Source organism: Streptomyces sp. NPDC037083, from assembly GCF_055606485.1.
Genome location: NZ_JBVJSQ010000004.1, coordinates 1 through 57,272 on the forward strand (window position 1 = coordinate 1; position 57,272 = coordinate 57,272).

Annotated in this window: 50 protein-coding genes (1 of these 50 running past the window's edge); 24 read left to right on the forward strand and 26 right to left on the reverse strand. The window is 72.5% G+C overall.

The features are described 5' to 3' along the window. Positions 1-91: 91 nt before the first annotated feature. The 6 genes from ACZ7DE_RS12185 to zapE all read right to left on the reverse strand — a co-directional run bounded on the left by ACZ7DE_RS12185 (position 92) and on the right by zapE (position 6,671). On the reverse strand, positions 92-1,465 hold the full coding sequence (locus tag ACZ7DE_RS12185; protein ID WP_470760130.1) for an alkaline phosphatase PhoX: 1,374 nt from the start codon (positions 1,463-1,465) through the stop codon (positions 92-94). Positions 1,466-1,555: 90 nt separating this feature from the next. Further along, positions 1,556-2,659 carry a slipin family protein gene (locus tag ACZ7DE_RS12190; protein ID WP_470760141.1) on the reverse strand — a complete coding sequence of 368 codons (1,104 nt, stop codon included), beginning with the start codon at positions 2,657-2,659 and terminating at the stop codon, positions 1,556-1,558. Between the two features lie 127 nt (positions 2,660-2,786). Then, complete coding sequence (locus ACZ7DE_RS12195) at positions 2,787-4,295, reverse strand: SulP family inorganic anion transporter (RefSeq protein ID WP_470760143.1); 1,509 nt, start codon at positions 4,293-4,295, stop codon at positions 2,787-2,789. Between the two features lie 8 nt (positions 4,296-4,303). Beyond that, positions 4,304-4,885 carry a carbonic anhydrase gene (locus ACZ7DE_RS12200; protein ID WP_470760145.1) on the reverse strand — a complete coding sequence of 194 codons (582 nt, stop codon included), beginning with the start codon at positions 4,883-4,885 and terminating at the stop codon, positions 4,304-4,306. A gap of 88 nt (positions 4,886-4,973) precedes the next feature. Continuing rightward, entirely contained in the window at positions 4,974-5,381 is a 408-nt protein-coding gene (locus ACZ7DE_RS12205) for a hypothetical protein (protein WP_470760147.1), read from the reverse strand. Between the two features lie 183 nt (positions 5,382-5,564). Next, complete coding sequence (gene zapE, locus ACZ7DE_RS12210) at positions 5,565-6,671, reverse strand: cell division protein ZapE (RefSeq protein ID WP_470760149.1); 1,107 nt, start codon at positions 6,669-6,671, stop codon at positions 5,565-5,567. 37 nt (positions 6,672-6,708) lie between these two features. On the opposite strand from zapE, the gene ACZ7DE_RS12215 reads away from it, so the two are divergent. The 4 genes from ACZ7DE_RS12215 (at position 6,709) to msrB (ending at position 10,175) form a co-directional block, all read left to right on the forward strand. Beyond that, entirely contained in the window at positions 6,709-7,572 is an 864-nt protein-coding gene (locus tag ACZ7DE_RS12215; protein WP_470760151.1) for a pyrimidine reductase family protein, read from the forward strand. 191 nt (positions 7,573-7,763) lie between these two features. Next, the gene (locus tag ACZ7DE_RS12220) at positions 7,764-8,237 is read left to right on the forward strand and encodes an indole-3-glycerol phosphate synthase (protein ID WP_470760153.1); all 474 of its coding nucleotides are present in this window, start codon (positions 7,764-7,766) and stop codon (positions 8,235-8,237) included. A gap of 125 nt (positions 8,238-8,362) precedes the next feature. After that, complete coding sequence (murC, locus tag ACZ7DE_RS12225; RefSeq protein WP_470760154.1) at positions 8,363-9,748, forward strand: UDP-N-acetylmuramate--L-alanine ligase; 1,386 nt, start codon at positions 8,363-8,365, stop codon at positions 9,746-9,748. A gap of 13 nt (positions 9,749-9,761) precedes the next feature. Then, positions 9,762-10,175, forward strand: coding sequence for a peptide-methionine (R)-S-oxide reductase MsrB (gene msrB / locus ACZ7DE_RS12230; RefSeq protein WP_470760155.1), 414 nt, complete (start codon positions 9,762-9,764; stop codon positions 10,173-10,175). Between the two features lie 32 nt (positions 10,176-10,207). On the opposite strand, the gene ACZ7DE_RS12235 is transcribed toward msrB, so the two are convergent. The 3 genes from ACZ7DE_RS12235 to ACZ7DE_RS12245 form a co-directional block, all read right to left on the reverse strand. Beyond that, the gene (locus tag ACZ7DE_RS12235) at positions 10,208-11,233 is read right to left on the reverse strand and encodes a lysylphosphatidylglycerol synthase transmembrane domain-containing protein (protein ID WP_470760157.1); all 1,026 of its coding nucleotides are present in this window, start codon (positions 11,231-11,233) and stop codon (positions 10,208-10,210) included. Between the two features lie 572 nt (positions 11,234-11,805). Beyond that, positions 11,806-13,275, reverse strand: coding sequence for a sensor histidine kinase (locus tag ACZ7DE_RS12240; RefSeq protein WP_470760159.1), 1,470 nt, complete (start codon positions 13,273-13,275; stop codon positions 11,806-11,808). After that, positions 13,272-14,024: a response regulator transcription factor gene (locus ACZ7DE_RS12245; protein WP_470760161.1), complete on the reverse strand. Its 753-nt coding sequence runs from the start codon at positions 14,022-14,024 to the stop codon at positions 13,272-13,274. The genes ACZ7DE_RS12240 and ACZ7DE_RS12245 overlap by 4 nt, the downstream gene beginning before the upstream one ends. 113 nt (positions 14,025-14,137) lie before the next feature. Between ACZ7DE_RS12245 and ACZ7DE_RS12250 the strand changes: the two genes are divergently transcribed. Genes ACZ7DE_RS12250 through ACZ7DE_RS12260 form a run of 3 tightly spaced genes read left to right on the forward strand, consistent with a single transcriptional unit; the run spans position 14,138 to position 16,926 of the window. Then, positions 14,138-15,484 (forward strand): ferredoxin reductase family protein, encoded by a 1,347-nt coding sequence (locus tag ACZ7DE_RS12250; protein ID WP_470760163.1) that lies wholly within the window; start codon positions 14,138-14,140, stop codon positions 15,482-15,484. Between the two features lie 10 nt (positions 15,485-15,494). Beyond that, positions 15,495-16,190: an FMN-binding protein gene (locus ACZ7DE_RS12255; protein ID WP_470760165.1), complete on the forward strand. Its 696-nt coding sequence runs from the start codon at positions 15,495-15,497 to the stop codon at positions 16,188-16,190. Between the two features lie 22 nt (positions 16,191-16,212). Continuing rightward, positions 16,213-16,926 (forward strand): FAD:protein FMN transferase, encoded by a 714-nt coding sequence (locus tag ACZ7DE_RS12260; RefSeq protein ID WP_470761064.1) that lies wholly within the window; start codon positions 16,213-16,215, stop codon positions 16,924-16,926. A gap of 118 nt (positions 16,927-17,044) precedes the next feature. On the opposite strand, the gene ACZ7DE_RS12265 is transcribed toward ACZ7DE_RS12260, so the two are convergent. Continuing rightward, on the reverse strand, positions 17,045-19,153 hold the full coding sequence (locus tag ACZ7DE_RS12265; protein ID WP_470760167.1) for an ArnT family glycosyltransferase: 2,109 nt from the start codon (positions 19,151-19,153) through the stop codon (positions 17,045-17,047). After that, positions 19,150-19,290 carry a hypothetical protein gene (locus ACZ7DE_RS12270; RefSeq protein ID WP_470760169.1) on the reverse strand — a complete coding sequence of 47 codons (141 nt, stop codon included), beginning with the start codon at positions 19,288-19,290 and terminating at the stop codon, positions 19,150-19,152. Before ACZ7DE_RS12270 ends, ACZ7DE_RS12265 begins: the two co-directional genes overlap by 4 nt. 220 nt (positions 19,291-19,510) lie before the next feature. Here ACZ7DE_RS12270 and ACZ7DE_RS12275 point away from each other — a divergent pair, with 220 nt between their 5' ends. Genes ACZ7DE_RS12275 through ACZ7DE_RS12285 form a run of 3 tightly spaced genes read left to right on the forward strand, consistent with a single transcriptional unit; the run spans position 19,511 to position 22,043 of the window. Next, positions 19,511-20,665: an ABC transporter ATP-binding protein gene (locus tag ACZ7DE_RS12275; protein ID WP_470760171.1), complete on the forward strand. Its 1,155-nt coding sequence runs from the start codon at positions 19,511-19,513 to the stop codon at positions 20,663-20,665. After that, positions 20,662-21,378 carry an ABC transporter permease gene (locus tag ACZ7DE_RS12280; protein WP_470760174.1) on the forward strand — a complete coding sequence of 239 codons (717 nt, stop codon included), beginning with the start codon at positions 20,662-20,664 and terminating at the stop codon, positions 21,376-21,378. The genes ACZ7DE_RS12275 and ACZ7DE_RS12280 overlap by 4 nt, the downstream gene beginning before the upstream one ends. After that, positions 21,375-22,043 (forward strand): ABC transporter permease, encoded by a 669-nt coding sequence (locus ACZ7DE_RS12285; RefSeq protein WP_470760176.1) that lies wholly within the window; start codon positions 21,375-21,377, stop codon positions 22,041-22,043. Before ACZ7DE_RS12280 ends, ACZ7DE_RS12285 begins: the two co-directional genes overlap by 4 nt. Before the next feature lie 125 nt (positions 22,044-22,168). Here the strand turns inward: ACZ7DE_RS12285 and ACZ7DE_RS12290 are convergent, their stop codons facing one another. Genes ACZ7DE_RS12290 through ACZ7DE_RS12305 form a run of 4 tightly spaced genes read right to left on the reverse strand, consistent with a single transcriptional unit; the run spans position 22,169 to position 26,993 of the window. After that, positions 22,169-22,768, reverse strand: a complete 600-nt coding sequence (locus ACZ7DE_RS12290; RefSeq protein ID WP_470760178.1) for a GTP-binding protein — start codon at positions 22,766-22,768, stop codon at positions 22,169-22,171. After that, positions 22,755-23,198 carry a DUF742 domain-containing protein gene (locus ACZ7DE_RS12295; protein WP_470760180.1) on the reverse strand — a complete coding sequence of 148 codons (444 nt, stop codon included), beginning with the start codon at positions 23,196-23,198 and terminating at the stop codon, positions 22,755-22,757. Before ACZ7DE_RS12295 ends, ACZ7DE_RS12290 begins: the two co-directional genes overlap by 14 nt. Positions 23,199-23,238: 40 nt before the next feature. After that, the gene (locus ACZ7DE_RS12300; protein ID WP_470760182.1) at positions 23,239-23,715 is read right to left on the reverse strand and encodes a roadblock/LC7 domain-containing protein; all 477 of its coding nucleotides are present in this window, start codon (positions 23,713-23,715) and stop codon (positions 23,239-23,241) included. After that, positions 23,712-26,993 (reverse strand): sensor histidine kinase, encoded by a 3,282-nt coding sequence (locus ACZ7DE_RS12305; RefSeq protein ID WP_470760184.1) that lies wholly within the window; start codon positions 26,991-26,993, stop codon positions 23,712-23,714. The genes ACZ7DE_RS12300 and ACZ7DE_RS12305 overlap by 4 nt, the downstream gene beginning before the upstream one ends. A gap of 396 nt (positions 26,994-27,389) precedes the next feature. Between ACZ7DE_RS12305 and ACZ7DE_RS12310 the strand changes: the two genes are divergently transcribed. Beyond that, positions 27,390-28,352, forward strand: a complete 963-nt coding sequence (locus ACZ7DE_RS12310; RefSeq protein WP_470760186.1) for an ABC transporter substrate-binding protein — start codon at positions 27,390-27,392, stop codon at positions 28,350-28,352. Between the two features lie 111 nt (positions 28,353-28,463). After that, positions 28,464-30,194 carry an aromatic amino acid ammonia-lyase gene (locus tag ACZ7DE_RS12315; RefSeq protein WP_470760188.1) on the forward strand — a complete coding sequence of 577 codons (1,731 nt, stop codon included), beginning with the start codon at positions 28,464-28,466 and terminating at the stop codon, positions 30,192-30,194. Positions 30,195-30,222: 28 nt separating this feature from the next. On the opposite strand, the gene ACZ7DE_RS12320 is transcribed toward ACZ7DE_RS12315, so the two are convergent. Then, complete coding sequence (locus tag ACZ7DE_RS12320) at positions 30,223-31,593, reverse strand: glycoside hydrolase family 43 protein (RefSeq protein WP_470760190.1); 1,371 nt, start codon at positions 31,591-31,593, stop codon at positions 30,223-30,225. A gap of 212 nt (positions 31,594-31,805) precedes the next feature. Between ACZ7DE_RS12320 and ACZ7DE_RS12325 the strand changes: the two genes are divergently transcribed. Continuing rightward, the gene (locus tag ACZ7DE_RS12325; protein ID WP_470760192.1) at positions 31,806-32,222 is read left to right on the forward strand and encodes an ankyrin repeat domain-containing protein; all 417 of its coding nucleotides are present in this window, start codon (positions 31,806-31,808) and stop codon (positions 32,220-32,222) included. A gap of 182 nt (positions 32,223-32,404) precedes the next feature. Here the strand turns inward: ACZ7DE_RS12325 and ACZ7DE_RS12330 are convergent, their stop codons facing one another. The 7 genes from ACZ7DE_RS12330 to ACZ7DE_RS12360 form a co-directional block, all read right to left on the reverse strand. After that, a complete protein-coding gene (locus ACZ7DE_RS12330; protein ID WP_470760194.1) occupies positions 32,405-33,013 on the reverse strand; it encodes a GTP-binding protein in 609 nt (202 codons plus the stop codon). Further along, complete coding sequence (locus ACZ7DE_RS12335) at positions 33,000-33,362, reverse strand: DUF742 domain-containing protein (protein WP_470760196.1); 363 nt, start codon at positions 33,360-33,362, stop codon at positions 33,000-33,002. Before ACZ7DE_RS12335 ends, ACZ7DE_RS12330 begins: the two co-directional genes overlap by 14 nt. A 1-nt stretch (position 33,363) precedes the next feature. Then, positions 33,364-33,798, reverse strand: coding sequence for a roadblock/LC7 domain-containing protein (locus tag ACZ7DE_RS12340; RefSeq protein WP_079664699.1), 435 nt, complete (start codon positions 33,796-33,798; stop codon positions 33,364-33,366). Between the two features lie 11 nt (positions 33,799-33,809). Beyond that, a complete protein-coding gene (locus ACZ7DE_RS12345) occupies positions 33,810-36,407 on the reverse strand; it encodes a sensor histidine kinase (RefSeq protein ID WP_470760198.1) in 2,598 nt (865 codons plus the stop codon). 48 nt (positions 36,408-36,455) lie between these two features. After that, positions 36,456-37,469, reverse strand: a complete 1,014-nt coding sequence (locus tag ACZ7DE_RS12350; RefSeq protein ID WP_470760200.1) for a substrate-binding domain-containing protein — start codon at positions 37,467-37,469, stop codon at positions 36,456-36,458. A gap of 574 nt (positions 37,470-38,043) precedes the next feature. Next, entirely contained in the window at positions 38,044-38,520 is a 477-nt protein-coding gene (locus ACZ7DE_RS12355; protein ID WP_470760202.1) for a DUF6114 domain-containing protein, read from the reverse strand. Then, on the reverse strand, positions 38,520-39,185 hold the full coding sequence (locus ACZ7DE_RS12360) for a DUF6230 family protein (RefSeq protein ID WP_470761066.1): 666 nt from the start codon (positions 39,183-39,185) through the stop codon (positions 38,520-38,522). Before ACZ7DE_RS12360 ends, ACZ7DE_RS12355 begins: the two co-directional genes overlap by 1 nt. 679 nt (positions 39,186-39,864) lie before the next feature. Between ACZ7DE_RS12360 and ACZ7DE_RS12365 the strand changes: the two genes are divergently transcribed. Continuing rightward, positions 39,865-40,506 carry a Tat pathway signal sequence domain protein gene (locus ACZ7DE_RS12365; RefSeq protein WP_470760204.1) on the forward strand — a complete coding sequence of 214 codons (642 nt, stop codon included), beginning with the start codon at positions 39,865-39,867 and terminating at the stop codon, positions 40,504-40,506. A gap of 106 nt (positions 40,507-40,612) precedes the next feature. Here the strand turns inward: ACZ7DE_RS12365 and ACZ7DE_RS12370 are convergent, their stop codons facing one another. Further along, a complete protein-coding gene (locus ACZ7DE_RS12370) occupies positions 40,613-41,569 on the reverse strand; it encodes a lytic polysaccharide monooxygenase auxiliary activity family 9 protein (RefSeq protein WP_470760206.1) in 957 nt (318 codons plus the stop codon). A 381-nt stretch (positions 41,570-41,950) separates the two neighbouring features. Here ACZ7DE_RS12370 and ACZ7DE_RS12375 point away from each other — a divergent pair, with 381 nt between their 5' ends. The 4 genes from ACZ7DE_RS12375 to cyc2 all read left to right on the forward strand — a co-directional run bounded on the left by ACZ7DE_RS12375 (position 41,951) and on the right by cyc2 (position 48,683). Then, the gene (locus tag ACZ7DE_RS12375) at positions 41,951-43,756 is read left to right on the forward strand and encodes a S8 family peptidase (RefSeq protein WP_470760208.1); all 1,806 of its coding nucleotides are present in this window, start codon (positions 41,951-41,953) and stop codon (positions 43,754-43,756) included. A 484-nt stretch (positions 43,757-44,240) separates the two neighbouring features. Further along, positions 44,241-44,897 carry a ScbR family autoregulator-binding transcription factor gene (locus ACZ7DE_RS12380; RefSeq protein ID WP_470760209.1) on the forward strand — a complete coding sequence of 219 codons (657 nt, stop codon included), beginning with the start codon at positions 44,241-44,243 and terminating at the stop codon, positions 44,895-44,897. 213 nt (positions 44,898-45,110) lie between these two features. After that, positions 45,111-46,316, forward strand: coding sequence for a damage-control phosphatase ARMT1 family protein (locus ACZ7DE_RS12385; RefSeq protein ID WP_470760210.1), 1,206 nt, complete (start codon positions 45,111-45,113; stop codon positions 46,314-46,316). A gap of 195 nt (positions 46,317-46,511) precedes the next feature. After that, on the forward strand, positions 46,512-48,683 hold the full coding sequence (gene cyc2, locus ACZ7DE_RS12390; RefSeq protein ID WP_470760213.1) for a germacradienol/geosmin synthase Cyc2: 2,172 nt from the start codon (positions 46,512-46,514) through the stop codon (positions 48,681-48,683). 36 nt (positions 48,684-48,719) lie between these two features. Here the strand turns inward: cyc2 and ACZ7DE_RS12395 are convergent, their stop codons facing one another. Beyond that, the gene (locus ACZ7DE_RS12395) at positions 48,720-49,451 is read right to left on the reverse strand and encodes a CTP synthase C-terminal region-related (seleno)protein (RefSeq protein ID WP_470760215.1); all 732 of its coding nucleotides are present in this window, start codon (positions 49,449-49,451) and stop codon (positions 48,720-48,722) included. Between the two features lie 108 nt (positions 49,452-49,559). Between ACZ7DE_RS12395 and ACZ7DE_RS12400 the strand changes: the two genes are divergently transcribed. The 4 genes from ACZ7DE_RS12400 to ACZ7DE_RS12415 all read left to right on the forward strand — a co-directional run bounded on the left by ACZ7DE_RS12400 (position 49,560) and on the right by ACZ7DE_RS12415 (position 53,985). Then, positions 49,560-50,426, forward strand: coding sequence for a LysR family transcriptional regulator (locus tag ACZ7DE_RS12400; RefSeq protein ID WP_470760217.1), 867 nt, complete (start codon positions 49,560-49,562; stop codon positions 50,424-50,426). Positions 50,427-50,533: 107 nt separating this feature from the next. Further along, positions 50,534-51,187, forward strand: a complete 654-nt coding sequence (locus tag ACZ7DE_RS12405; RefSeq protein ID WP_470760219.1) for a PDZ domain-containing protein — start codon at positions 50,534-50,536, stop codon at positions 51,185-51,187. 660 nt (positions 51,188-51,847) lie between these two features. After that, complete coding sequence (locus ACZ7DE_RS12410) at positions 51,848-52,975, forward strand: aminopeptidase P family protein (protein ID WP_470760221.1); 1,128 nt, start codon at positions 51,848-51,850, stop codon at positions 52,973-52,975. 47 nt (positions 52,976-53,022) lie between these two features. Then, positions 53,023-53,985, forward strand: a complete 963-nt coding sequence (locus ACZ7DE_RS12415; protein ID WP_470760223.1) for a phosphotransferase family protein — start codon at positions 53,023-53,025, stop codon at positions 53,983-53,985. Between the two features lie 377 nt (positions 53,986-54,362). On the opposite strand, the gene treZ is transcribed toward ACZ7DE_RS12415, so the two are convergent. Then, a complete protein-coding gene (gene treZ / locus ACZ7DE_RS12420) occupies positions 54,363-56,108 on the reverse strand; it encodes a malto-oligosyltrehalose trehalohydrolase (RefSeq protein WP_470760225.1) in 1,746 nt (581 codons plus the stop codon). 166 nt (positions 56,109-56,274) lie between these two features. On the opposite strand from treZ, the gene ACZ7DE_RS12425 reads away from it, so the two are divergent. Both ACZ7DE_RS12425 and ACZ7DE_RS12430 read left to right on the forward strand, forming a co-directional pair. Continuing rightward, complete coding sequence (locus ACZ7DE_RS12425; RefSeq protein WP_470760227.1) at positions 56,275-56,826, forward strand: FHA domain-containing protein; 552 nt, start codon at positions 56,275-56,277, stop codon at positions 56,824-56,826. A gap of 139 nt (positions 56,827-56,965) precedes the next feature. Continuing rightward, a protein-coding gene (locus ACZ7DE_RS12430; RefSeq protein ID WP_470760229.1) for a M14 family zinc carboxypeptidase crosses the window boundary here: on the forward strand, positions 56,966-57,272 show its beginning. The gene runs 1,022 nt beyond the window's last position; the window shows 307 of its 1,329 coding nt (coding positions 1-307); the start codon lies at positions 56,966-56,968; its stop codon lies off the right edge, out of view.

The window sequence follows — 57,272 nt, forward strand, 5'->3', positions numbered from 1 at the left end:
CCGACCCGAAGCCCTACGTCTGGACGAAGACCGCGGACGAGATCCTCGAACGCCTCGCCAATTATCTGAACAGAATTCCTGACTCAGAAGACTAGCGCCGCCAGGGACCCGTCACGGCGAACGTCGTCCCGGGGGTGTAGCAGTTGACGTACATGGTCTCGCCGTCGGGCGAGAAGGTGACGCCGGCGAACTCGCCCCACTCGGGGGCCTCGGGCGTTCCGATGTTCTGGCGGCCCCGCGCCATCGCGTACACCTCGCCGGCTCTGGTCACGCCGAAGACGTGCTGTGCGCCGTTGCCGTCCTCGCACACCATCAGGCCGCGGCTCGGTGCGAGACAGATGTTGTCCGGGGACTCGCCGGGGAGCTGCACGTCGGTGTCCGGGCCGAAGACGACCACGAGGGTGAGACTGCGGCGCTGCGGGTCGTAGCGCCAGATCTGGCCGAAGTGATCGGCCGCCGAGCCGTCCGCGCCGCGTGCGAACGAGGAGACGAAGTACACACACCGCCCACCCCAGTAACAGCCCTCCAGCTTCTGGGCGTGCGTGATGCCCTTCGGGCCGAAGTCCTGCAGGCGGACCGGGGTTTGGGCGGCGAGCGGGTCCGGTACGTCCACCCACTCGATGCCGTCGAAGGCGGTGCCGGCGGTCTGGACGGCGGACAGGTCCGCCACTCCGGGGACGCGCATCGCCTGGAGGCGGCCTCCCGCGCGCAGCGAGCCCACCCCGCCCAGCGGCTTCTCCGGGAGGAAACGGTAGAAGAGGCCGAACGGCTTGAGGAAGGCGTCCTCCGTTTCGTAGACGATGCCGCGGTGCGGGTCGACGGCGATCGCCTCGTGCTGGAAGCGGCCCATCGCGGTCAGCGGGACGGCGCCGGTGCGGTGCGGGTCCGCGGGATCGACTTCGAAGATGAAACCGTGATCCTTCGTGTAACCGTTCGTGCCGGCCTTGTCCTCGGTCTCCTCGCAGGTCAGCCAGGTGTGCCACGGGGTGGGCCCGCCCGCGCAGTTGACGGCCGTGCCGGCGATGGCGACCCGCTCCGAGAGCACCTTGTTCCGGGAGTCCAGCGTCAGGGCCGTACAGCCGCCCTTGCCGGCCGGATCGTAGGTCAGGCCCTCGATCGTGGGGACGGGGTGCACGGCGGTGGGGCGGTTCTCGTGGTTGCGGACCAGGTGCACGCGACCGCTCCGGCCGGGCAGGGCCGTCATGCCGTCGTGGTTCGAGGGCACCGGGCCCTCGCCCGAGCGCAGCGGGTCGCCCTCACGGGACAGGACCCGGTAGCGGAAACCCTTGGGGAGGTCGAGCAGGCCGTTCGGGTCGGGTACGAGGGGGCCGTAGCCTTCGTGGCCGAGGCCCTGCGCGGTCGCGGTGCCCGCGAAGAGGTCGGAGAGGGCGCCGGTGAAAGCGATGCCCACTCCCACTCCCAGGGCGCCGCTGCCGGCGAGGATCTGACGTCGTGTCGCAGACATGGGAAAACCTTCCTGCTGGCGGACAGGAACTGTGATCCCGCTGTGTCTATCACCCGGAGTGCGCCCCGGGAACCACGCGCGTGGCACGTGTCACTCGTCGACGACCTCCGGCTGAGCCGGCGGAGTGCGCGGCGGCGGAGACGACGACGGGGGCGGCACGGGCGCCGGGGGAGCCGCGGGCGAGCGCTGGACGGACTGCTGCGCGAGCGGCTGCCGCGCCCATTCCGGAAGCTCTTGCGCCACCGGTGGCTGTACCCCGTCCGGAGGCGTCCCCTCGGGAAGCTCTTGCGCCACCGGTGGCCGCACCCCCTCCGGGGGCGCCCCCTCCGCAAGCTCCTGAGACACCGGCTGCTGCACACCGTCCAGCGGCTGCTGCGAGACCGGCTGCGGCCCACCCGCCGGAGCCGCCCCCTGCGGAGGCTGCTGGGACACCGGTTGCTGTGCCTTCTCCAGGAACCGCAGCAGTTCCACCGGGAACGGCAGGACCAGCGTCGAGTTCTTCTCGGCGGCCACCGCCACCACCGTCTGGAGCAACCGCAGCTGCAGGGCGGCCGGCTGTTCGGACATCTCCTTGGCCGCCTCGGCGAGCTTCTTCGACGCCTGGAGCTCGGCGTCCGCGTTGATGATCCGCGCCCGCCGCTCGCGGTCGGCCTCGGCCTGGCGGGCCATCGAGCGCTTCATGGTGTCCGGCAGGGACACGTCCTTGATCTCGACCCGGTCGATCTGCACGCCCCAGCCGATGGCGGGGCTGTCGATCATCAGCTCCAGGCCCTCGTTGAGCTTCTCGCGGTTCGACAGCAGGTCGTCCAGCTCGCTCTTGCCGATGATCGAACGCAGCGAGGTCTGCGCCATCTGCGAGACGGCGAAACGGTAGTCCTCGACGTTGATGACCGCGGCCGCGGCGTCCACCACCCGGAAGTACACGACGGCGTCGACCCGGACGGTCACGTTGTCGCGGGTGATGCCCTCCTGGGCGGGGATCGGCATCGTCACGATCTGCAGGTTGACCTTGTGGATCCGGTCCACGGCCGGGACGACGAGGGTGAGCCCCGGCGGGCGGACGGCGCCGTGGAGCCGGCCGAGGCGCAGGACCACCCCGCGCTCGTACTGCTTGACGACCCGCGCGGCGGCGGCGAAGTACACGACGCCCCCGGCGGCGACCGCCGCGGCGGCGCCCAGCAACTCCTGGAGCATGACGACCCCCTCGACAAGAGGTCCGTGACAGCCGTTCTGTCTGCTCCTCAACAATATGCCCGCCGTCCGGCCCGGGGCCACGCCCCGAGCCCCGGACCGTACGGAGGCTTCTGCCGGCCCTGCCGCGCTACCCGGTGGTGACGGGTTGCGCGACGTTCACCGGTTCCTTGACCTTCACCGGCTCCGTGCCGACGGCGCTGTGTCGTTCGGCCCAGGTCTCCAGGGCGGAACGGCAGGCGTGGTCGAGGTGGTGCAGACCGGAGAGGTCGAGTTCCACCGGGCGGTCCTGCGGAAGGGCCTCCAGGCTGTCGAGGATCTTCGGCAGGCGCAGGAAGGTCGCGTTGCCCGACAGATGCGCCTGGACCGGGCCGGCGCCCTTGTCGACGATCTCCATCTTGATGTGCGAGGCCTCCCAGGCCGTCTTGACCACGGCCAGCGCGAGACCGATGAGGACGCCCTCGAACATGCTGACCGCGACGATCGACACGGCCGTGACGACCAGGATGAGCGCCTCGCCGCGGTGCTCGCGCCACAGTCCCGCGACCGCCCGCACGGGGACGAGCTTGGCGCCCGCGTGCACGAGGACGCCGGCCAGCGCCGGGATGGGGATGTAGGCCAGCACGCCCGGCAGCAGGGCCGCGAACAGCAGCAGCCACACGCCGTGCATCACCCGGGACGCCTTGGTCCGCGCGCCCGCCTGCACGTTGGCCGCGCTGCGCACGATCACCGCGGTCATCGGCAGCGCGCCGAGGATCCCGCAGAGCGTGTTGCCCGCGCCCTGGGCCATCAGTTCCTTGTCGTACTCGGTGCGCGGGCCGTCGTGCAGCCGGTCCACCGCCGCCGCGCTGAACAGCGACTCGGCGGACGCGATCAGGGTGAACGCGACGATCGTGGCGAGCAGGCCGACGTTCGCCAGGTCGCCGAAGGCCGCGAACGGCGGCGGCTGCAGGGAGCCCATCAGGCCCTGCACCTCGACGGTGGCCACCGGCAGGTTCAGCACCAGGGCGGCGAGCGTGGCCAGGCCCACCGCGGCGAGCGGGGCGGGCACGGTGCGCACCTTCGCCGGCAACCGCTTCCACAGAACCAGCACCGCGATGGTGCCGACGCCGAGCAGGAGCGAGGCCGACGCGTCGGCGTCGCCGACCGCGTTCACGAGCGCCTCGGGCAGGCCGGCGATCTTCTCCAGGCCGGAATCGGGGGCCTTGCCGCCCACCATCGAGTACAGCTGACCGGCGATCAGCACCAGACCGATTCCGGCCAGCATGCCCTCGACGACCGAGACCGAGATGGCCCGGAAGTAGCGGCCCAGCTTCAGGGCGCCCATGGCGAGCTGCAGCAGGCCGGTGGCGAGGACGATCACTCCGAGGACGGGCAGGCCGAACTCCTGCACGGCCTCGTAGACCAGCACGGTCAGACCGGCCGCGGGACCGGACACCTGCAGGGAACTGCCCCGCATGAGCCCGGTGACGATGCCGCCGACGATGCCGGTGACGAGCCCCAGCTCGGCCGGCACGCCGGAGGCGACGGCCACGCCCACGCACAGCGGGAGCGCGACGAGGAAGACGACGAGGGAAGCGGCGAAGTCCTGCTTCAGATGGGGGAACCTGGATATTCGCCCGGAGCTCTTCTGGTTCATCGCGGCGCTCACAGGGCTTCGAAGCCGTCGGTGTCGACGCGGTGTTCGCGCACCGCGCCGGTGTGGACTTCGTAGTACCAGCCGCGTACGCGAAGCCGCCCGTCGGCCATCCGCTTCTCGACGCAGGGGTAGGAACGCAGGCGCAGCAGTTGGGCCAGGACGTGGTTCTGCACCGCCCGCATGACCGTCGGGTCGTCGGGATCGGCGGATCCGGGCTCGTCCGCGGCGTGCGCGAGCCAGTCGCGTACGGCGGGGACGCCGTCGAGGTCGTCGCCGCGTACCAGGGCGCCGACGGCGCCGCAGTGCGAGTGGCCGCAGACCACGACGTCGCGGACGCCGAGCACCTCCACGGCGTACTCGATGGTGGCCGCCTCGCCGGTGGGGCGGTCGGAGACGTAGGGGGGCACGATGTTGCCGGCGGTGCGCAGCTCGAAGAGCTCGCCGGGGCGGGCGCCCGTGATCAGGGCGGGAACGACCCGCGAGTCCGAGCAGGTGATGAAGAGGACTTGGGGGGACTGGCCTTCGGCGAGTTTGGCGAACTCCTCAGGGCGCTGTCCGAACGTACGGGCGTTGTCGATGAGGGGCTGCATGGCGTGACTCCTCCTGGCGCGCCGTGGGGGCGCGTCGGATGTGCAGGACACAGGACAGGTGGGGGAGATGCTGTTCTGCTCTGCTCTCTCAGCAGCGGAAGACCTGGAGGGCCGCCGGAGAGTGGCCCGCCGAGGATCTCGACGGGCGATGATGTCGATCGCCGGGCCGGGCCGGCTGGTGCGCGCCCGCGGGATCCTGCGAGAGCAGCGTGCGCTCGGGCTCCTGGGGCGCCGACGCCGGGGAGGTGGTGGCGCGGTGGCGGTCGCGGGTGCGCAGGGGGTCGGCGGGACCGCCGGAGCGGTCGCAGTCGCGGTGCGTGACCGTCTCGTCGCGCTTCGCCTTGCCGGAGGACTTGATTCCGGGCTGGGTCTTGGCCTCGGCCTGACGCACCGTGTGCGCGTGTGCGAAGGAGGACTTCGGTGCGAAGAACGGAAGGGCGAGCAGGGCGGCGGCGAGGATCGAGATCACGGCCCGAGCCGTCGTACCTCGGAACATGCGCCCCCCTGCGGATTGATCGCACTTCTAGTCCAGACCAACGGTTGGTCAACGGCTGGTCAAGAAACACGTTAACCCTGCGAAGTTGTTTGCAGGGTTAACTCGACGTTTCGAGATGAAGTGCGCCTCAAAAGCGAGGGGTGGGTGGCCTGAAGCGACTCTTGACCCGGCGGCGAAGATCGTTTATTGAGGTTCGACGAGCCGCTGGGCGTCGCGGGCCAGCGCGGTGAGCCGGGAGATCGCGCGGAAGTACTTCTTGCGGTAGCCGCCGTTCAGCATCTCCTCGCTGAACAACCGGTCGAAGGGGAGTCCGGAGGCGAGGACCGGGACCTCGCGGTCGTAGAGCCGGTCGGCCAGGACCACGAGCCTGAGCGCCGTGGACTGGTCGGGCACCGGCCGCACGTCGGTGAGGCAGACCGCCCTCAGGCCGTCCGTCAGCGCGCCGTAACGGCTCGGGTGGACCTTGGCGAGATGCTCCAGCAGGTGCGGGAAGTCGTCGAGCGAGGCGCCCTCGGTCGCGTACGCCGCCTTCGTCACCTGCTCGTCGGAGTACGGCGCCGGCGCCTCGGGCAGGCCGCGGTGCCGGTAGTCCTCGCCGTCGATGCGCAGCGCGCGGAAGTGCGCCGACAGGCCCTGGATCTCGCGCAGGAAGTCGGCCGCAGCGAACCGGCCCTCGCCGAGCTTGCCGGGCAGGGTGTTGGAGGTGGCGGCGAGCGCGACGCCCGCGTCGACCAGCTTGCCGAGCAGCGTCGACACGAGAACGGTGTCTCCGGGATCGTCCAGCTCGAACTCGTCGATGCACAGGAGGCGGTGCCCGGAGAGGGTGCGCACCGTCTGCTGGAAGCCGAGGGCGCCGACGAGGTTGGTCAGCTCGACGAACGTGCCGAACGCCTTGAGGGCGGGCTCGGCAGGGGTGGCGTGCCACAGCGAGGCCAGGAGGTGGGTCTTGCCGACGCCGTAGCCGCCGTCCAGGTAGACGCCGCGCGGTCCGGCGGGCGTCCTGGGGGTCTTCGCCCGGCCGAAGCCGAGGAACCCCCGCTTGGCGGCGCCGGACGCGTGCGCCCCGCCGAGTCCGCTCGCGAAGCTCTCCAGCACGCCGACCGCCTCGGTCTGGCTGGGCTGGTCGGGGTCCGGGACGTAGGTGCCGAACCGGACCGAGTCGAAGCGCGGCGGTGGCACCATCTCGGCCACCAGCCGGTCCGCGGGGACGTGCGGCTGACGGGCGCAGAGGGACATCGGGGCCGCGTCGGCTATCGGGCTGAGACCGGAGGCGGAAGAGGAGGACGACACGGTTCCCCATGCTACGGGGCGTGCCAGACTGCCTGACATGCGACGGCTGTTCCCTGTGACCGACCAGACAGCGACGACCCGCCCCGGCGGCGGGCCGCTCGAAGCACCCGCAGAGTCCTCGGGCCAGTCCTCGGGCGAGGGGGGCGGCCCGTCCCGCGACCGGGACCGGGACCGCGAGTGGAGCCTCGACGAACTCGCCGACGCCTACGCCTACCCGGAGCCCGTCCCCGGGCAGCCGCGTTCCTGGCTGCGGGCCAACATGGTCTCCACGCTCGACGGCGCGGCCCAGCACGACGGGCGCTCGCAGCCCATCTCCACCGCCGCCGACATGCGGATCTTCGGCACGCTGCGAGGGCTCGCGGACGTGGTCGTCGTCGGCGCGGAAACGGTACGCCTGGAGGGCTACCGCCCCGCACGCGCGCGTGCGGAGTTCGCGCGGCGGCGCGAGACGGCCGGACAGGGGCCCGCGCCGGCCGTCGCGGTCGTCACCGCCGGCCTCGACCTGGACTTCTCGCTCCCGCTCTTCACCTCGCCGCTGGTCCCCACCCTGATCCTGACGGGCGCCGCGGCCGCGCCCGACAGGGTCGCGGCCGCGGAGAAGGCCGGCGCGCGGGTGGTGATCGCCGGTGACGGCATGGGCGTGGAGCCGGACCGGGCCGTACGCGTCCTCGCCGAGCTCGGACACACCCGGTTGCTGACCGAGGGCGGTCCCCGGCTGCTGGGGCAGTTCGTCGCCGCCGGAGTGCTCGACGAGCTGTGCCTGACGGTCTCCCCGATGCTCACCGTCGGCGACGCGCAGCGCATCGCGGGCGGGCCGTCGGTCGCCGTCCCGCAGCGCTTCGCGCTGGTGTCCCTCCTGGAAGAGGAGGGTTTCCTGTTCGGCAGGTATCAGCGGCCGTGAAGCCGGATATGAGTTCGATCGTTGCGTGTGGTCCGGAATCGGCGGAATCAACCGTTCCGTTTCGCGTCCGGCGGGCACACTGAATCTCGCAGCCCCCGTGCGAGCACGGGGAAGGATGGTTTCCGCAGGGCCGCGAGCGGCCCACGGAGGACCGAGGGCCACGGGGGCCCTCGAAGGAGAATGGGGCGCTGGTGTTCACAAGCGTGTTGATGATCGAGAAAGCCCTGACGTCCGCCGACGTGGAGTTCGTCACCACCTTGCACGGCGACGAGCCGGTCGCCTTCCACGTGCTGCTCCAGCCGCGGGGCGACCAGGCGGACCGTTTGCTGCGCGCCATCGACGACGTGGCCCTCGGCGAGCTCGACGAGGCAGCGCGGGAGAACGAGACGCCCGAGGGCGACGAGGCGAAGGGGTTCGGCGTGCGGGCCCTGGAGGTGTCCTTGCAGGCGCTGAAGGCCTCCGGCAGCCCCGCGGTGGGCCGGCTGGTGGAGGACCACCCGCTGGACGCGCTGAAGTCCCTGGTCGCGGAGGTGGGCGCGGACGAGGTGATCGTGCTGACCGATCCCCACTACGTCGAGGAGTTCTTCCACCGGGACTGGGCGTCCCGGGCCCGGCACAAGGTGGGGGTGCCGGTGCTGAAGCTGTTCTCGCACAGCAAGGCGTAGCGGGCGCGGAGCGGGACACGGGAGGGCGGCGACCGGCTGCCCGCGGCCCTGAGTCGGCCCGGGCGGGCTCCGCCCCATAGGGTGGGGACGCACTGGACGTCGTAGCGCACCTTGGGAGACAGCACATGGCACCCGGCCTTCCTACCGCCATGGACCGACCGCACTTCATCGGCATCGGCGGGGCCGGGATGTCGGGGATCGCGAAGATCCTGGCCCAGCGCGGGGCGAAGGTGGCCGGCAGCGACGCCAAGGAGTCCGAGACGGCCGCGGCCCTGCGGGCGCTCGGGGCGACCGTGCACATCGGACACGCCGCAGGTCACCTGGCCGACGACGCCAGCTGTGTCGTCGTGTCGTCGGCGATCCGCGCCGACAACCCCGAGCTGGCCCGCGCGGCCGAGCTCGGCATCCCGGTGGTCCACCGCTCGGACGCGCTCGCCCGGCTGATGGACGGACTGCGTCCGATCGCCGTCGCCGGCACGCACGGCAAGACGACCACCACGTCCATGCTCGCGGTGTCGCTGTCCGAGCTCGGGCTGAACCCCTCGTACGCGATCGGCGGCGACCTGGACGCGCCCGGCTCCAACGCGCTGCACGGCGAGGGCGAGATCTTCGTCGCCGAGGCGGACGAATCGGACCGCAGCTTCCACAAGTACGCGCCCGAGGTCGCCATCGTCCTCAACGTCGAGCTGGACCACCACGCCAACTACGCCTCGATGGACGAGATCTACGAGTCCTTCGAGACCTTCGCCGGGAAGATCGTGCCCGGCGGCACCCTGGTGATCACCGCCGACCACGAGGGCGCGCGGGAACTGACGCGGCGCGTCGAGGGCGTGCGCGTGGTGACGTACGGCGAGGCCGAGGACGCCGACGTGCGGGTCCTGTCCGTCGTCCCGCAGGGGCTGAAGAGCGAGGTGACCGTCCTGCTGGACGGCGACGAGCTCACCTTCGCGGTCTCGGTGCCCGGCCGCCACTACGCGCACAACGCCGTCGCCGCGCTGGCGGCGGGCGTCGCCCTGGGCGTCCCGGCCGCGGAGCTGGCCCCCGCCCTGGCCGCCTACACCGGCGTCAAGCGCCGGCTGCAGCTGAAGGGCGAGGCGGCGGGCGTCCAGGTCGTCGACTCCTACGCCCACCACCCCACCGAGATGACGGCCGACCTGGAGGCGATGCGCGCCGCGGTCGGCGACGCCCGCATCCTCGTCCTCTTCCAGCCCCACCTGTTCTCCAGGACCCAGGAACTCGGCACCGAGATGGGGCAGGCACTGGCCCTGGCGGACGCCTCCGTCGTCCTCGACATCTACCCGGCCCGCGAGGACCCGATCCCGGGCGTCACCAGCGAGCTGATCATCGACGCGGCCCGGGCCGCCGGCGCGGACGTCACGGCCGTGCACGACAAGGACGAGGCGCCGTCCGTGATCGCGGGAATGGCGAAGGCCGGTGATCTCGTTCTCACCATGGGCGCGGGCGACGTGACGGACCTGGGCCCGCGCATTCTGGACCGTCTTTCCCAGTGAGGGGCTGAGGCTCATGTCGTACGACGTCGAAAAGCCGGACGAGCAGTGGCGGGCGGAGCTGACGCCGGCCGAGTACGCCGTCCTGCGCCAGGCGGCGACCGAGCCCGCGTTCACCGGTGAGTACACCGACACCAAGGCCACGGGCGTCTACTCCTGTCGGGCCTGCGGCGCCGAACTGTTCACCTCCGACACCAAGTTCGACTCCCACTGCGGCTGGCCGTCCTTCTTCGACCCCAAGGACACCGACGCTGTGGAGCTGATCGAGGACCGCTCGCACGGCATGGTGCGCACCGAGGTGCGGTGCGCCCGCTGCGGCTCCCACCTCGGACACGTGTTCGCGGGGGAGGGGTACCCGACGCCGACCGACCAGCGGTACTGCATCAACAGCATCTCGCTGCGGCTGGCGGCGGAGGACGACAGGGGCTGACGGCTCGGGACGACGGCAGGTGCCGGCGGCGCTCAGAGGTGCTTTCGCTGCACGAGCGCCGACAGCACAAGCATCCCCGGCAGCAGGGGCGCCCAGACCGTCAGCACCCGGTAGCCGATGACCGTCGCCGTGGCCAGGGGCAGCGGGGTGCCGTAGCCGGCCAGGGTGAGGACCAGGGCCGCGTCGACCGGGCCGATGCCGCCCGGCGCGGGAACGGCCCCGGCGACGGTGCTCGCCGCGAGGAACGCGAAGACCAACTGAGGCCAGGACAGGGGCAGATCCAGCGCCCTTCCCACCGACGCCACCACACCCGCCTGGATCAGCGGGGCCGCGAACGCTCCGCCCCACAGGGGGAGGAATCGGGAGGGGCGGGTGTGCAGGCGCCGGGCGTCGGTGAGGGCCGTACGGACGAACTCCAGGGCGGGCCGGCGCAACGGCCGGACGAATACGAGGAGCGCCGCGCCGGCCGCGGGCACCAGCAGGATGCCCACGGCGGCCAGGAGCAGCGTCCGTCCCTCCGGAAGGAGCCGGGCGGGGGGCACGGCCGTGGGCGCGGCGAGCAGGAAGATCAGGACCAGCGGTGTCTTCGCCACGGCTCTGACCAGGGAGTACAGCGCGATCGAGGCGGTGGCTCGGGGCAGCGCGATGCCCTGGCGCTGCAGGAAGCGGACGGTGACCGCGTGCGCCCCGATGCTCGCGGGCAGCACATGGTTCGCGGCGCCCGCGGCGATCTGGGAGGCCACCAGCAGGCCCCGCGGCAGCCGCTCGGGGATCGCGCCCTGCCGGACGCAGGCGGCGGCGACCGAGCCCAGGTAGGTGAGGAGGAGCCCGGTCAGCAGCCACCAGGGATCGGCGGTGGCCAGCCGGGCGGCGCCGTCGTGCACGGCACGCCGGTCGAGCGCCGCCCACATCGCGAGGACCAGCAGCGGAAGCAGGCCGAGGACGCGCCGGGCGGCGGTCCCGCCCGGCGCGCGGCGGCGGGCGTCCGCGTGCGGGTGCGGGTGCGGGCGCGGGTGGGGGCCCGGGGCCGCGGGGTCGTCGAGGGGCAGCAGGGACACGGCGCACGTCGTCCTTCCGCGTCGTCACCGCGCGGCGGCGGCGTGACGGATCGGGGGCGAGCCTGAGGAGGGGACGGGGGAGTGGTTCCCCTCCGGTGTGACGGTGCGGTGTCCGGAAGCCGACGGAGTGCGGGCCGCAGGGCGACCGCGGTGCGGTGAGGCTGGGGGGGAGGTGCGGCGAGGCTGTGGGGTGTGCGGTGAGGCTGTGGGATGTCTGCCCGTACCCCTCGGCGTTCATCCCGCAAGAGCGCGGAGGTTCCCCCGGCTCGCCGCACGGACGGCCGTCCCGCACGCGCACGCCCCGGCCGCCGCGACGGCGACGCCGTCTGCACCGGGCTGCCGGGGGGCGGGTGCGGACGTCGGCCTGCCGGATGGTGGTCTGCCGGGCGGCCTTCCGGGCATGGGCCCTTCTGGGCATGGCCCTTCCGAGCATGGGCGTGCCGCACGGAAGGCCGATCGCACGGCGGCCGCCCGTGCGTGGCTTGCCGTATGGCGGTCACCGGGCGGCGTGGGTTTGCCGTACGGCGGTCTGCCGGGCGTCGGCCTGCGCGCGGCGGTCTGCCAGGCGGCGCCTACCGCGCGGCGGGCCGGCGTTCGGGCGTGGTCGGTTGCAGGGGGAGCGTCATGGTGAACACCGTGGCCTCCTGGGTGAGGCCCAGTTCCAGCGAGCCGCCGTGGGCCCGGACCAGGGAACGGGCGACCGACAGGCCCAGGCCGCTGCCGCCGCGGTCGCGGCTGCGTGCCTTGTCGACGCGGTAGAAGCGGTCGAAGACGCTGTCGCGGTCGCCGGGCGGGATGCCGGGGCCCTTGTCGGCCACGTGGACCCGCGCCGCGTCCGGCGAGACGGCGACCCCGACGGAGACCGGCGTGCCCGCCGGGGTGTGCACGGCGGCGTTGGTGAGGAGGTTGTCCAGGACCTGCCGGATGCGGTGCGGATCCATCCGCAGCGGTACGGCGGCCGGGCCGGGGGACACCGTCAGCGGATGGCCCGGACGGCTCGCGCGAAACGCGTCGGCCGCCTGCTCGACCAGCTCCACCAGGTCCGCCTTCTCCATCCGCAGAGGCGTCTCCACCTCGGCCGCGTCCAGCCGGGCCAGCAACAGCAGATCGTCCAGGAGGACGCCCATCCGGGCGGCCTCGGCGCGAAGCCGGGCCAGGTGCTTGTCACGCTCCTCGGGCGCGTTGGCGGCCGCGTACTGGAACAGGTCCGCGTAACCGCGCACGGACATCAGGGGTGTGCGCAGCTCGTGCGAGGCGTCGGCGACGAAACGGCGCAGCCGCTGTTCCGCCTCCGCACGCACGGCGAGGGAGTCGTCGATGTGCTCCAGCATCGTGTTGAAGGCCGTGCGCAGCTCCTCCACCTCGGGACCGCCGCCGGGGGCGTCCGCGCGCAGATGCAGCCGGGACGCCGACTCGGTCAGGTCGTGGGAGGCGATGCCGTGCGCGGTGTGCGCCATGTCGCTCAACGGCTTCAGGCCGCGCCGCAGCAGGGCCCGGCCGAACACCACGAGAGCCAGCAGCGCCAGGCCGAACGTGACGACCTGGATCGTGATCAGCTGCCGGACGGTGTCCTCGAGGTCGTCCATGGGCGCGCCGCTGACCAGCACCACCCCGGGCTCCACCTCGCACGCGCGCAGCCGGTAGGCGCCCTTGCCCGCGAGGTGCGCGGTCCGCAGCACCTCAGCGCGGGCGCCCGTCTGCGCCCTGGCCAGCGCGGTGAGGTCGGCGACGTCCTCGGGCAGGTCGCCGGGGTCCTCGGGCTCGCGCAGCACGGGCCGGCCGTCGCGCACGTCGTACACGGCGTAGTACCAGCCCCAGTACTTCTTCCCGGTCAGCGAGCCGGAGTCCGCGATGCTCTTGGACTGCGCGACCTGGGCGATCGCGAGCTGGTCGTCGAGCTGGGCGGACAGATAGTCCCGCATGTACGTCGTCAGGGCCGTGCCGACGACCGCGAACACGACCAGCGACAGCGCGCCCAGACCGAGCGCCAGCCGGGTGCCGAGCCGCAGTCCGCGGTACGACTGCCAGTGCCGGCGGATCACTCGGCCGCCTGCCGGATCACGTATCCGAAGCCGCGCACCGTCTGGATCAGCGGATCGTCGCCCGTCGCGTCGAGCTTGCGGCGCAGCCGGCTGACGACCAGCTCGACGACGTTGGAACGGCCGCCGAAACCGTACTCCCACACATGGTCGAGGATCTGCGCCTTGGTGAGCACGGTCGGTGACTTGCGCATCAGATAGCGCAGCACCTCGTACTCGGTGGGCGTGAGCGTCAGGAGGGCGCCGTCCCGCCGGACCTCCCGGGTGTCCTCGTCCATGGTGAGATCGGCCACCCGCAGCACCGACCGCTGGAAGCCGGGACCCGCGCTGCGCCGCAGAACGGTCCGCAGCCGGGCCATCAGCTCTTCCACGGCAAACGGTTTCACCAGGTAGTCGTCCCCGCCCCGGGTCAGCCCGGCGACACGGTCGGCGACCCCGTCGCGCGCCGTGAGGAACACCACCGGCACCATCGTGCCCGACTGCCGCAGACGGTCGAGGACACCGAAGCCGTCGAGGTCGGGCAGCATCAGGTCGAGCACCACGATGTCGGGATGGAAGTCGGCGGCGCGGCGCAGCGCCTCCTCTCCCGAGTTCGCGGTGACCGCGTCCCAGCCCTCGTAGCGGGCGACCGTCGCCACGAGATCGGCGATCGGCGGGTCGTCGTCCACGACGAGGAGTCGTACTTTTTCCACCCGCTCATAGTGCGCCACCCGTCCCGCAGCGCCAGACCCGCGGTCCACCCGTGCCCACATCGGTAGGATCTTGAAAGTTCTATGACAGGAAAACGACAGCGAAGCACGGAGAAGCTCTGTGTTCTGAGCACCTGATCGAGGAGTTTTCCGTCCGCATCGAGGAGTTTCCGTCCGTGACGACCGTCCAATCGCCTCCCGCGCCCCCCACGGCGATACGTCCGAAAGTGGTGGCCCGCACCGGCCTGTACGCCGTGCTGGCCGCGAACGCGGCCGTCGTGACCTGCTTCGCCGTCCAGGCGGGCTTCGCCTCCAACGCGCTGGTGGTCATCGGCCGGTTCGCCGGCCTGTACGCCGCCCTGCTGATGGCGTTCCAGCTGTTGCTGGTGGCCCGGCTGCCCTGGCTGGACCGCCGCATCGGCATGGACCGGCTCACCAACTGGCACCGCTGGACCGGCTTCGGCCTGCTGTGGACGCTGGTCGGGCACGTGGTGTTCATCACCTACGGCTACGCGGATTCCTCGGCGGACTCGTCGGTGAACCCGGTGAGCCAGCTCGTCGACCTCGCCGAGACCGTCGAGGGCGTCTTCCGCGCGGTGGTCGCCATGGCGCTGATCCTGGTCGTCGGCGGCGCCTCCGCCCGCTGGGCCCGCCGCCGGCTCGCCTATGAGACCTGGCACTTCATCCACCTGTACACCTACGTGGCCGTGGTGCTGGCCTTCACCCACCAGGTCGCGGTCGGCACGACGTTCACCGCGTCGTCCGCCGCCACGGCGTACTGGTACGCGGTGTGGGGCGTCGCCCTCGGCTCGGTCCTCCTGGGCCGACTCGTCCTCCCCCTGTGGCGGAACTGGCGTCACCAGTTGCGCGTCGAGTCGGTCGTGTCCGAGGCGGACAACGTCGTGTCCGTCTACATCACCGGCCGGGACCTGGACAGACTGCCCGCCCGGGCCGGCCAGTTCTTCCTGTGGCGGTTCCTGACCAAGGACCGCTGGTGGCAGGCGAACCCGTTCTCCCTGTCGGCCGCGCCCGACGGCTCTCGGCTGCGGCTGACGGCGAAGGCCGCCGGCGACGGCTCCGCCGGCCTGCGCCATCTCGAGCCCGGCACCCGTGTCTTCGCCGAGGGCCCCTACGGCGCCTTCACCGCGATGCACCGCACCCGCCCGGAGGCCCTGCTCATCGCCGGCGGCGTCGGCGTCACCCCGATCCGGGCGCTGCTGGAGGAGATCCACGGGCACGCGGTCGTCATCTACCGGGTGGCCGGCGAGCGCGACGCCGTCCTCTACGACGAGCTGCGCGAACTGGCCGTCGCCAAGGGCGCCGAGCTCCACCTCGTCACCGGGCCGTCGGTGCCCGACCGGCTGGTGCCGCGCGAACTCGCCGCGCTCGTGCCGGACATCGCGCAGCGGGACGTCTTCCTGTGCGGGCCGCCGCCGATGATGAACGCGGTCCTCGGCACCCTGCGCGAGCTCGACGTGCCCAAGCCGCAGATCCACTTCGAGCGTTTCAGCCTGGCGGGATGAGAGAGACATCGTGAAGCGAGCAATACCTGTCCTGGTCCTGTCCGTTGTGGGCCTGATCCCGGTCTGGCGCTACGAGCCCTCGACCGGTACGACGTCCACCGCCGAGGCCGCCTCGACGCCCTCCGGGTCCTCCTCGACCTCCCCCACCGGATCGACCGTCTTCACCGGTGGGACCGTGACCACCGACAAGGGCGACGTGCAGGTCCAGGTGACCTTCGACGGCGACGAGATCACGGCTGTGAAGATGCTGAAGCAGCCGAATCACCCGCAGACGACGGCGGCCGTGCCGAAGTTGATCGCGCAGACGCTCGCGGCGCAGAGCGCGGACGTCGACACCGTTTCCGGCGCGACCGTCACGAGCGACGGTTACCGGGAGTCCCTGCAGGCCGCCATCGACGCACAGGCCGCCGCCGCGTCGGCGTCCCCGTCGGCCTCCGCCGCGGCGTCGCGGACCGTGGCGGGTCCGACGGTGAACACCGACAAGGGCGACGTGCAGGTCCAGGTGACCTTCGAGGGTGACGAGATCACGGCTGTGAAGATGTTGAAGCAGCCGAATCACCCGCAGACGACGGCGGCCGTGCCGAAGTTGATCGCGCAGACGCTCGCGGCGCAGAGCGCGGACGTCGACACCGTTTCCGGCGCGACCGTCACGAGCGACGGTTACCGGGAGTCCCTGCAGGCCGCCATCGACGCCAAGGGCGCCTGACGTGCACCGCGTCGAGCACGTGATGGGGTTCCCGGTCTCGCTGCGGGTCGACGACAGCGTCGTCCGCGACGAGACCGGGGACGCGGTGTTCGCCTGGCTGCGTGAGGTCGACGCACGGTTCAGTCCGTTCAGGGCCGACAGCGAGGTGTCCCGGTACGGCCGGGGCGAGCTGCCGGCCGACGAACTGAGCGCCGACCTCGTGGAGGTCCTCGACATCTGCGAGCGCTACCGGGCGGCCACCGGCGGCGCCTTCGACGTCCGGCTGCCCGGCCGCGGCCTCGACCCCTGTGCGGTGGTCAAGGGCTGGTCCGTGCAGCGGGCGGCCGAGCTGCTGACGGGGGCCGGACTCGGCCGGTTCTGCCTCAACGCCGGAGGCGACGTGGTGGTGTCCGGAGGGCCCTGGCGGGTCGGCGTGCGGCACCCCGCGATCGCCGACAAGCTGTGCGCCGTCCTCGACGTCACCGATGCGGCGGTCGCGACCTCGGCCCGCTACGAGCGCGGCGACCACATCGTCGACGGCCGCACAGGGCTTCCGGCCACCGGCCTCGACAGTCTCACCGTCGTCGCCCCGACCCTGACCGAGGCCGACACCGTCGCCACGGCCGCCTTCGCCATGGGCGCGGAGGGCGTCGAGTGGGCGGCGGCACAGGTCGGCTGCGAGGTGTACGCCGTCCTGCCCGGCGGGCGCGTCCTGCGCACCGGCGGATTCCCGGCGGCGGGGACGGCGGCCGCGTGAGCGAGGTTGCTTCCGTCCCTGCGGGGCCGCCCTCGGGGTGACGTGCATGAAGGCGGGCCACCGGTGAAACCGGCGGCCCGCCCATTCGCGCGCACGGCACGGTCCCCGCTCGGGGGTCTCAGCCGACGTCGGACGCGTCCAAGCGGTAGAGGCCGCTGTAGTCGGACACGGCCGTGCCGTTCGCCTTGACCCAGGTCGAGATCTCGGAGTTCGAGAGGCCCCGGCCGCTGTCGCCGACCACGATGTAGTGCAGCCTGCCCGCCTTCACGAGGCTCTGCAGCTTGGCGAGCGTCATCGCGTCGTCGCTGCCGGACCAGCCGCCCATCGAGATGACCGGCTCACCCGACTCCAGGATGATCGACGCGGCCGTCTGGTCGGTGGCCACCGCCACCAGCCAGGTCGCCCCGTCCTGGTTCTTCTCCAGGTAGGCGATCACCGCGGACGACACCTCGGCGCCACCGCCCGTGCCACCACCGGCGGTACCGGACTCGGCGGCCCCGGCCGAACCGCCGCTCGTCGAGCCGCCGCTCGTCGAGCCCCTGCCGGTCGAGCCGGTGCTGTTCGATGGCGGCTGTCCCCTGTCCGGGGTGCCTCCTGAACCGCTCGGCGTCTCGCCCGAGTCGGTGCCCGGAGCGTCGTTCGTTCCTCCGGACGGCCGGCCGCCGCCCATGCCGCCCATGCCGCCGGTGTTCGGGCCGGCCGTCGGGTTGGTGCCGTTGGTGTCGGAGGCGGCGGCCGAGAGCGAGTAGGCGGCCGGCCCGGCGAGCAGGGCCACCACCGCGGCCAGCGCCGCGACGCCCGCCGGCCGCCGCCGCTCGGCGAACCGGCCGATCAGCAGCCCGATCACCGCCGCGGCGCCCGCCACCCCGGCCACGACCTCGGCGACCCTGTACGGCGTCCCGGAGCCGGAGACCCGCTGGAGCAGCACGACCGCCCACGCCGAGCTCGCGGCGACCGCGGTCGGCAGCACCCAACCCCACCTCACCGCGGGCCTGTTGCGGAAGGCGTTGTGGAGCATGACGCCGCCCGCGCCGGTCAGGGCCGCGATGCCGGGGGCCATGGCGGTGACGTAGTACGGGTGGAATGTGCCCTCGGCGAGGGCGAAGGTCAGGTAGTGCAGGACGAACCAGCCGCCCCACAGCATCAGCGCGGCCCGCCTGGCGTCGGTGCGGGGCGCCCGGCCGCTCAGGACCAGCCCCGCCACCAGAGCGATCGCCGCGAAGGGGATCAGCCAGGAGATCTGACCGCCCATGATGTCGTTGAACATCCGGAACAGACCCGCGTCGCCGCCGAAGCTCGCGCCGTTGCCCTGCGAGCCCACCGACGAACTCGCCCCGAAGATCCGCCCGAAGCCGTTGTAGCCGATGACCAGGTCCCAGACCGTGTTGTCGGTGGAGCCGCCGATGTAGGGGCGGGAGGAGGCCGGGATCAGATCGACGACCACCATCCACCAGGCGCTGGAGACGACCAGCGCGACCGTGCCGGCCGCGAGGTTGCGCACGCGCCTGCCCACCGAGGCGTTCGCGGCCCACAGATACACGAGGAAGAAGACGGGCAGGACGACGTACGCCTGCATCATCTTCGTGTTGAACGCGAAACCGATGGCGACACCCGACCACACCAGCGGCATCAGCCGGCCGGTGCGCACCGCCTTCAGCAACGCGGCCGCGCCCAGCAGCATCAGCAGGACGAGGATCGGGTCCGGGTCGGTGTCCCGGGTGATGGCGACCGTGATGGGGGTGAACGTCAGCGCCAGCGCGGAGAGCGTGGCCGCCACGGCGCCGAAGTCCCGCTTGACCAGTCGGTGTACCAGGGCCACGGAACCGGTTCCCGCGGCGACCATCGGCACCAGCAACTGCCAGGCGCCGTACCCGAGGACGCGGGCGGACAGGCCCATTACCCACAGGGCGAAGGGCGGTTTGTCGACGGTGATGAAGCTGCCGGCGTCCAGGGCGCCGAAGAAGAAGGCCTTCCAGCTCCTGGTGCCGCTGTAGACGGCCGCGTCGTAGAACGTGTTGCCGGTGATCGAGGAGAGGTTCCAGGCGTACAGGGCCGTGGCCAGCACGAGGATCGCCCACAGGGCGGGGCGGGACCAGCGCGGGTCCTCCGGGGCGCCGGTGAACAGGCGTCTGGCGCGGGAGGAGAGTCCGCCGCCGGACGGCGGGGCCGCACAATGGCGGGATCCGTCCTCCTGGACGGGGGCGGGCGGCGCGGCGAGGGTCGTCATGACGCGTACTCCAGGTGGGTGTTCGCCCCGGCGGGCAGCTCGGCGAAGGAGGCGGTGCGGGCGGTCGGCGCCTTGAACACCGGCGCCACGATCTCGACCGAGCGCTGCCGGACCCCTCCCGCGTTCGTTTCGTTCATGACCATGACGATCGGGGCCGTGTCTGGGGGATCCCTGAGCCGATCCTGAGCGGCGAGTGAGAATCAGCGGACTCACAGGGCGCGCACAGGCGGAACCGCTTCACCCGGGTCGGTGGCGGATCACTGATCTGGTACGCGGTCTAGACTCTCCCCGCAACGACCCGAACTCGATCGGTCGAGTGCGGGCAGAAATTGCCAGACCCGAAGGGTATTCGGCGTTTTGATACGGATAGATTCAGTCACCAAGCGGTACCCGGACGGCACGGTGGCGGTCGACCGGCTCTCCCTCGACATACCGGACCGTTCGATCACCGTCCTCGTCGGCCCCTCGGGCTGCGGCAAGACGACCACGCTGCGGATGATCAACCGGATGGTCGAGCCCAGCGAGGGCACGATCCTCATCGACGGCGTCGACAGCCGCAGACAGCCGGTCAACACCCTGCGCCGGTCCATGGGTTACGTCATCCAGAACGCCGGACTCTTCCAGCACCGCACCGTCGTCGACAACATCGCCACCGTGCCCAGGATGCTCGGCTGGAGCAAGGACAAGGCCCGCGCGAGGGCCCGCGAACTGATGGAACGGGTCGGACTCGACGCCTCGTTCGCCAAGCGGTATCCCTACCAGCTCTCCGGCGGCCAGCAGCAGCGGGTGGGCGTGGCCCGGGCGCTCGCCGCCGATCCGCCCGTCCTGCTGATGGACGAACCCTTCTCCGCCGTCGACCCGGTCGTCCGCAAGGGCCTTCAGGACGAACTCCTGCGCATCCAGGCCGAGTTGGGCAAGACCATCGTCTTCGTCACCCATGACATCGACGAGGCCGTCAAGCTCGGCACGATGGTCGCCGTGCTGCGCACCGGGGGCCGGCTCGCCCAGTTCGCGCCGCCCGCCGAGCTGCTGTCCGACCCCGCCGACGACTTCGTCGAGGACTTCCTCGGCGCCGACCGCGGCATCCGGCGTCTGTCGTTCTTCTCCTCCGCCGGCCTGGAACTGCTCACCGCCCCGGTCGTGGCGGTCGACGCCACCGCCGAGCAGATCGCCGCCCGCGGCGCGGCCGAGGCGCCCTACGTCCTCGTCACCGGCCTGGACGGCCGTCCGCTCGGCTGGAGCGAGCCCGGCCGGCTCACCGCCGGACAGGTCGACGCCGACCGACTGCTGCCGTTCGGAAGGCCGTTCGTCGCCGGGCAGGACTCGCTGCGGGCCGCGCTCGACTGCGCCGTCCTGTCGCCCACCGGCTGGGCGGTCGCCGTGGACGCCGAGGGCCGGGCCGCCGGAGTCGTCTCGCAGGCGGCCATCGCGGAGGCCATCCGAGGCGCCCACGCGGCCGGGCGCGCGGAGCGGCCGGACACCGCGGAGCCCGTCCAGAAGGTCATCCGGTGAACCGCTTCTTCGACATCCCCAGCGATCTCCAGCACGACTGGCTGGGCCTCATCGGACTGCATCTGCGCGAGGCCCTGCTGCCGGTGCTGGGCGGGCTGCTGCTCGCGCTGCCGCTGGCCCAGTTGTGCGTGCGGCTGCGCTGGCTGTACCCGCCGGTGCTGTGGGTGACGACCGTGCTCTACGCCATCCCGTCCCTGGCCTTCTTCGTCGTCCTCATCGACTACACCGGGCAGACCGAACTGACGGTGATGATCCCGCTCACGATCTACACCCTGGTGGTGCTCGTGCCGGCGATCGTCGACGGCGTCCGCTCGGTGCCGCAGGAGACCCTCGCCGCCGCGACCGCCATGGGCTTCGGACCCGTACGCCGTTACGTCCAGGTCCAGTTGCCGATCGCGGTGCCCGCCATCATCGCCGGTCTGCGGGTGGCGACGGTGTCCAGCATCAGCCTCGTCAGCGTCGGCATGCTGATCGGCAACCAGGGCGCGCTCGGCAACCTGCTGCACGACGCGCAGATCTACAACAGGCCCGAACTCGCCTGGAACTCCGTGCTCACCAGCGCCGCCCTGGCGGTCCTGGCGGACGCCCTCCTGGTCGTCGTGCGTGTCGTGCTCACCCCCTGGATGCCGAGCGGCACCCGCCGCGGCGGGGCCAGGGCCGCCGGCGTCCGGCCCGATCCGGCCGTGCCCGCCCTGGAGGACGCAGCCCGGTGAACGTACTCAACTTCGTGAACGCCTTCTTCAGCGACGGCGCCCACTGGCACGGCTACGACGGCATCCCCACCCGGCTGTGGGAACACGTCCAGTACTCCCTGGAAGCGCTGGCCCTCGCGGCCGCCATCGGGCTGCCCGTCGGCCTGGTCACCGGCCACTACGGACGGGGCGGAAACGTCCTGTCGCTGGTGGCCACCGCCGCCCGGGCGCTGCCCACCTTCGGCCTGCTCGTCGTGACGACCATCCTGCTCGGATTCGGCATGCTGCCCGTGATGATCCCGCTGGTCGTCCTCGCCGTCCCGCCGATCCTGGTCACCACCTACGAGGCGGTGCGCTCCGTCGACCCGTCCCCGGTGGACGCCGCGCGCGGCATGGGCATGCGCGAGGCCGACGTCCTGCTGCGTGTCGAACTGCCCGTCGCGCTCCCGCTGATCCTCGGCGGGCTGCGCTCGGCGGCCATCCAGATCGTCTCCACGGCGACCATCGCCGCGTACGTCAGCCTCGGCGGCCTCGGCCGCTACATCGTCGACGGCCTCTACCAGCACGACTACGAGAAGGTCGTGGGCGGCGCCACCCTGGTCGCCGGCCTGGCACTGGTGACGCTGGGGGTGTTCTGGGCGGCGGCCAAGGCGGCGGTGTCGCCGGGGGTGCGCGGGAGCAACTAGGGCGTCGTCCGGATCGGCCCCGGCCCCGGCTCGGGCCCGATCCGGACGACGACGCCGTCCCCGCGTGCCCCGCCGGGGACTGCGCTCCGGGCGCCGGTCGTCGTCGCGGCCGCGCTCGCCGTGGGTCAGCCCTCGGAACGCGCCAGGGCCTGTTCCAGCACGACGAGCAGCGCGTCCCTCACCGAGCCGCGCTCGCGGGCGTCGAAGACCAGCAGCGGAACGCCGTCCGACACGTCGAGGGCCCAGCGCACCTCCTCCAGCGTGTGCGCCAACTGGCCGTCGAAGGCGTTCACGGCGACGGCGAACGGGATCTGCTTGTGCTCGAAGTAGTCGACGGCGGCGTAGCAGTCGTCGAGCCGTCGGGTGTCGACGATGACCAGCCCGCCGACCGCGCCCTCCACGATGTCGTCCCACATGAACCCGAACCGCTCCTGCCCGGGCGTGCCGAACAGGTACAGCTTCAGAGTCGGGTCGATGGTGATGCAGCCGAAGTCCATCGCGACCGTGGTCGTGGTCTTGCGCGGAGTGTGACTGAGATCGTCCACCCCCGCCGCGACCTCCGTGATGGCCGCCTCGGTGGTCAGCGGCTCGATCTCGGAGATCGAGCCGACGGCGGTGGTCTTGCCCACGCCGAAGCCGCCCGCGATCACCAGTTTCACCGGCAGCGGCGGCCGTACGGCGGACTGGCCGGCCGAGGCGCGGACCAGCGGTTCAGTCGGTGTCACGGAGTACCCCCCGGGAGTCGGGGATGGCCCGCAGGCCATCGATAACCCTGCGCAGGACGGACGCGTCGTGGGTGACGCCGGAGTCGGGCACGTGCACCGACAGCTGCCCCGCCGCCCGCAGGTCCTCGGCGAGGACCCGCACCACGTTCAGGTGCAGCCGCAGCCGGGCCGCGATCTCCGCGATGGACTGCGGCACGCGGCACGCGGCGACGATGTCGTGCTGCTCGAACGAGAGCCGGTCGAGCGCGTCGATCCCCTCGGTGGTGGCCACCAACTGGGTCTCCACGGGCATCGTCCGGCCGGACGACGCCTCGCCCGCGCCGCCCGCCACCCGTCCGGCGGTGACCAGGAAGGGCCGGACGGCGGGTGCGGGCCCGACGGGGGCGACGCCGTCCTCGCCGGCCCCGCGCGGGGTGCGGCCGTCCGCCATCGGTGTTCGCTTTCTCTACGGTCTCTGCGGTGGCACGCGTTCAGCGCGTACGCGTGACGCCGACGCTGTTCTTCAGCTCCAGGACGAGCTGCGGGCTGAGCGCGGCGCCGGCGCGGTTGGCGAACACCGTCATCTCGTAGGCGATGTTGCCCAGCTTGGCCTCCTTGTCGGTGACCACGCCGAGCACGGCGCCGCTGCCGATCGCGGAGACCAGCACATGACCGCCCTCCAGATCGATGATGACCTTGTTCAGGCCGCCCAGACCGTAGTTGCCGGAGGCGCCCGCCGCCAGGCTGGTGATGCCCGAGACGATCGCGGCCAGTCGTTCGGAGTCGGCGTGCTCGCGCAGCTCCGACACGGCGATCAGCAGCCCGTCGGAGGACACCGCGATGGCGTCCACGACCCCCGCGGTCTCGGTGGCGAAACGGTTGAGCAGCCAGGTGAAGTCGGCTGCGGCGGCCCGCAGATCGGTCGGCTTGGCGTCTCCGGCGGGAGTCTCACCTGTCGACGTGCTCACTGCTCGGCTCCTTCCGGAAGGTGCTTCTGGCGGTGCGTGGTGTCCCGGCCGGCGGTCGGGCGGGCGGTCGGGTCGGTCGGCTCCGACGGGTCGGACGGCGCTGTCCGATCGGTCCGGTCGGTGCGTTCGGGCCGATGGTCGGGACGGCGGTCGGGATGTCCGTCCGGACGGCTGTCGGGATGTCTGTCGGGCCGGCTGTCGTGCTGCCGCGCGACCGGGTCCTCGGCGGGGCCGAAGGGGACGGCGTCGGCGCCGGTGCCTGCGGGGCGCGGGTGTTCGCCCGTGTCGCCGCCGGTGTCCCGGTGTGCGCGGGCGACGGCCGCCTCGAACTCCTCGAGCGCACTGCGCACCGCGTCCGCGTCGGCGGGGCGGGCCGCCCGGCGGGCCGCCTGCTGGGCGGCGGCTTCGGCGGTCGTGCGCAGAGTGGCGCCGCGCACGCGCCGCCTGAGCGGACGGGACCCGTCGCCGACGCCCGGCGCCGCCCCGACGTCGCCCGGTGCGGACGTCCCCGCTGCCGGAGCGTCCGCCCCCGACCGGGACGGGGAGGGAGCGGCGGAACCCCCGGGGCTCGTGGAACCCGCGGAGCTGTGAACGCCGCGTGCGGCACGTCCGCCGCCGTCGGCGGAGACCGTCTGTCCCTCACGGGCTGCGTCCTGCGTGCGGTCCGTGGCGGCGGTGGCGTCGTCGGGACCGGACGTCGTGCGCGAGTCGGTCGCCGGTTCGGGGGCGCGGGAGCGGCTCGCCGCCTCCGTCGCGCCTGCGGGGGAGGGACGCTCCGTGGTGCGCGCGTGGACTTCGGTGTCCTCCCGTGCGGCAGCGCGGCTGTGGAGCGTCGGCGTGTGCGTGCGGGGCGCAGGGATGCCGGGTCCGGCATGGGTGAGGGGCGCGGGCCGGGACGGCTCGGCCGCGGTGTCCCGGGCCTCGGACCGGCCCGGAGCGGCGACGGCCTCGGACCGCGTCGTACGGGCCGGGTCGCCCGGCTCGGTGGCGTCCGCGGGGTCACCGGCCTCGTCCCCGCGGGTGCCGGGGGCGGGCTCGGCCGTGCCGGAGCCGGTCGTCGGGTTCCCGGCGCCGTTCTCGGAGGTGAGCGAGGGCTCGTTCTCCCGGTCGGCGGGGGACGGGTCGCGTCGGGGGACCCGGCGCGGGAGCGCGGCGGGCTCGTCCGCTTTCGTGGCCCAGGACGGGACCGAGGCGGACGGGGACGGCCCGGCCGCGGGCGCCGACGGAGCGGCCGGCGGGACGGCGACCGGGGCGGCCGGCGAGCCGACGGCGCCGGTCCTGCCCGCAGGGCCTGCCTCGCTCGTCGTCAGCAGCAGCGTCGACGGGATCAGCACCTCGGCCGTCACACCGCCGCCGGGGGTCCGGGACAGGGTGACGTCGACGTCCCAGCGGCGGGCGAGCGCGCCGACCACGAACAGCCCGAGCACCTTCGTCGGGACGAGGTCGAGGCGTTCGCGGCGCACCAGGCGGGCGTTCTCCTCGGCGAGGCGTTCGACGCTCATGCCCAGGCCGTGGTCGGAGACGGTGATCGACGCACCGTCGTGGTCGGAGCCGACCACCACCTCGACGGGACTGCCCTCGGGCGAGAACGACACGGCGTTCTCCAGGAGTTCGGCGATCATCAGCGTCAGGTCGCCGATGATGTCGGGTTCGACCATGGCCTCGGTCGTGGCCCGCAGCCGTACCCGCTGGAAGCCCTCGATCTGGCCGAGGGCGGCGCGAACGACGTTGGTGAGCGCCGTCGGCCCGGCGTCCAGGACGGTCTCGCGGATGCCCGCGAGCAGCATCAGGCTGTCGGCGTTGCGCCGCAGACGGACCGCGATGTGGTCGATGGAGTAGAGACGTTCCAGCAGAGCCGGGTCGGTCTCGCCGCGCTCCACCGCGTCGATCAGCGCGAGTTGACGCGTCGTCAGGTTGCTGACGCGGCGGCCCACGTTGCCGAACATCTCGGCCACGTTGCGCCGGCTGAGCACCTGGCGCTCCAGCAGCGCGGCCGCAGTGGTCTGGACGTTGTTGAAGGCCTCGGCGAGTTCGCCGATCTCGTCGTCCGCGGTGACCGGCAGCTCGCGCAGCCGCGGGGAGCCGGATTCCTCGGCGTCGTCGTCGGCGACGCGGGCGAGCTCGCGGCCCGCCACGTCGGCGACCTCCTGGGCGGCCCCCGTCAGCGCCAGCACCGGGCGCACCACCGAGCGGCGCACCAGGACGGCGAAGCCGATCCACAGGGCGAACCCGATCAGCGCCAGGTTGAGCAGCAGGCCCGCGCGCCACTGGGCGGCGGAGGCGGCGTGGTCGGCCCGGTCGGCGATCTGGTCGATGAGCGAGGCGGTGATCTTCAGGCGGGTCCGGGCCTGCGCGCTGTACTCGGGATAGGAGGAGAGGGCGTCCCGGAACGACGCGCGGATCGCGGCCTTGGAGTCGGCCTGCAGCGCGCTGGGATCCACGGCCAGTTCGGCGTAGTGCCGGCTGATCGAGGCCTGCGACGCGTTGTGCTCGATGTCGCCGAACTGCTCCGTCTGCGCCGCGGTGGCGAACCGGCCGAAGCGCTGGGCCTGGTAGGTGAACAGTTCGTACGAGCCGACCGCGCCCGTGAACTCGATGAGCGCGTTGCTGTCGCCGGTGCCCGCGGAGAACACGCCGGTCTCGTAGGCGCCGTGCGCGGCGTCGGCGCGCAGCAGCGAGTCGAGCAGGTTGCCGGTGAAGGTGGTCGCCAGCGCGGAGTTGCGGTCCAGGCCCAGGCCGTCGATGAGGCCGTCGGCGGCCCCCGAGTACGCCGGGTCGATGTTGTCGGCGGGCAGATAGCCCTGCTCGATGGTGGACCGAAGTCCGGCCAGACCCTGCACCTCCCTCAGGGCCTGCGTCTCGGAGTCCGGGAGGCGGTTGCCGAAGGCGTCGAGCACGTTCTGCACCTGCGCGTCCACGGCGGCCTGCGCCTGCCGGTAGGCCTCGGTGGAGGGGGTGCCGCCGTCGAAGGACGCCTCGTGCCGCACCGAGAGCAGGATGGCCTGCTGGTGTTCGGCCTGCAGATCGGCGACGAGCTGGGCGACCTCGGTGCTGTCACGGACCAGGTGGGCGGCGTTCTGCGCGCGGTTGTACTCCTGCACCAGGTCGACGATGAGGTACGTCAGCAGCAACGCGATCACCGTCAGCGGGATGCCGACCAGTACGTTCAGCTTGCGCTGGAAGGGCCACCGGTCGGCGAAACCCCGCAGCCCCCGACGCGCGGAGGACGAGGGCGAGGATGCCGACCGGGCGGGCGCGTCCACCTCTTTCGTGGACACCGGGCCTCCTTCAAGGGGGTGTTGCGCGCAGGCAAGAGGGATCTCGCATGCGTGCTGGTCTGTGCGCACACGTGTCCGCAGGTGATGACACGAGCGGCCCCCGTACACCGCTGTGGCCGACGCCGACTGCTGTGGCGGACGCCAACTCCGGCGAGACTATCGCCTATTCGAACGGCCGGGCGCGGCGCCCTACGTCAAGAATCAGTTACGAAGCGGCTTGACAACGCCCTGTCGGTGCCCTGCGAGGGGTACACAGGTGGTCTCCCGATCCATCCAAGTGATCACAGATCGAAGCCAATCGGTAATCCTGCCGCTCTTGACTGATCAAGAAGCGGATGGATTGGATCAGGCCAGAGTATTTGAGTTCTCATCAACCCCACAGCCGGAACGGGAACCGTGACTTCCAACGCCCACAGCAGCAGGTCCCTCAGGAACCACCCCGGCGCGGCGGTCCTCGCCCTCGCCGCGATGACGTCCCTGCTGGCGGGATGTTCCTCCTCGTCCGACGACACCGCCGACAACCCGCTCGCCGGGGACAAGGCGGCCGGCGACACCGTGGTCGTCGGATCCAACAACTTCGCCGAGAGCATCCTGATCGCCGACATCTACGGCGAGGCCCTGAAGGCCAAGGGCATCAAGGTGTCCTACAAGCCCAACATCGGCAGCCGTGAGACCACGTACGGCCTGCTCAAGAACGGTTCCATCACCGTACTGCCGGAGTACAACGGCTCGCTGCTGGCCTACCTGGACGCGAAGGCCGAGCAGACCTCGCTGCAGACCGTGAACGCCGCGGTGAAGGCCAAGCTCGACTCCAAGCTGACGCTGCTGGAGTCGTCGCCCGCCGAGGACAAGGACTCCGTCACGGTCAACGCCGAGACGGCGAAGAAGTACGACCTCACCGCGACGTCCACGCTCGCCGACCTCAAGGACGTCGCGCCGGAGCTGGTCCTCGGCGGTTCGCCCGAGTTCCAGACCCGTCAGCAGGGCATGGTCGGTCTGGAGTCGGTGTACGGGCTGAAGTTCAAGTCCTTCAAGGCGCTCGACGCGGGCGGCCCCCTGACCCAGGCCGCGCTGAAGAAGAACACCGTGCAGGCGGCGGACATCTTCACCACGGACCCGACCATCACCAAGGAGAAGTTCGTCGTCCTGCAGGACCCGAAGAACCTGTTCGGGTTCGCGAACGTGACCCCCCTGGTCTACAAGAGCGGGCTCTCCGAGGAGGGCGTCGCCGCGCTCAACGCGGTCTCCGCGAAGCTCGACACGAAGACCCTGCTCGACCTGGACTCCCAGGTGCAGCTGCAGAGCAAGGACCCGCTGGACGTCGCCAAGGCCTGGCTGAAGTCGGCCGGCCTGGGCTGAGGCCCCACGGACCCGGCGGGCCGCCGGATCATGCGTTCCCCGAACCCTGATCCGGCGGCCCGCCGGCCGTCGTAGCCCCTGAACCGCCGAACCGCCGAACCTCCGAAACCGTTGGACGCAACAGCAGACGGACCGACCCGGGCAGCCCGCCACCGTGAGGGCGCGCCGGTCGTCCTGGACGGAACCACCCTCACCGTCGGCGAGCTGATCGCGCTCGCCGACGGCGACGCCGTGCCCGCGGTGGCCCCCGAGGCCCGCGAGCGTGCCGTGCGGTCCTGGCGGACCGCGCAGCGGCTCGCCGCCTCCGGGCGGCTGTACGGCCGCGGTACCGGCGTCGGGGCGCAGCGCTCGGTGCCGGTCGACGAGGACGACGAGGCCGCGCACGGGCTGCGTCTGCTGCGCAGCCACGCGGGCGGTGCCGGCGCGCCGCTCCCCGCCCGCCAGGTCCGCGCGATGCTCGCGGTACGCGCCAACCAGCTGCTCGCCGGTGGCTCGGGCATCCAGCCCGCGTTCATCGACGCCCTCACCGACGCCCTCCGCCTCGGAGTCCACCCGGCCGTCAACGAGTACGGCGCGGTCGGCACCGGTGACCTGACGGCGCTGGCCCAGACGGGCCTGACCCTCATCGGCGAGCTGCCGTGGGCGCTCACCGGTGCGCCCGCCGCGGCGGGGGAAGCGGGTACCCGAGCCGCTGCCGGGGCCACCGGGCAGGCCGTTGCCGATGCCCTTGCCCATGTCGCTTCGGGGGACGGGGCCGGCGTCGCCGCCTCTTCCGTCGCCCAGGCCGTTGCCGGCCCTTCTCCGTCCGCTCGGCCTCATGCCGACGGCTCTCGCGGTGTCCGGCCCCCCGCCGCGCCGCGGTTCGTGGTGGTTCCCGCCGGTCGTCCCGCCGCGGGGGTCCCCGCCCCCGTCGCCCTGCAGGCCGGTGACGCCCTGGCGCTGCTCAGCAGCAATGCCCTCGCGCTCGGACAGGCCGCGCTCGCCCAGAGCGAGCTGGACATGCTGTTGCGGGCCACGCACGCCGTCGCCGCGCTGTCCCTCGCCGCGGTGTCCGGATCGCCGGAGGCGTACGCCGCGCCCGTGCACGCCCGGCGCCCCTATCCCGGCGCCGCCCGCGCGGCCGGCGAGGTGCGGCGGCTGCTCGGGCTGCCCGACCGGCCGCGGCACGGGACGGGCCGGCGCGTCCAGGACCCCTTCGGCTTCCGGGCCTTCCCGCAGGCGCACGGGTGCGCGCTGGACGCCGCCGAGCGGCTGCGCGAGATCATCGAGGTGGAGGTCAACTGCCCCTCGGAGAACCCCCTCGTGGATCCCGACGGCGTCGCGGCCTACCACCACGGCGGCTTCTTCGCCGCGCCCCTGGGGCTGGCCCTGGACGCCGCCGACCTCGCCCTCCTGCAGACGGCCCAGCTCTCCGCCGCCCGCCTGGCCGCGCTCGGCGACCCCGGACTGACCGGCCTGCCCGCGTTCCTGGGCGCAGGGCCCGCGAGCAGCTCCGGCACCATGATCCTGGAGTACACCGCCAACTCGGCTCTCGCGGAGCTGCGTTCGGCCACGACGCCCGCCTCTGCGGGGCACGCCGTCCTCTCCCGGGGCCTGGAGGAGGCCGCCAGCTTCGCCGGACAGGCAGCCCGCCAGGCCCTGCGCGCGACGGACGCCTACGCCACCGTCCTCGCCTGCGAACTCGTCTGCGCCGTACGGGCGTTGAGGATGCATCCGGCGCCGCCGCCCGTCGCGGCCCACGCCGTGGCGTCGGCCGCCCTGTCAGCGGACGCTCGGGACCGCCCGCTGACCGACGACGTGACGGCGGCGACCCGACTGCTGCCGGTGCTGGCCGCGTTGTGAGCCGGACGCCTTCCCGCGCCGTACCGGGTCAGTGGCCGACGTAGAAGGTGGCGTCCTGCCGCTCCGCGGCCGTCGAGATCGGGTCGATGCGCAGAACGTAGTCCGTGTGCCGGATGTAGCGGGTCGGGTTGTTGTACGAGCGGAACGACGACCAGCCGGCGTCCGCCAGGCCCGGGGTGCGGTAGAAGGTCGCGTCACCGGCGAACGTCGACGTGCCGTCGTTGACGTCGAGCCGGAGTTGGTAGCTGTAGTGCCGCAGGTAGCGGGTCGGGTAGTTCACCGACCGGAAGGACACGCCCGAGCTGTCCGCGAGCCCCGGGACCAGCGTCCACAGCGAGTCCTTGTACGGCTCGACGGGGTACTCGTCGATGCGCCCGACGTAGTCGGCGTGGCGGACGTAACGCGCGGGGTAGTTGTAGGACTTCAGGCGGTTCCAGGCCGGGGCTCCCCACTTGGCGACGAGGTTGTCGTACTGGGTGGAGGTGATCGTCGTGATGCCGCAGTGCTTGGAGTTGACCGGCTGGGTGTAGGTCCTCTGGTCCAGGGCGGTCCAGGTGCCCGCCGCCAGGTCGCTGGACTGCCAGGCGTAGAAGACGCCGTTGGGCGTGTAGGTGTCGCCCCAGAGCCACCAGGTGCCGGACGTGAGGGACTTGACCAGGGTCGGCGCTTCGGTGCCGCCGTGGGCGACGCCCGTGTTGAAGACGGAGAAGCTGCCCGGGGCGAGGGACGTGGAGCGGGCGCCCACCAGCGTCTGGTCCTTCTTGAAGTAGAGGTAGTTCACACCGTTGACGCCGACGGCCATGTCGCCGTCGATCACGTCGTAACCGGGGTCGAAGAAGACCTGGGGGGCGGAGGCGGTGACGAAGTCGGTCGTGTAGTTGACCATGATCACGTTGTGGCCGCTGCTGTTGACGGCGGAGTAGATGAGCGCGTACTGGCCTCGGCCGGCGTCCCAGAACGCCTCCGGCGCCCAGCTGTGGGTGTTCATGTCGTGCAGCTTCAGCCGGTGGTAGCCGGTGAAGGTGCGCAGGTCGGTCGAGTTCCACACGTGGACGTACTGGCTGACGTAGTTCCAGTCGGTGCCCTTGAGGTCGGTGGCGAGCACGACGAAGGTGCCGTCCTGCTTGCGCAGGATGAACGGGTCGCGCAGGCCGCCGGCACCCGCGGTGGGGGTGACCACGGGGTTGTTCTGGTTCAGCGGCATCCAGCGCAGCCCGTCCGTGCTGACCGCGAGGTGCAGACCGTAGTCGGTGCCGTCGCCGAGCTTGGTCGACTCGGTGAAGTAACCCATGACGTACGCGGAGTCGGCCGCGCGGGCGGCCGGGACGCCGAGGGTGAGGGCCAGGGGGACGGAGGCGGCCGCGCCGAGGAAGAGACGGCGGGACGGGTTGGGGGTCATGTGCGCTCCAGGGGATGCGGGGTGCCCTTGCCGCCGACCGGATATTCGATATGTCGAACCAGGTTCGGCGAGTCGGTCAGAAGGTAGGGGCGGGAGAGGAACGGGTCAATCACTGGGACAGGCTTGGCGGTTTCCCGCCTCGAGCCTGTGAGAGGCCCCTGAAGAAAAGACGGCTGGCCGGTCGGCGAGGGCCCGGGCTAGTCTCGGCGACCGTGAAGAGAAGACGGCAGAAAAAGCTGACGGCGCGTCTGATGGGGGACGTCATGTTCGGGGAGGTCGCCGACGTCGAGGCGCTGCTCCGGGCCGGGGCCGATCCGGCGGCGGCCGACGCCGACGGAACGACCCCGCTGTACGCGGCCTGCGTTCAGGGCCGCGCGGACACGGCCCGCCTGCTGCTGGCCGCCGGTGCGCCGCCCGACGCCGAGAGCGCGGGCCCGGGAGCCGACGGAACGCCCCTGTGCGCCGCGGCCTGCTGGGGCCACGCCGACGCGGTCCGCGTGCTCCTCGCCCACGGCGCAGACCCCGGTCTGCGTGAGGACCACGGCACCGGGATGACGCCGCTCCAGTGGGCGGGCGCGGGACCGCATCCGGAGACCGTCGCCGTACTGCGCGCGGCCGGAGCCCGCTGACCGGGGACGACCGGAACGGCCGCGAGGAGCCCGACCGGCGCGCGGATCCGGGGCCGCGACGGGCCGGACGGGCGCGCGAAGTCCGAGAGCGGGACCGGCTCGACGGGCGCGAGAGGCTCGGCGGGTGCGACGGGGACGCCGGGCCCCTCGTACGGGGGTCAGCGTGCCGGGCTCGGCCGGGGTCAGCGTGCCGGGCTCGGCCGCGGCACGACGTCGTCGATCAGCCGGTCGATCAGCGCGACCAGCACGTCCCGGCAGGACTCCCGCTCCCGCGCGTCGCACAACAGCACGGGAACGTCTTCCGGCAGCGCCAGGCACTCCCTGATGTCCTCGGTGGGGTACGGGTGCAAGCCGTGGAAACCGTTCACGGCGACGACGAAGGGAATGCCCCGCCGTTCGAAGAAGTCGAGGGCGGCGAAGCTGGACTCCGGCCTGCGCACGTCGATGAGGATCACCGCCCCGAGCGCGCCGATCACCAGGTCGTTCCACATGAACCAGAAACGTTGCTGACCGGGGGTGCCGAAGAGGTACAGCACCAGGTCGTCGCCGATGGTGATCCGTCCGAAGTCGAGGGCCACGGTGGTGGACCGCTTCTCCTCGATGCCCTTCAGATCGTCGACGTCCAGCCCGGCCACGGTCAGCGGCTCCTCCGTGCGCAGTGGCGCGATCTCGCTGACCGCCCCGACCATGGTGGTCTTGCCGACGCCGAAACCGCCGGCGATGAGGATCTTCACCGTGTCGGGCGCCGCTGCCGACGCGGCGGGGGGAGCGGCGGAATCAGATCCGGCCAAGGCCGTCCCTCACTTTCTGCAGCAGATCCAGGTCCTGGTCGTGGGCGCCGGTGACGGTCCGGGGCGGTCTAGCCGTGATCAGACCCGCCTCCAGCAGATCGCAGAGCATGATGACGACCACGCTGACCGGCAGGTCGAGATGGGCCGCCAGTTCCGCCACGGCGACCGGCCGGGCGCACATCCGAAGGATCCGGGCATGCTCCGGCTGGGACCGGGCCGTCCGTGGGGGCGGCGGGTCCACCGCGGTCACCGTCGTGATGAGCGTGAAGTCGGCGCGGCTGGGCCGGGTCCGTCCACCGGTGAGGGCGAACGGCCTGACGAGCCTGCCTGCTTCGTCGCCTGCGCTCACCTCACCCGCCGTTGGTGCGGACGGCGGGACCGACATGGGCCCGCGGCGCCGCGCTGAGGTGCTCGCCGATCTTCTTCACCAGCATGTTCATCTGGTACGCCACCACGCCGACGTCCGCGTTCTTGCCGGCCAGCACGACGAGATGGGCTCCCGGGCCGGCCGACGTGAGGATCAGGTAGGTGTGGGCCATCTCGATGAGCGCCTGGCGCACCGGACCGCCGCGGAAATCCATGCTGACGCCCTTGCTGAGGCTCATCAGGCCGGACGCGGTCGCAGCCAGCCGTTCGGCGTCCTCCCGCAGGAATCCGGTGGACTTGCTCACCACCAGGCCGTCCTCCGAGAGCACGACGGCCTGGTTGACGTCGGCGACCCGGTCCACGAGGCCGGTGAGCAGCTGGTCGAGCTGGGTGTTCGTGGCGGGGACGGAGTGTGTCATCGCGGTGTCCTTCATGAGCGTTCGGCGGGCGGTGTCGAGGTCTGGGATATGCCCGCGGCGGTGACCGGCGGGCCGGGGGCGTCCGCGGCGGTCGTCTCCCGCGGGTCGGAGGGCGGCTCGTCGGCGTCCGCCTCGGCGAGGGCCTGCTGCGTGCCGCGCTGGAAGCAGGCCAGGGAGGAGGCCGCCCGCTCGGCGGTGAAGTCGTCCGGGAAACCGTTCTCCCCGGTGGACGCGGCGGTTGCCGAGTCCTCGCGCAACTCGGTGGCGAGACTGGTCTGAGGGACCCGTCGGGGCAGCGGCACGAGTCCGTCGGGGCGGGCTGCGGCTCCCCCGTCCGGGGGCGAGGCCGGCCTGGTGGAGGGCGAGTGGGGCGAGGCGCCGGAGGCGCCGCGTACCGGGAGGGGCGGTGGGGCCTGCTCCTGCCCGGCCCCGCCGTGCTCCCGCTCCGCACCCGCGGCGCCGGACCTCTCGCTGGACTCCTCCCGCACCCCGGAGGGCTCCCGCGCCTCGAACGGCGACGTGCGCGCCGGGCCGTCCGCACCCCGGTCCCGTGACGCGTCCGACGGCCCGCGACCGCGCGGCGGAAGGTCCGATTCCGGGGCCGATTCCGGGGCCGGGGAACCGGCGGTCGCCGGAGCGCCGGGGGCCTCGTCCACGGGCGTGGTCGTGGCGGGCGCCTCGCGGACCACGACCTCGTGCGGGACCAGCACGATCGCGGTGGTCCCGCCGTACGGCGAGGAGCGCAGGGTCACGGCGATGCCGTGCCGGTTCGCGAGCCGGGCGATCACGAACATGCCCAGTCGCAGGTCGTCGGCGAGCGCCACCACGTCGAACTGGGGCGGGACCGCCAACTGCGCGTTGAACGACGCGTAGTCCTCCTCGGACATCCCCAGGCCGCGGTCCTCCACCTCGATCGCCAGCCCCTTGGCCACGAGCGTCGCCCGCACCCCGACCGGGCCGGGCGCGGGGGAGTAGGAGGTCGCGTTGTCGATGAGCTCGGCGAGCAGATGGATCACGTCCGCCACGGCGGGCGGCGCGATGCACACCTCCTCCTCGGTGTGCACCTCCACCCGCCGGTACTCGGCGACCTCCCCGACGGCGCTGCGCAGGATGTCGATCAGCGCCACCGGCTCCGTCCAGCTGCGCCCCGGCCGCCCGCCGCTGATGATGACGAGGTTCTCCTCGTAGCGGCGCAACTGGCTCGCCGTGGAGTCCAATTCGTACAGCCCGTTCAGGACGTCGGGGTCCTGGTGCTGACGTTCCAGCGCGTCGAGCTTGCTCAGCTGGAGGTTGACAAGGTTCTGGCTCTGCCGGGCGATGCCCAGGATGACCTTCTCGAAACCGCGCCGGGTGTCGGCCAGTTCGACCGCGGTGAGCACGGCCGTGCGCTGCGCGGTGTTGAACGCCTGCGCCACCTGGCCGAGTTCGTCGCCGCCGTAGTCCAGCGGCGGCGTCTCCGCGTCCACGTCGACGGTCTCGCCCCGGTCCAGCCGGGACACCACGTCCGGGAGCCGCTCGTGCGCCAGGCTCAGCGTGGCCATCCGCAGCCCGCGCAGCCGACGGGACAGCGAACGGGTGATCCGCCAGGACATGCCGACGCACAGCAGCAGGGCGACGAGACCGCCGGCGCTCAGGGACGCGGCCGTGATCAGCAGCCCGCGCGATTCGTCCGCGCTGTGCTGCAGCAGCGCCGTGGTCTGCTTCCGGATCAGGTTCGAGTACTGGTCGGAGACGTCGATGAGCGCGGCGCGCCACTCCTTCTGCACGTCCGGCAACACGATGTCACCGTTCTCGCCCTGTTTCGCGCGGGCCGCGAGCACCTTGTCCTCGACGGATTCCAGGATCTGCCACTGGTAGCTCGTGAGGATCTTCTCGGTCTCCGCCTTCGCGGCGCCGGTGAGCGAGGGGACGATCTGGTCCTGCACCAGCCAGCGGCGGCTGTTGACCAACTGCGCGAACTGCGCCCACGTCTTCTCGTCCATCCGCCCCTTCGGCCCGGCCAGGGTGAGCTGCAGGTCCTCCTCGGAGACCAGCTCGGCCGCGTGCTCCAGGGCGACGAGCGGGCCCGCCTGGGAGGTCAGGTCACCGTCGTCGACCTGGGACAGCTCCTGGAAGGCGTGGATCTGCACGTCGATGATGGAGGTGTACTGGTCGAGGGCCTGTGCGGCGGTGATGTCGACGGGGTCGTCCACCTGACCACGGTAGTACTCCAGGCTGCCCGCGGAGGCGACGACGGAGTAAAGCCGGTCCCGGACCCGGGCGGGGGCCTGCTGGATCTCGTCCGCCCGGGAGACCAGTTTGGCGACCGCCGCGTCCGTCTTCGTGCGCTGCGCCTCCAGCGCGGCCCGGGAACCGTCGGGCCCGGAGGCAAGCCACACGGCGGACAGACTGCGTTCCTGCTGCAGTGCGAGGGTCGCCTCGGTGCCCATGGCGCCGGTCTTCCGGCTCAGTTCGGTCTGCGCGCGCAGCCGCAGCCCCTCGGTGAACATCTGGGACGTCGTGACGGCCCACATGGCGGTGAGGGTGACGCTGGGCAGCAGGGCGAGGAGGATCAGGGAGAGGCCGATGGAGCCGATACGGCGGCGACGGGCGCCTTTCCGTGGAGACATGGTCGTCCTAGGGCGATCAGCGGGGGCTGGGGGAGTGACGTCGCCTGGTCAGCGGGTTCCGGCGGCGGCGAAGCGGGCGATCTGGGCGACGTTGGCCTTCGTCACGAAGGCGGGGCCGGTGAGCACGGGGGCCGCACCGCCGCCGCTGACGTTGCCGTTGGTCCTGTGGAGCCAGAGCCCGTCCACGGCCAGGTATCCCTGCAGATAGGGCTGTTGGTCCACGGCGAACTGAACCCGTCCGTCGCGGACGGCGGCGACCAGATCCTTGTTGAGGTCGAAGGTGGCGACCTCGACCTTGCTGTCCGCCTCACCGACCGCCTCGACCGCCGCGAGCGCGAACTGCGCGCCGAGGGCGATGACCTCGTCGATGCCGGGATCCTGCCGCAGCCGGGTGGTCAGGGCGGCGGTCACCGCGTCCCGGTCCGTTCCGTCGACGTAGAGCATCTCCGTCTGGCCGTCGAACGCCTTCTTCACCCCCGCGCAGCGCGCCTCCAGGGCGACGTTGCCGCGTTCGTGGATGAGGCACAGGGCGTGCTTCGCGCCGAGGCCGTCGAGCTTGTCGCCGACGGCGCGGCCCGCGACGCTCTCGTCCTGGCCGAAGTACTCCAGGAGACCGGCCGAACGCCAGGCGTCGATACCGGAGTTGAGGCCGACCACGGGTATGCCGGCCGCCTTGGCCGCGGCCACCGGAGCCTTCATGGCCTGCGGCTTGGCCAGGGTCACCGCGATGCCGTCGACCTGGTCGTGGATCGCGTCGCGCACCAGCTCGGCCTGTCCCGCGCCGTCGGAGTCGCTGGCGTAGGTGAGGTCGACGCCGTCCTTGGCGGCCGCGGCCTCGGCGCCCTTGCGGACCAGCTCCCAGAAGTCGTCGTTCTTGGCGCCGTGGGTGATGAGGGCGATCTTGATCCGGCCGGTCGATCCGCCCGCCGAGCCCGTGTCCGGGCCGGACGCGGTGGCGGCGGAGCAGCCGGCGAGCAGGAGGCAGCACGCCGTGGCCAGGGCGGCGAGGCGCAGCGATCCGGTATGTCCGGAAGAGGGGGGAGCGGGGAGGGGAGTGTTCATGGGGGGCTGCACCTCGCTGTGCGGCAGAGCAGGAGGACGGGGCGAGCTGCACCGGAGCGGGGGTGCGCACCGGTGGGAGACATTCGTTGGCTCGGAGCCAACCGTGTGTGACCGCTGGTAGTCAAGTGAGCAATCACCAGGGGCGAGACGACGCTGCCGCATTGTGATCCGGGAGGGAATCGGTACGGACCAATACGGGAACGCCGCAGGTCGGTTGACTGATCGTCAGTGTGGCCGGCCTCCACGCCCCGCAGGCGGGCGTCCCGTACTTCGCGATCGTGCTCGACCCGTCGCCGTCGCCGTCGCCGTCGCCGTCGCCGGGCGACGGGAGGGCCGCGCCGGGGGCCACCGGATGCCGAGGGGGAGACGAGTCCGGCGGGGCCGGGAGCGGCCTGCTGTGCGCAGGTCGTCCCGGCCCCGCCGGTGAGCTGACGGTGCGGCCGCGTGCCGCGACCGTGCATCAGGTTCGTGCTCGTGTCCCGCTTCGTCCGTCGTCCGTCCGTCGAGTCCGTCCGTCGAGTCCGTCCGTCGAGTTCGTCCGCGAGCGGATCGGCGGCCCCGTGGGCGGCCCGGGTCAGGCGGGCTTGCCCGCCTCGGGCAGGTGGCCGCCCTTCCGGAACGTGTCGACCGTCCGCTCGGTCCGCGTCTCCTCGGTGCCCGTCTCCTCGCGCCGCCGGCGGCGGCGCGTGCGGGGCTCCTGGTCGGGCACCCATCCGAAGGCCATGGAACTGCCCACGACGCCGAGCAGGAGGCCGACGACGAAGCCGCCGATGTTGGAGGTGAGCCAGGTGCCCAGGGAGACCAGGATGGCGATGATCGAGTAGAACAGCCGCTGGGCCGGGTTGAAGAGGATCAGCAGGCCGCAGAGCGTCATCACGGTGGGCAGGAGGTAGCCCGCCAGGCCCTGCATGCCGACGTGCAGGATGACCGGAAGCGGTGCCTTCATGGTCACCAGGATCTCGACGCCGCCCAGGACGAGCAGCACGCCGCCCGCGAAGGGCCGGTGGCCCCTCCACCCGCGGAAGCGGTCCCGCCACTGGGTGAAGGTCATTACTTGCAGCCCTCGCTCGAGAAGCTCATCTTCAGGCCGGGAAGCTTGAAGACGGCGGCGGTGGCCGCGTAGTTGTGCTGGTACAGGTTCTTGATGACGACCGTGTCGGCCTGCTGGCCGTAGACGCCCGCGGGGCCCTGGATCGGGACCTTGTCGAAGGTGCTGGAGTCGCGGCCGATCTCGATGTTGTTGAACTCGGCGTCGCCGGTGATCTGGTCGGAGTCGATGGCCAGGTTCTTCACGCTCACCGGGGTGGACCCGCCGCCGGCCTTCAGGACCAGCTGGATGCCGCCGAGGTCGACGCTCTGGCACATGTTGGTGATCTTGCCGTTCTTCACGACCGAGGTGACGACCAGGACCTGGCCGCCGGTGTCGCCCTGGTTGGGGCTGTTCTCGATCATGTTGTCGAGACCGCCGAACTGCGCGAACCCCTCCCCGTCGAGCCGGTCGGCGGTGACCACGAACGGCATCCCGGAGATCGCGAACTGCACGCCCAGGGCGCCCTGGGCGGTGAGGACCGCGAGCCCCGCGGCGACGAAGGTGGCGGGCACCGCCATGACGGCGGCCCGGCGCAGCCGGACCCGGCCGCGTCTCTCGGTGGAACCGCTTACAGGGTTCTCGGGGGTGTGCTCGGCGGACGAATTGACGTCCGGGGACGAGGCCATGTCTGCTCCCATGCGCTGAGTCGTGCGGTTTGGGCTTCAGTGGCACGTTGTCCTGGCGCGGACAGCGGCTGCCGCGCACACCTCCTCGCAACTCCCGGAAACCGCAAGGGCTTTCTCGTTACGCAGCAGTAGCCTACGAGGAAGTTACCGATGGTTACACTAAGCGGTCAAGGGAGATGTGGAAAAAGAGTGTTCATCATGTGCCCTCTGTGGGCTGCACGTTCCGCAGCCCCTTCGCATATATCTGTCGGACCATCAAGTTCCTTGTCAGGCCTTGACGCTGACTGAACATCAGGTCTACAACTCTCCCTGGCCCAGCCCGGATCCGTGGCGCCGGATCCGCAGCGCGGCGACATGGTTCGCGCTCCCGGACGTTTTCCACCCAGTACGGGCCCTCAGTCCGGGCTCGATCCCTCCACGGCGCCGGCACGGCCGCTTCCCCCCTGTGGCCGCGACCGGTCGCCCCTTCCGCCCGGCCCGGCCGGAGCACTCACCCCGTGTCTCCGGCCGGTCACCGGTCGCCTGCCGTTGCCGGTCCGTCACGTACGGAGAAGGCGTCACGGGCCGGCGGCGGCGGACGCCGAACGCGTCCCCCCATGTTGCTCCCAGCAACGCGCCGGTTCACCCCGTCCTGACCAACTCCCCCGAAAAGCACCCCCCTTGAGAAAGAGGCACCCGCATGCGCACCCGCTCCCGTTCCCTCCTCGCCCTTGCCGGTACTGTCGCCGCCCTCTCGCTGACCGCCGTCACCCCGGCCTCCGCGGCCGGTGCGGTGCTGACGACCGCCAACGGCGACGTCGCTGTCGGTGACGTCCTCAACGCGTCCCTGGCCGGCGGCACGAACGCCACGCTGTACTCCAGCGCCACCGGCACCAGCGGTGTCTCCTGTGCCACGTCCGCCTTCAGCGCCACCGTCACCGACAACCCCACCGCTCCCGGCACCGCCACCGAGTCGCTCACCGCGCACTCCTTCGCCAACTGCACCACGAACGTGCTCGGCGTGCTCGGCGTCACCAGCATCACGGTCAACAACCTGCCCTACACCACCAGCGTGGCCTCGGACGGCGCCGTCACCGTGACCCCGGCGGCCGGCACCTCCATCCAGACCACCGTCGTGCTGCGCACCCTGCTCGGCAGCATCAACTGCGTCTACCAGGCCCCCAGCCTGACCGGCGTGGCGAACAACGCCGACAACAGCATCACCTTCACCAGCCAGCAGTTCACCAAGACGTCCGGCTCGTCGCTCTGCTTCGCCAACGGCTACTTCACCGCGAAGTACTCGCCGGTGACCGACGCCGGCGCGGCCGTCACCGTCAACTGATCACGCCTCGCGGGACCGATCCGCGTAAGGACACCTGATCCGGGTGCACGGGCAACCGATGCCCGTGCACCCGGAATCGGGCGTTCGACGTCCGTGCGTCCGCGACTCAGCGCCGACGCAGACGCGCGGCCAGGGCGGCCCCGCCGGTGAGCACCAGCACGGCCGCGGCGCCGCCCGCCACCATCGGTGCGGACGGCCCGGAGCCGGCCGCGGTGTCGGACGCCACAGGGGTGCTCTCGGGGGCGGCCGCGTCGGCCAGCGCCGCCCCGCGTCCGGGCGCCGCCGCGGCGGACGGGGTACCGGACGACGCCGCCGGCGCCCCGCTCCTCGGCGCGGTCGACGTGGTGGGCGGGGTGGAAACGGGCGCCTTCGCCGCCGGCGAGCTCGCCGGCCTGTTCTCCGGTTCGCCTTCCGAGGCCGGCGCCGAGAACACCACGTCCGAGCACGAGTAGTAGGTGTCGGGCGTGCTGCTGTTCTGCCAGATCGTGTACAGCACCTGCCGTCCCGTCCGGTCGGCGGGCAGCTTCGCCGAGAAGCGGTACGCGCCGTTCTGCAGTTGCGGGTCCTTGACCTCGGCGAACGGCCGCTCCGGCAGATCGGACCAGGTGAGCGGCTTCGACGGGTCGTACCCCGGCTTCGTCAGATACAGCTTGAACGTGCCGGTGTGCGCGATCGTCGAGGCGTACGTCATGCGCAGGGTCCCGCCCGGCGACAGCCGGGTCGACGGCCAGTCGCCGCGGGCGAGGTCGAGTCCCTTGTACGCGGACAGCCCGCCGCTGCACAACTGCCCGTCCGGGACGACCCGCCGGTCACGGCCGTTCACGTTCGCCACCCGCAGGTTGTCCCAGGCGGCGAAGGACGTGCCGTTCGCGTCGACGGCCGCACGGCAGGCCGCGGTCCTGGCGTCGGCGCCGCCCTCGGGCGAGCAGGCGTACACCCGGCTGACCGGATTGGTCGGGGCGCCGTGCGCCTGGGCCGGTCCGGCGGCCCACAGGCCCAGCAGAAGCGGACTCACGGCGGCGGCCGCCAGGGCTGCGGCGCGGTGTGCGGTCATGCGGGGCATCGGGGACGTCTCCTCGGCCGACGCGGTAACGGTCTGCCGTGAGTACGGGAAAGCGGCCTGGTGCGTTCAGTGCGTCGGTCTGCGGCTGTCCGTACCCGTCTGCTGCTGTCCGTCTCCTGGGAGCGGAGCGGGCGTTCGGCGACCGCTCGTGCCGGTCGAGGGTGGGGCGCCGTCCGGATCGAGGGTTTCCCCCGTATCCCTTTGACTGATCCTTTGTTTATCGTTCCACCACAGCTGACCCACAGGTAACCCCGACAGGGTCGGTGCCCGCGCCTGGCCGGCCTATCGCGCTGCACTTCGATTCACCCCCCGCCGCTTCGACGCCGAAGCGAATCGACCGTTGCTCCGCCCTGTCCGGAGCCGGCCCCGAAAGGCACGCTCTTGCGCACCTCTCCCGCCCTGAGACGGAAGCTGATATCCGTCGCCGCGGTCTCCGCGGCCCTGCTCACCGCCGCGTCGACGGCCTCGGCCGTCGCCGGGGAAACCGTCTCGCAGGGTTCCACCCTCCCCGCCGCCCAGACCGAGGCCGCGCCCGGCACCCCGGCCGAGCGTCTCATCGTCGGCTACAGGTCCGGGGCCGCCGAGGCCAGCTCGAACCCGGCCGCCGAGGCCGACGCCGTCGCCAAGGGCAAGGAGGCCGGCGAGGACGTCGACTTCCAGCGCCGTCTCGGCACCGGCGCCGCCCTGGTCGACCTGGGCGACGACCTCACGAAGGCGGACGTCGCCGACGTCGTCGCCCAGTACCGGGCCGACCCGCAGGTCGCCTACGTGGTCCCGGACCGGCTGAACAAGCCGAAGGCCGACCCGAACGACACCGAGTACGCCAAGCAGTGGGACCTCTTCGAGTCCACCGCCGGCATGAACGTGCCGGGCGCCTGGACCACGTCGACAGGCGCCGGCGTCACCGTGGCCGTGATCGACACCGGTTACGTGGCGCACAGCGACCTCGCCGCGAACATCGTCGGCGGCTACGACTTCATCGCCGACACCGCGGTCTCCGTCGACGGCGACGGCCGCGACAGCAACCCGGCCGACCCGGGCGACTACTACGCCGCCAACGACTGCGGCTCCGGCGTCCCGGCCAGCAACTCCTCCTGGCACGGCACCCACGTGGCGGGCACGATCGCCGCCGTCACCAACAACGGCAAGGGCGTCGCCGGCATCGCGTACGGCGCGAAGATCTCGCCGGTCCGTGTCCTCGGCAAGTGCGGCGGCTACGACTCAGACATCATCGACGCCATCACCTGGGCCTCCGGCGGAACGGTCTCCGGCGTTCCCGCCAACTCCAACGTCGCCAAGGTCATCAACATGAGCCTGGGCGGCGACGGGGCGTGCACCTCGGCCACCCAGAGCGCGATCACCGCCGCCGTGAACCGGGGCACGACCGTCGTCGTGGCCGCCGGCAACGACAACGACAACGTCGCCAACCACTCGCCGGGCAACTGCAACAACGTCATCTCGGTCGCGGCGACCAACCGCACCGGCGCCAAGGCGTCCTACTCCAACTACGGCTCCCTCGTGGACATCTCGGCGCCCGGCGGCCAGACCAGCACCGGCACCGCGAACGGCATCCTGTCCACCCTGAACTCAGGGACCAAGACGCCGTCGAGCGAGTCGTACGCCTATTACCAGGGCACCAGCATGGCCACTCCGCACATCGCGGGCCTGGTCGCCCTGATGAAGTCGGCGAACTCCACGCTGACCCCGGCGCAGATCGAGACGGCCATCAAGGCCAACGCCCGAGCCCTGCCCGGCGCCTGCTCCGGCGGCTGCGGCGCGGGCCTGGCGGACGCGGCCAGGACGGTGCAGGCGGTGAGCGGCTCCGGCGGCTCCACGGGGGGCACCACCTTCTCCAACACGACCGCGCTCTCGATCCCGGACAACGGCTCCGCCGTCGAGTCCCCGATCACCGTCAGCGGCCGAACGGGCAACGCCCCGACCGCACTTCAGGTCGGCGTGGACATCACCCACACCTACCGCGGCGACCTGGTGATCGACCTCGTCGCGCCCGACGGCACGGCCTACCGCCTGAAGGCGGCCAGCAGCTCGGACTCCGTGGACGACGTCAGGACCACCTACTCGGTGAACGCCTCCAGCGAGACGGCCAACGGCACCTGGAAGCTGCGCGTTCAGGACACGGCCGCCCAGGACACGGGCCGGCTCAACAGCTGGACGCTGACCTTCTGAGCGACTCGCCGGCCGGCTTTCCGGCCTTCTGAGCGGACTCTCGAAGTCGTCGCGCCTCGATGAACGGGCGGGCCGGCCGGTGTGGATGGACACCGGCCGGCCCGCCTCATGTCCGTTTCCGCAACCGTTTTCGCGACCTTGCTGCGAACCGACCGAGAACAGACGGTTGTTGACCAGCGGCAGCTGTCCCGTCGACCGTTACACGTGTCACCCGGCTGTCATGCCCGTCCCGCCCTCCGGTATCCGCCCCAAGAAACCGCGCATCCCGTCTCTTTCTGTGGTCGCCCCGGCTGTGCCACTGGTACGTTTCCTGTGGCAGGCTAGCCCGGGAGAAGTCGCCCTCTGCGGGCAAGTCGGGGTCGCCCAAGGGGAGTCGACGGCCTCCGCCACCCAGTCAGCGCCGCCGTACGGTGAGCTATTGTGTACGTGCGGTAAGAAAAAACGGCACGACCCGTTCTTTACCGGCCCGGGAGAGTATCAGCCGATGGCGAGGCAGTTACGCGCCGAACAGACCCGTACGACGATCATCACGGCCGCCGCCGACCTGTTCGACCGGCAGGGCTACGAGTCGACCAGCCTCAGTGACATCGTCGCGCACGCCCATGTCACCAAGGGCGCCCTCTACTTCCACTTCGCGGCGAAGGAGGACCTGGCTCACGCCATCATGGAGTTGCAGTCCCAGGCCGCCCGCCGGATCGCCGGCGACATCGACGACCGTGGCTACGCGTCCCTCGAAGCCGTGATCCGCCTGACGTTCAGTCTGACGAAGCTGTCGGTCGAGGGCCCGATCGCCCGCGCCGGCCTGCGGCTCGCCACCGGGGGAGTGGCGGTACGGCCACCCCTGCCGCATCCCTTCACGGAGTTGCTGGACCTGATCTCCCGGCGGCTCGGCGGCGCGGTCAAGGAGGCCGACATCCATGCGGACGTCGACGTCGACGCCGTGGCCCACTCCCTGGTCTGCTTCTTCGTCGGCACCCGCGTCGTCGGCCGCTCCCGTGAACCCGCCGGCCGACTGCCCCGCCGGATGTCCGAGATGTGGTACGTCCTCATCCGCGGCCTCGTGCCGGTACCGCGTCGGCCGCGCTATCTGACCCTCGCCGCGCGGCTGGAACGCGAGATCATGGCGGCGGCCGCAGTCTGAAGAGGCCGACGCGGGGCCGGCGGACACGCGCCCGCCGACTGCCCGGCCGGGCGTGTGCGGTCGGTGCGCGGTCGGGAAACGCGTCCGGGGGGCGGTGGATGCCGGCCGGGCCGGCCGCGTGGTCCGCGGGGTAGGGGACCGGCTGCCGGTCGTCGCCCGCGCGGTCCCGCGCCTCGACCGGTCCCGCCCCGCGCCCGCGATACGGTGAGCCGCATGCGTCGCGCCCCCGCCCCGCCCGTGATCCTCGGCAACGAACCCGGGTCGTTCCCCCACAGCGTGCTGGCCGAACGGCATCCGGCGATCATCCGGCAGGTGCGGGACGCCTTCCCCCACGGTCCCGAAGCCCACCGCGCCCTGGACGCGCTGCTGGACGGCTGCACCAAGGGCGTGATCGAACCGCTGCCCGCCGACGCGCACGACCGGGACCGCTGGCGGGACTGGGGTCTCGACGCCTGGGCCGGCCGTTCCTGGTTCGACGTCCCCTGGCTGTGGTCGGAGAGCTACTTCTACCGGCGGCTTCTCGACGCGGTCGGCTACTTCGGGCCCGGCCCCTGGGCCGGCATCGACCCCTTCCGCCCCTTCAAGCTCGCCGAACTCGACGCCCCCGAGACCGACGAGGAACTGGCCGTGCTCGACACCCTCACGGGCCGACCGGTCGAGGAGCGGGCCCGCGCGCTCCTGCACGGGGCACTGTGGGGCAACCGCGCCGACCTCGGCTTCCGGCTGTCCGACGCCGAGGCCGAGGAGCGGGCCGCCGTACCGGGGCTCGTCGCCGACGACAGCGAGGCGCTTTGGTCCCTGCTGGCGGACATGAACACGAGGGCCGGTGGGGGCGCGACCGAGGGGACGACCCTGTGCCTGGTCGCCGACAACGCCGGCCGCGAGCTGATCCCCGACCTTCTCCTGGCCGCCCATCTCCTCGACCAGGGGCGGTGCGACCGGGTCGTCCTGCACGTCAAGCCCTACCCGTACTACGTCTCGGACGCCACGACGGCCGACGTCGTCGACGCGCTGAGGAAGCTGACGGGCGCGGGGGGAGCCGCCGCCGAGTACGGCCGACGTCTCTGGGCGGCCATGGCCGACGGCACTCTCACGGTCCGCGCGCATCCGTTCTCCGCAGCGCCCCTGCCCTACGCGCAGATGCCGGACGACCTACGGGCCGAGTTCGAGGCGGCCGCCCTGACGATCGTGAAGGGCGACCTCAACTACCGCCGTCTGGTGGGCGACAGCCGGTGGGCCCCGACCACCCCGTTCGCCGACGTCACCGCCTCCTTCCCCGGCCCGGTCGTCGCGCTGCGCACCCTGAAGTCCGACGTGATCACCGGTCTCGACGCCGAGACGGAGGCCGCGCTGGTCGCCGCGGAGGGGCAGCGCTGGCGCACCGGCGGGACACATGCGCTGATCCAGCTGCGGCGGTGACGCGCGGGCGACGGTGATCGCGATGTCCGACACCCGCGTCCGCTCGTGGAGCACCTGGCACGGAACATGCCGACGGTCATGCTGACGGACAGGCAGACTTCGGAACGGTTCACCGTTTCCCGCCCGATTCACGCGATGGTGTGATCATGTGTCGCCCCACGGATGGCGGTTCGCACCCCCGGGTAGGGCCCGGCCATGACGCAACCGTTCGAACTCCCGCATTTCTACATGCCGCACCCCGCGCGGCTGAACCCGCACGTCGAGGAGGCGCGGGTCCATTCCACGCAGTGGGCGCGCGACATGGGCATGCTGGAGGGGTCCGGGATCTGGGAGCAGGCCGACCTGGACGCGCACGACTACGGCCTGCTCTGCGCCTACACCCACCCCGACTGCGACGGTCCGGCGCTGTCGCTGATCACCGACTGGTACGTGTGGGTGTTCTTCTTCGACGACCACTTCCTCGACATGTTCAAACGCACCCCCGACCGGGCCGCGGGCAAGGCCCACCTGGACCGGCTGCCGCTGTTCATGCCGCTGGACCTGTCCACGCCCGTGCCCGCACCGCAGAACCCGGTGGAGGCGGGCCTGAAGGACCTGTGGACGCGCACGGTCCCGGCCATGTCCGAGGACTGGCGGCGCCGGTTCGCCGTGGCGACGGAACACCTGCTCAACGAGTCGATGTGGGAGCTGTCCAACATCGACGAGGGCCGGATCGCCAACCCCGTCGAGTACGTCGAGATGCGCCGCAAGGTGGGCGGCGCCCCCTGGTCGGCGGGGCTCGTGGAGTACGCGACCGCCGAGGTCCCCGCGGCCGTCGCCGGAACGAGGCCGCTCAGGGTCCTGATGGAGACCTTCTCCGACGCCGTGCACCTGCGCAACGACCTGTTCTCCTACCAGCGCGAGGTCGAGGACGAGGGCGAGAACAGCAACGGCGTGCTCGTCCTGGAGACGTTCTTCGGCTGTACCACCCAGGAGGCCGCCGACACCGTCAACGACATCCTCACCTCCCGCCTCCACCAGTTCGAGCACACCGCGTTCACCGAAGTCCCGGCGCTGGCCCTGGAGAAGGGGCTCCGGCCGGACGAGCTGGCGGCCGTCGCGGCCTACACCAAGGGCCTGCAGGACTGGCAGTCCGGCGGCCATGAGTGGCACATGCGCTCCAGCCGCTACATGAACAAGGGCGCGGCCACCGGCGCGCCGTGGCAGAAGCCCGCCGGCCCGGGCACCTCCGCAGCCGACGTCGGCGCGCTGCTCGCCTCGGCCGCGGCCGAACGCCTGCGCGCGTACGCGCACGTGCCGTTCCAGAAGGTCGGCCCCTCCCTGCTGCCCGACTTCCACATGCCGTTCCAGGTCGAGCTCAGCCCGCACCTCGCGGCGTGCCGGCCGCGTCTGACGGCCTGGATGCACCGCACGGGCATGCTCCACGAGGGCGTCTGGGACGAGGACAAACTCGCCGCCTACGACCTCCCCCTCTGCTCGGCCGGTCTCGACCCGGACGCCACCCCCGAGGCCCTCGACCTCAGCGCCCAGTGGCTCGCCTGGGGCACCTACGGCGACGACTACTACCCGCTCGTCTTCGGTGGCCGCCGCGACCTTGCGGCCGCCCGTCTCACCACGGCCCGTCTGTCGGCCTGCATGCCCGTCGACGGCGAGGCGGCGCCCGTCGTCCCCGTCAACGCCATGGAACGCGGCCTGATCGACCTGTGGGCGCGCACCACCGCCGGCATGACCCCCGGCCAGCGGCGCACCCTGCGCGAAGCGGTCGACACGATGACCGAGAGCTGGGTGTGGGAGCTGTCCAACCAGCTGCAGAACCGCGTCCCCGACCCGATCGACTACCTGGAGATGCGCCGCGCCACGTTCGGCTCCGACCTCACCCTGAGCCTGTGCCGCATGGGCCAGGGCCCCGCCGTCCCGCCGGAGATCTACCGCAGCGGCGTCGTCCGCGCGCTGGAGAACGCGGCCGTGGACTACGCGTGCCTCACCAACGACGTCTTCTCGTACCAGAAGGAGATCGAGTACGAGGGCGAGATGCACAACGCGATCCTCGTCGTGCAGAACTTCTTCGGCTGCGACTACCCGACGGCGCTGGGCATCGTCCACGATCTGATGACTCAGCGCATGCAGCAGTTCGAGCACATCGTCGCGCACGAACTGCCCGTCCTGTACGACGACTTCGATCTCTCGCCCGAGGCCCGTGAGGCGATGGGCCACTACGTCGCCGACCTGCAGAACTGGCTGGCGGGAATCCTCCACTGGCACCGCGAGGTGGACCGCTACAAGTCCGGCTACCTGGCCGGCCGCGCCCACGGCTTCCTGCCGGACCTCGCGCCGCCGGCCCGCATCCCGTACGCGTCGTTCTCCTGAGCGAGCAGCCGCCCGAGGTCCGCGCCGCCCGACGTCCTACGCCGGCAGACGCGTCGTGCGGGCGGCGTGCTCGACCGCGGCTCGCGCCAGCGCCCGGACGATCGGGTGCGGGTGCGAGCCGTCGCCGGACAGCTCCGGCTGGAACAGGGAGGCCAGGAAGAAGGGATGGTCCGGAAGTTCGGCGACCCGGGGCCGGCCGTCCTCGTCGTGGCCGGTGAAGCGCAGCCCGTGGGCGCTCAGGGTGTCGAGGTGACGGGAGGGGCCGTACGCGCAGAAGTAACGCTCGACCGTGCGCCCGGAGCCGACCAGGGAGTGGGCGAGCGAACCCGGTTCGAGCGTCACCACGCCCTCGTGGCCCACCAGCGAACAGGCCAGCGGCTCGATGAGCAGGTCGTCCGCGTCGGGATCGTTCTCGGCGTGCGCCGCGCGCGACAGCCCGCAGACGTTGCGGGCGTACTCCAGCAGCGCGTGCTGGAAGCCGCCGCACGTGCCGAGGAACGGGATGCCCTCCTCGCGCGCCGTGCGGATCGCGGACAGCACCCCCGCCTCGCTCCGGTACGGGCTGCCCGGCACCGCCCACACCGCGTCGAAGCCCCGCACCGCGTCACCCGCGGCCTCCTCGGAGGGGATCCAGTAGGCGTCCAGGACCAGCCGGTCCCGGGCTGCGAGGGCGGCCAGCAGAAGCGGGACGCGGGTGTGCGAGACGACGTTCGGGGAGCGGTCGCCGACCAGGGCGACCCGTGCGATCTGAGCTGCGTTGTCGGTCATGCCGCTCATCCTGGCCGCGCCCGTCACTTCACGTCCAACGATGATTGCTGCACCATTGATAAGCAGAACTGATGCGAGAGTGTGTGCGGCACTGGGATGCTGGCGCGCATGGACCCGCACCTCCTGCGCACCTACGTCGCCGTCGCCCGCCTCGCGTCCTTCTCCGAGGCCGCCCGGGAACTCGGCTACACGCAGTCGGCCGTCTCCCAGCACATCGCCGCCCTCGAACAGGATCTCGGCGCGCCGCTGCTCACCCGCCGCCCGGTCACCCCCACCACGGCCGGCGAACGGCTGCTCGAACACGCGGGCCCTCTGCTGCTGCGCCTGCACGCGGCCCGCGCGGACGTCGTCCGGCTCGCCTCGGCGCCCCCGCACGGGCTGACGCTGGCCGCCTCGCCGACCGCCGTCGGCGCCGCCGCCCTCGCCGCGCTCCCGCCCGCCGGCGTCACGCTGCGCGTGCTCGGCCGTGACGACGTCCCCGCCGCCGTCGCCGACGGGACGGCCGACGTGGGCCTCGTCGACGGCCTGGCCGCGCCCAGCGACCCGCTCCGGCTTCCCGACGTGGCGCCGCTGACCACGTACGGCGTCGGCGAGGAACCGGTCAGCGTGCTCCTGCCCGTCGGGCATCCCCTGGCCCGGCGCAGCGGCCTGCGCCTCGGCGATCTCGCCGACGCGCGCTGGCTGGACGCACCCGACGCCGGGCTGCCGCTGCCCCAGCTGCGCGCCGCCACCGGCGGCCACGGCTTCCGTCCCGCGCTGCGCTACGACGGCGCCGACGTCCGCGTCCTGACCTCCCTGGCCGCCGCCGGCCACGGCCTGACCCTGCTGCCCCGCTCGGCGGCCGCGGGCGTCCCGGGCACCGTCGCCGTCCCGGTCGTCGAACCCCGGGTGGCGCACCGGATCGAACTCGTCCACGCCGGTGCGCCCTCGGGGGCGGCGCGGGCGCTGGTGGAGGCGCTGTCCACGCAGGCGTGAGACGCGGCGCGCGCCCGCCGTACCACCCCCGACCTCGGCTCAGTCTCACTCGTTCGTGACTCGTGGTGCGCATGTGCGCCGGGTAGAGCACCGGCCGGAGGCGATCCATGGAACAGACAGCGTTGCGTCCCAAGCCCATGCCGGGTCGGGAACCCGGCGGCGGAGCCGGGCCGGTCGACCGGGTGGTCCCGCGCCCGCACGCCGCGCGCCGTCGCGGCCGAAGGCTGACGACGGCGCTGTGCGGCCTGTGCGTCGGCGCCGTACTGGTCCTGTCCGGCGTGGGACTGGGCACCGTCGGGGCGACCGTGATCGGCATGAGCAGAATGGCCGAGCTGCAGCGCCAGGCGGGGCAGACGGGGCGGGGCACGTGGGTGGGGCAGGCCGCTCCCGGCGGCGGCTCCGCCCCGGGCCGACCCGAGCCGACCGAGCCGACCGCGGGGTCCGGGCAGCCGCGGCCGTCCGGGCAGCCCCGGCCGGACACGCCGCCGCGCACCGCCCGGGCGACGCTGGGGCTGGAGGCCGTGGACGCGCGGCAGGCGGGCGCCCGGATCGTCGCCGTCCACGTCCCCGGCCCCGGCTTCGCGGCCGGCCTGGCCCGCGGGGACGTCCTGCTGAGGTTCGGCGGCGCCAGGATCGACTCGGCGACGGATCTCGCCCGGGCCGTCGACCGGACACGCCCCGGCACAGCAGTCGAGCTGACGGTCCGGCAGCGCAGCGGCGGCTACCGGCGGTTGACGGTGGTACCCGGAGTCGTCACCTGAGACGGCCGCACGACACAGGGCGGGGCCGACACCAACCCCGTCCGGGCCTTCCCGGGCGGCTGCACGCGCACTCGTGGCGCCTCATCCGGCCCTCGCGCTCCGTCCGGGCCCCGCGCTCCGTCCGGGCGTCGCTGCGTTCGTCCGGCCGTCCGCGACCCGCCGGCCGCCCGCCGCCTGCCGGGCCCGCCCGACGACCCGCCCGCCGGCCCGGTCCCCCTTCGGGCCTTCCCGTGCGCCTGCACGCGCACTCGTAGTCCCCTCATCCTGACCCCGCGCTCCGCCCACCCGCGCGACCGTCCGACCGTCCCGGCCGAGCGATCGCCCGGCCGACGGCGTCCGTGGCGGCCTACGGTGTGATGGCCGACGTCGACTTCGGCCCTGTCTCGTGTCGCGGATCCGGCCGGGGCGCCCCGCACCTGAACGCCGAGACGCAGCCCGCGCCCACCAGACGTGCTGCTGCTTCCCGGCATGCGGCCGGACCCGGACGGCCGACCGTGGTGGTCCCCCCGGGCCGGCGATGCGCCGGAAACCTCGTCAACCGGCTCGCGAGACGCTCTCCGGGCGGGCAGGATGCTGCCCGTGGTCGTCACACCGCTGTCACCACGTCCGTACGACCGTCACACCAAACCTCAGTCGCCCCGTCCATTCTGGGAGGCCCGGATGACCGGCACCGCCCCCGCGCCCTTCACCGCCGACGACTACCGGGCCCGCATGGCCCGCGCCGCGCGCGAGGCCGCCGGTGCCGGACTCGGCGGCCTCCTCGTGGCGCCGGGCCCCGACCTGGTCTGGCTCACCGGCTACGCGCCCACCGCCGCGACCGAACGGCTGACCCTGCTCGTCCTCGCCGCCGACCGCGACCCCGTCCTCGTCGTGCCGACCCTGGAGGCCCCCGACGCCGCGAAGGCGGCCGGCTCCCCTGCGCTCACCCTGCGCGACTGGACCGACGGCAAGGACCCCTACGCCCTCACCGCCGCCCTCCTCGACGACGGCGGCCGGTTCGGGATCAGCGACAACGCCTGGGCGATGCACCTTCTGGGCCTGCAGAAGGCCCTGCCCGCCACCTCCTACGCCTCCCTCACCGAGGCACTGCCGATGCTGCGCGCCGTCAAGGACGCGGCGGAGCTGGAGCTGATGGCGGCGGCGGGCGCGGCCGCGGACCGGGCGTTCGAGGAGATCCGGCAGGTTCGCTTCGCCGGACGCAGGGAGACGGAGGTCGGCGCCGACCTCGCCGACCTGCTGCGCCGCTTCGGGCACTCCCAGGTCGACTTCACCATCGTCGCCTCGGGGCCGAACGGCGCCAACCCGCACCACGAGGTCGGCGACCGGGTCATCGAACGCGGCGACATGGTCGTCCTCGACTTCGGCGGCCTCAAGGACGGCTACGGCTCCGACACCTCCCGCACTGTCCACGTCGGCGAACCCACCGAGGAGGAGCGCCGGGTCCACGACGTCGTCCGCGAGGCGCAGGAGGCGGGCTTCCGGGCGGTCCGGCCCGGCGCCGCCTGCCAGGACGTCGACCGGGCCGCCCGCGCGGTCATCGCCGACGCCGGCTACGGCGCGTACTTCATCCACCGCACCGGCCACGGCATCGGCGTCACCACCCACGAGCCGCCGTACATGATCGAGGGCGAGGAACAGCCCCTCGTGCCCGGCATGTGCTTCTCCGTCGAACCCGGCGTCTATCTGCCCGGCCGCTTCGGCGTGCGCATCGAGGACATCGTCACCGTCACCGAGGACGGCGGCCGCCGCCTCAACGACACCACCCGCGAACTGGTCATAGTGGACTGACCGCCCCAGGAGTCCCCGGCACCCACCCGAACGGCAACGGCGCGACCATGACCCAGGCACCGACACCCACCGCGGACACCGTCCGCCGACTGGTCCGCGCGCTCCTGAAGGAGAGCGGCCCGAGCGGCTCGGGGCCGGAGGTACGGCCCGTCGCCGAGGGCGGCACGCATTCCACCTGGTGGGTCGGCGCCCGCCATGTGCTGCGCCTGGCCCCCGACCGCGAGGCCAGTGTGCGCCGCCGCCGCGAACTGCGGCTGCGCGACCTCGTCCGCCCGCACGTCCCCGTGGCCCTGCCGACCAGCGTCGCGCAGGGCGAGTGGTCGCCGGGGCTGACCTACACCCTCGACACCAGGCTGTCCGGCGGCACCGCCGAGGAGCACGACGTGTCGGCCGTCGGCGAGGCCGACCTCGCCGGACTGCTCGGCGGACTGCGGGAGGTGCCGCCCCGGCAGGCCGAGGCGCTCGGCGTGCCGCGCACCGCGCCGCGCTCCCTGGAGGCGCTGCGGCGGATGGCCGTGGGCGCCGCCGAAGCCCTCGCACGGGCCGACGAGTTCGACCCCGCCCGCCTGCACCAGCTCACCCCGCCCGGCGCGGCACAGCTGGCCGCTCAGCCTGCCACGTCCGTACTCGTCCACCACGCGCTGCGGGGCGAGCACCTCGTGGTGAGCGCCGACGGCCGGGTGCGCGGCGTCCTGGACTGGACCGAGGCGGTCGTCGGGGACCCCGCGGAGGACATCGCCGGCCTCGCCGTGGCCGTCGGCTCCGGCGCCGCCGTCCGTGCCGCCACCCTCGCCGGCTACGGCGCCCGCCCCTGTCTGCGCGGCCTGTGGCTGGCCCGCTGCGACACCGTCGTCCGCCTCGCGAAAGGCGCCACGGGCCCCGGCCCGCGCGACCCCGAGGCCCTCGCCCTCCAGCGGACCCAGTTGCAACGGGCCTGGGAGGCGATCCTGCTGGAGCGGGTGACGGAGCTGCGCGAGGACGGGGAGGACGGTTCGGCCGAGGACGCGTAGGCGCGACAGCCCGAGCGCGCCCCGCCCGGTCCACCCCCACTCACCGGGGCGGCGGCTCCCGGCCCCACCCGCCCGGATCCACTCGCTCCCGCCCCCCCGGCGGATCCGGCCCCCGCTCACCGGGCAGGTCCCGTTCCGCCTCGCTGTGCTCCCGCTCCGGCGCAGGCGGCGAGGAGCCGCATCACCTCCCGGGCGGTCTCACTCCCGCTCACTGGGTGTCCCGTTCTCGCCCGCCGGGCGGATCTCCCCGCTCACCGGACGGGTCCCGCTCACGCCCGTTGGGCGGGTCCCCCCGGCTCACCGGACGGGTCCCGCTCACGCCCGCCGGGCGGATGCCCTCGCTCACCGGGCGGGTCCCCCCGGCCCACCGGGCGGGCTCAGTCCTGCTCGAGTACCACGCAGGACTGGCCGGGGAGTCGTAGCAGCCCGTCCGGGCCCGGTGCGTCCACCGGCTCCCAGGCGGCCAGTACGCGGGCCGGGCGCGGCCCCAGAGGGATCGAGGCGGGCTTCTCGCCGAGGTTGACGGCCACCCGGACGTCGCCGCGCCGGAAGGCCAGCCAGCGGGCCTCGGCGTCGTGGGCCACCTTGATGTCGGCCAGGTCGGGGTCGGTGAGGTCGGCCTGTGCGTGCCGCAGCGCGATCAGTTCGCGGTACCAGGCCAGCACGCGCGCGTGCGGCTCGCGCCGCGGCTCGGACCAGTCCAGGCAGGAGCGCTCGCGCGTCGCCGGGTCCTGCGGGTCGGGGACGTCCTCCTCGGCCCAGCCGTGCGAGGTGAACTCCCGCCGTCGGCCTCGCCGTACCGCCTCGGCGAGCTCGGGGTCGGTGTGGTCGGTGAAGTACTGCCAGGGCGTGCCGGCGGCCCACTCCTCGCCCATGAACAGCATCGGAGTGAACGGGGCGGTCAGCGTCAGCGCGGCCGCGCACGCCAGCAGGCCGGGGGAGAGGGATGCCGAGAGGCGGTCGCCCTGGGCGCGGTTGCCGACCTGGTCGTGGGTCTGCGCATACCCGAGGAGCCGATGCGCCGGCACCCGGGAGCGGTCCAGCGGACGCCCGTGACTGCGGCCCCGGAAGCCGGAGTACGCGCCGTCGTGGAAGAAACCGCCGGTGAGGGTCTTCGTGAGCGCGGTGAACGGATCGCGCGCGAAGTCGGCGTAGTAGCCCTGGGACTCGCCGGTGAGGGCCGTGTGCAGGGCGTGATGGAAGTCGTCGTTCCACTGCGCGTGCAGGCCCAGGCCGCCCTCCCGGCGGGGTGTGATCAGCCGGGGGTCGTTCAGATCGGACTCGGCGACCAGGAAGAGCGGGCGGCCCGTCTCGGCGGCGAGGGCGTCCACGGCCGTCGACAGTTCCTCCAGGAAGTGGCACGCGCGCGTGTCCGCCAGCGCGTGCACCGCGTCCAGCCGCAGCCCGTCGAGCCGGTAGTCGCGCAGCCAGGCCAGCGCGCTGTCCACCAGGTAGGCGCGCACCTCGTCCGAGCCGGGCGCGTCGAGGTTGACGGCCGCCCCCCACGGCGTGTGGTGCGTCTCGGTGAAGTACGGGCCGAACTCGGGCAGGAAGTTGCCGGACGGGCCCAGATGGTTGTGCACCACGTCCAGGACCACGCCCAGACCGAGCTCATGGGCCCGGTCCACGAAGCGCTTCAGCGCCTCGGGACCGCCGTACGGCTCGTGCACCGCCCACGGCGACACCCCGTCGTACCCCCAGCCGTGCCGGCCGGGGAAGCTGCACAGCGGCATCAACTCCACGTGGGTGATGCCGAGTTCGGCGAGGTGGCTGAGCCGCCCGGCGGCCGCGTCCAGGGTGCCCTCCGGGGTGTACGTGCCCACGTGCAGCTCGTACAGGACCGCCCCCGCCAGCGGCCGCCCGGCCCACTGCGCACGCCAGGTGTAGCGACCCTGGTCGACGACCGCGCTGAGCCCCTCGGGGCCGTCCGGCTGGCGGCGTGAGCGAGGATCGGGCCGGAGCGGGCCGTCGTCCAGGGCGAAGCCGTACCGGGCGCCGTCCTCGGCCGGCGCCTCGCCGATCCACCACCCGGCGCGTTCCGGATCGCGCTCCAACGCGCGCGTGACGCCCTCGCACTGGAGCGTCACGCGTTCGGCCTGCGGTGCCCACACCTCGAACTGCACGGACGGTTCCCCTTCGTCTGCTCACCGTGATGTAGCCCGTCGTCGTCCATCGTGCTGCAAACGGGATCAATACGCTTTTGGAACACACCCATTGCCGCCACGCGCCTGTGCGGGGTGTTTACCCGTTTTCTGGACACCGGGGGTTCGCTGACCGACAATCACCACCGTGACGTCGTCTTTCGAGTTCAACACGTACCCCGCGCGGCTTACCGACGCGGAGCGCGACAAGGCGCTGAAGGTGCTGCGTGACGGCGTCGCCGTGGGGCGTCTGTCGCACGACACGTTCATCCGGCGCATGGAGCTGGCCCTCGCCGCCCGCCGCTCGGACGAGCTCGCCGTCCTCACCGCCGACCTGCCCAAGGAGAACCGCTTCTCCCGCGCCCTCTTCGGCACCGTCGAGGCTGTCTCGGGGTTCACCGTCCGGCTGCGCAGGGCCTGGCAGGCCGAGCGGCTGCCCAAGCTCCTGCTGCCGCACCCCGGCACCGAGCAGGCCCTGCGCATCGGCCGCGACCCCGCGAGCGGCCTCCGGCTGACCCACGAGAGCGTCTCGCGGGTGCACGCCGAGCTGAGTCGCCAGGGCGGCATGTGGGTGCTGCGCGACCTCGGCTCGACCAACGGGACGACCGTCAACGGGCGCCGTGTCATCGGCGCGGCCGTGGTCCGCGAGGGCGACCAGGTCGCCTTCGGCCGGATGGCGTTCCGCCTCTCGGTGAACTGAGTCGGCTCAAGTCCCTCTGCAGGACGTGGTGTTGACGTACCGCAGGCCCATGACTCACTGTGCGTACACCGGACACGCCAGGTGAACCGACGGTGCCGCCCCGTGGAGGTGTGCCCTGCCGCTCCTCCGCTACCCGACCGTGGACGAACTCGCGGCCCGCGCGGCCGCGCTCGCCGCCCGCAGCTCCGGGAACGCCCGGCTGCGCCGTGTCGGGGTCTCGCGCGCGGGCTCGCCGCTGTGGCTGCTCTCCGTGGGACGGGGCGCCCGCCAGGCCCTCGTCGTCGCCGGACCGCACGCCAACGAGCCCGTCGGCGGCGCCACCGTGCTGCGGCTCGCCGAACGCGTCCTGGCCGACCCGCGGCTCACCGCCGACGCCGACGCCACCTGGAACCTGCTGCTGTGCCTGGACCCCGACGGCCTGCGCCGCAACGAGGGCTGGCTGGCCG

Coding starts and splice junctions, on each gene's coding strand:
- ACZ7DE_RS12185 (WP_470760130.1), bottom strand. CDS start 1,465: ATGTCTGCGACACGACGTCAGATCCTCGCCGGCAGCGGCGCCCTGGGA.
- ACZ7DE_RS12190 (WP_470760141.1), bottom strand. CDS start 2,659: ATGCTCCAGGAGTTGCTGGGCGCCGCCGCGGCGGTCGCCGCCGGGGGC.
- ACZ7DE_RS12195 (WP_470760143.1), bottom strand. CDS start 4,295: ATGAACCAGAAGAGCTCCGGGCGAATATCCAGGTTCCCCCATCTGAAG.
- ACZ7DE_RS12200 (WP_470760145.1), bottom strand. CDS start 4,885: ATGCAGCCCCTCATCGACAACGCCCGTACGTTCGGACAGCGCCCTGAG.
- ACZ7DE_RS12205 (WP_470760147.1), bottom strand. CDS start 5,381: ATGTTCCGAGGTACGACGGCTCGGGCCGTGATCTCGATCCTCGCCGCC.
- ACZ7DE_RS12215 (WP_470760151.1), top strand. CDS start 6,709: ATGCGACGGCTGTTCCCTGTGACCGACCAGACAGCGACGACCCGCCCC.
- murC (WP_470760154.1), top strand. CDS start 8,363: ATGGCACCCGGCCTTCCTACCGCCATGGACCGACCGCACTTCATCGGC.
- msrB (WP_470760155.1), top strand. CDS start 9,762: ATGTCGTACGACGTCGAAAAGCCGGACGAGCAGTGGCGGGCGGAGCTG.
- ACZ7DE_RS12245 (WP_470760161.1), bottom strand. CDS start 14,024: ATGTGGGCACGGGTGGACCGCGGGTCTGGCGCTGCGGGACGGGTGGCG.
- ACZ7DE_RS12260 (WP_470761064.1), top strand. CDS start 16,213: ATGGGGTTCCCGGTCTCGCTGCGGGTCGACGACAGCGTCGTCCGCGAC.
- ACZ7DE_RS12265 (WP_470760167.1), bottom strand. CDS start 19,153: ATGACGACCCTCGCCGCGCCGCCCGCCCCCGTCCAGGAGGACGGATCC.
- ACZ7DE_RS12270 (WP_470760169.1), bottom strand. CDS start 19,290: ATGAACGAAACGAACGCGGGAGGGGTCCGGCAGCGCTCGGTCGAGATC.
- ACZ7DE_RS12295 (WP_470760180.1), bottom strand. CDS start 23,198: ATGGCGGACGGCCGCACCCCGCGCGGGGCCGGCGAGGACGGCGTCGCC.
- ACZ7DE_RS12320 (WP_470760190.1), bottom strand. CDS start 31,593: ATGACCCCCAACCCGTCCCGCCGTCTCTTCCTCGGCGCGGCCGCCTCC.
- ACZ7DE_RS12340 (WP_079664699.1), bottom strand. CDS start 33,798: ATGACACACTCCGTCCCCGCCACGAACACCCAGCTCGACCAGCTGCTC.
- ACZ7DE_RS12345 (WP_470760198.1), bottom strand. CDS start 36,407: ATGTCTCCACGGAAAGGCGCCCGTCGCCGCCGTATCGGCTCCATCGGC.
- ACZ7DE_RS12350 (WP_470760200.1), bottom strand. CDS start 37,469: ATGAACACTCCCCTCCCCGCTCCCCCCTCTTCCGGACATACCGGATCG.
- ACZ7DE_RS12355 (WP_470760202.1), bottom strand. CDS start 38,520: ATGACCTTCACCCAGTGGCGGGACCGCTTCCGCGGGTGGAGGGGCCAC.
- ACZ7DE_RS12360 (WP_470761066.1), bottom strand. CDS start 39,185: ATGGCCTCGTCCCCGGACGTCAATTCGTCCGCCGAGCACACCCCCGAG.
- ACZ7DE_RS12365 (WP_470760204.1), top strand. CDS start 39,865: ATGCGCACCCGCTCCCGTTCCCTCCTCGCCCTTGCCGGTACTGTCGCC.
- ACZ7DE_RS12370 (WP_470760206.1), bottom strand. CDS start 41,569: ATGCCCCGCATGACCGCACACCGCGCCGCAGCCCTGGCGGCCGCCGCC.
- ACZ7DE_RS12380 (WP_470760209.1), top strand. CDS start 44,241: ATGGCGAGGCAGTTACGCGCCGAACAGACCCGTACGACGATCATCACG.
- ACZ7DE_RS12385 (WP_470760210.1), top strand. CDS start 45,111: ATGCGTCGCGCCCCCGCCCCGCCCGTGATCCTCGGCAACGAACCCGGG.
- cyc2 (WP_470760213.1), top strand. CDS start 46,512: ATGACGCAACCGTTCGAACTCCCGCATTTCTACATGCCGCACCCCGCG.
- ACZ7DE_RS12395 (WP_470760215.1), bottom strand. CDS start 49,451: ATGACCGACAACGCAGCTCAGATCGCACGGGTCGCCCTGGTCGGCGAC.
- ACZ7DE_RS12400 (WP_470760217.1), top strand. CDS start 49,560: ATGGACCCGCACCTCCTGCGCACCTACGTCGCCGTCGCCCGCCTCGCG.
- ACZ7DE_RS12405 (WP_470760219.1), top strand. CDS start 50,534: ATGGAACAGACAGCGTTGCGTCCCAAGCCCATGCCGGGTCGGGAACCC.
- ACZ7DE_RS12410 (WP_470760221.1), top strand. CDS start 51,848: ATGACCGGCACCGCCCCCGCGCCCTTCACCGCCGACGACTACCGGGCC.
- ACZ7DE_RS12415 (WP_470760223.1), top strand. CDS start 53,023: ATGACCCAGGCACCGACACCCACCGCGGACACCGTCCGCCGACTGGTC.